The sequence below is a fragment of the Burkholderia sp. MSMB1078WGS genome, assembly GCF_001528895.1.
GTDB lineage: Bacteria > Pseudomonadota > Gammaproteobacteria > Burkholderiales > Burkholderiaceae > Burkholderia.
In genome coordinates this window covers 113823-165655 of record NZ_LPDI01000110.1, presented here as the reverse complement: position 1 = coordinate 165655, position 51833 = coordinate 113823, and the positions used below count along the sequence as shown (strand labels likewise).

The following is a 51833-nucleotide window of genomic DNA, read 5'->3' as shown; positions in this document are numbered from 1 at the left end:
GGAATTCGGCACGCAGGAGCGCAAGCTGATGTTCGCGGATCACCTGCTGAAGCACGTGCCGCTTGCTGCCCGGATCAAGAAGGTGCTGAACGAGCGTCCGGGCCACCGCGCGCCGCGCGTGCGCTTCGAGCAGGAGCTCGAGGACTTCCTGTCGGACGGCGCGGCCGAGGAGACGCTCGACGCGGTGATCGACTGGGGCCGTTACGGCGAGATCTTCTCGTACAACGACCAGACCGAAATCTTCAGCCTCGAGGACGTCGAGTCCTGATCGCGCCGGGCCGGGCCGTGCGACCCGGCCCGGTATTCGCGTGCTTCGAGCATCACGCGCCGCGCACCACGCACCACGCATCGCCCCGTTACTGCAAATTCCCCCACCGATCGACGGCCGGTTCCGCCGACGCCCACTTCCAGTGCGTGCCTTGCTGGCACGCATTCGCGAAATACCAGTCGGCCTTGTCGCCGTCCTTCACCGAGAACGCGAATTCCTTGCACAGCGCGAGCGCCGACGAGTACGCGCGTGTGACCCGCACCTCGCCTTCGCCGTTTTCGAGCGGCAGCGTGTTCTTCACCTTCCACGGCTTCACTTCGCCGACGGCGAGACTGCCGGCCGTCTTCGCGATCGCGTCCTGCTGGTTCTGATGGAACTGCTTCATCGTGCGGTTGACGGCTTCGTCGGTCGCGGCCTGCACGGCGATCCCGACACCGACGCCGACCGCCGGGTTCGCGGTGACGAGGCCCGTCGCCGCACCGGCCAGCGCGCCGCTCGCCGCGCCGACCGACCCGCAGCCCGACAGCACAACCGTCGCCGCGCACAGCGCACCGATCGCCGCGATACGAATCGCGACGCTCATTGCAGCGCGCCCCAGCGTTCGGTCGCCGGTTCGGCCGACGCCCATTTCCACACGGGCCCGTCGCGGCAGATGGTGGCGACGTAGAACGCCGATTGCGCGGCCTTGTCGGCCTTCGCCGGTGTGTCGACCGCGAACACGATTTCCTTGCAGTCGAGCGGACCGACGCTGATCATGCGGCTGACCGTCACGCGGCCCTGCTCGTCGTCCTCGATCGGGAACGAATGGTGCGTCGACCACGGCGCGACGCCGCCGACGTCGAGCGGGCCGGCCGCCTTCGCGATCTGCTCCTGCGTGTAGCGGTGCGCGACGCGTTGCGTGTACTGGACGCCGGCCCGCGCGCCGGCGACGGCGCCGAGGCCGATGCCCGTCGCGACGGCGGCGTTGTTGGTGACCTTGGAGGCGATCGCGGCGCCCGCGATACCGGCGCCGGCCGTCGCGCCTTCGCTGTACAACGAATTGCAGCCGGACAGCAGTGCGGCCGTGGCGATCGCGGCCAGCACGACGCGCGCCGGCGTGGCCCGGCGCGGCGATTCGAAACGAATGTTCATCCCTGAGTGCAAGTCCTGTCTGGGTGAGCGGCGACGCGTGCACGCCTGATGCCGCGTCATTGTTTCGCAATTGTCATGGGAAAACTGCAAAGCTTTGACAAATCGCCGTGCGGCAGACCGCGTGCGCGCGGGCGGCGTTATTGTCGGATAGATGCTCGACGAAGGGTCGAAACGTTACAAATTGAAGGTAATTGTTACCATCGGCCGCGATGACGCGACCTAGACTGTTTTGTTATGGAATGTTTCTACGACGGCCTCGAGCCGCGCCGCATATGAGACACCCAGCCATGCGCCGTTCGAAACGGTTGTCACACCGGCCGCCTGACGCGGCGGCCGGCCATCCGGAAGACCGCCCGCGTCCGCAGACCGACGCGCCATCGGCACCGCCTGCGGGCGCGCCGGACGAGACGCCGTCGGACGGCGATCACAACCAGGGTGGTGCTCGCCCGGAAGGGCTCGACTATCAACGCGACCTCGGTCAGGAGCAGGACGCTTGATACGGTCGTCGCCGCATTCCACCGCCGTATTTCATTGCAATTCTCGGAACTGAGTCGCCGCGCGGCCGCCTTCGGGCCGCCGCGCCTGCTTCGGCGTGCGTTGCGCGCCAGCCAATCGAATCGAGGAGGGGAAGTCGCATGAGCAGATTGATCGTGGTATCGAATCGTGTCGCCGCCGGCGAGGATACGCGCCCGAGCGCGGGCGGTCTGGCCGTCGGCGTGATGGACGCGCTGAAGGAAACGGGCGGCGTCTGGTTCGGCTGGAACGGCGAGATCGTCGGTACGCCGGATGCCGAGCCCGCGATCCAGCGGGACGGCAACGTGACGTATGCGACGGTCGGCCTGACCCGGCGCGACTACGACCAGTACTACCGCGGCTTCTCGAACGCGACGCTGTGGCCGGTGTTCCATTACCGCGGCGATCTCGCGCGCTTCGATCGGCAGGAGTACGCCGGTTACCTGCGCGTGAACGCGATGCTCGCGAAGCAACTCGCCGCGCTGCTGCGGCCGGACGACCTGATCTGGGTGCACGACTACCACCTGCTGCCGTTCGCGAACTGCTTGCGCGAACTCGGCGTGAAGAACCCGATCGGCTTCTTCCTGCACATCCCGTTTCCGTCGCCCGACATGCTGCGCCTCGTGCCGCCGCACGAGGAGCTCGTTAAGTTCATGTGCGCGTACGACGTCGCGGGTTTCCAGACCGAGGCCGACAAGCAGGCCTTCACCGACTACATCGAGCGGCGCGGCATCGGCGCGGCGAGCGACGACGGGATGCTGCACGCGCATGGCCGCGTCGTGAAGGTCGCGGCCTATCCGATCGGCGTGCATCCCGACGCGATCGCGCAGGCGGCCGTCCAGTACGGCACGCGCAAGCCGGTGAAGATGCTGCGCGAGGCGCTGGGCGACCGCAAGCTGGTGATGAGCGTCGACCGTCTCGATTACTCGAAGGGGCTCGTCGAGCGCTTCCAGTCGTTCGAGCGGATGCTCGCGAATGCGCCGGGCTGGCAGGGGCGCGTGTCGCTTCTGCAGATCGCGCCGCCGACGCGTTCCGACGTGCAGACCTATCAGCACATCCGCGAAACGCTCGAAGGCGAGGCCGGCCGGATCAACGGCCGCTTCTCGCAGCTCGACTGGACGCCGATCCAGTACCTGAACCGCAAGTACGAGCGCAACCTGCTGATGGCGTTCTTCCGGATGTCGCAGGTCGGCTACGTGACGCCGCTGCGCGACGGGATGAATCTCGTCGCGAAGGAATACGTCGCTTCGCAGGATCCAGCCGATCCGGGCGTGCTCGTGCTGTCGGAGTTCGCGGGCGCGGCGGCCGAGCTGACCGGCGCGCTGCTCGTCAATCCGTACGACCTGTCGCAGATGGCCGAGGCGCTCGAACGCGCGCTGTCGATGCCGCTCGCGGAGCGGCAGGCGCGTCACGAGGAGAACCTCGCGCGGCTGCGCGAGAACGACCTGTCGGTCTGGCGCGACACCTTCGTCGCCGACTTGCGCAGCGTCGCGGCCGCGGCGTCGGTCACGCAGCGCGCGGGCCGGCGGGTCGCGCATGCGTGAGTTCGCGCCGGGCGCCGCCGCGCCGGGCGCCGCTGCGCCGCACGCCGCCGATCGCGACGACGAAGCGGTCGACGACACGACCGGCCGCTTCTTCGTCGTGACGGGCGGCCCGGGTTCGGGCAAGAGCACGTTGCTCGATGCGCTCGAGCGCGCCGGGTTTGCGCGCTCGCAGGAGGCCGGGCGCGGCGTGATCCGCGACCAGATGGCCGTCGACGGCCCGGCGCTGCCGTGGCGTGACCCGGCCGCGTTCGCCGAGCTGATGCTGAGCTGGGAGATGCGGTCCTACCATCTCGCGCGGCAGGCGCGCGGTCCGGTGTTCTTCGACCGCGGCGTGCCGGACGTGATCGGTTATCTGACGCTGACCGGGTTGGCGGTGCCCGCGCACGCGGAAGCCGCGGCGCGGCGTTTCCGCTATCACCGGCGCGTGTTCATCGCACCGCCGTGGCCCGACATCTATGCGCAGGACACCGAGCGGCGGCAGGATTTCGCGGAGGCGGTGCGGACCTACGACGCGATGGTCGATTGCTATACGTCGTACGGCTATCGGCTGATCGAGTTGCCGCGCGTGAGCGTGAAGGCGCGTGTGCGCTTCGTGATGGATACGCTCGACGCCGCATGACGCCCGCCGCCTGTGCGGCGCGCGACGGTGTCAGGCTGCCGTGTCCGGCCGCGGCGACGCGATGCGCAGCAGGCTGACGACCGCGGCCACCGCCGCGAACGCCGTGGCGACATAGAGTGCGATCGTCGGCCCGCGGTCCGGCGCGAGCCCGAAAATTAGCGCGACGAGCGCGGCGCCGAGCGTCTGGCCCGTCAGGCGTGCGGTGCTCAGCATGCCGCCGGCGCCGCCGCTGCGTGCGCGCGGTGCCGACGACAGCATCGCGCGATTGTTCGGCGACTGGAATAGCCCGAAGCCCGCGCCGCACAGCGCCATCCGCCACACGATGTCGACCGTGCCCGGGTGCACGCCGATCGTCGCGAGCGACAGCAGCCCGGCGGCGAACAGCGCGAGCCCGATCCCGCCGAGCATGCCGGCCGAATAGCGGTCCGACAGCACGCCCGCGAGCGGCGCGGCGAACACGATCACGAGCGGCCACGGCGTCATGTAGAGCCCCGTCTCGACCTGCGAGAACCCCAGCGAATTCTGCAGCCAGAACGGCAGCGCGACGAACGCGAGCATCTGCGACGTGAACGACGCCGTCGACGTGTAGACCGACAGCGCGAACATCGGGATGCGCATCAGGTCGACCGGCAAGAGCGGCGCCGGCTGCGACAACTGACGCTTCACGAAGAAGTAGCCGACCACGAACGCGACGGCCAGTTCGGCCGCGACGTACGCATGACCTTCACCGTGACCGAGCCCGTCGACGGCCGTGATCAGCAGCCCGAACACGCAAGCGTTCATCAGCGCGCTCGGGAAGTCGTACGGCGCATCGTGCAGCGGGTTGGCCGGCAGCGCGCGCAGGCTGCCGAGCACGGCCGCGATGCCGATCGGCACGTTGACCGCGAAGAGCCACGGCCACGACGCGAACGACAGGATCGCCGACGCGACCGTCGGCCCGATCGCCGACGACAGCGCGACCACCATCGCGTTGATCGACAGCCCGCGCCCGAGCATCGACGACGGGTAGATCATTCGCACGAGCGCCGCGTTGACGCTCATGATGCCGGCCGCGCCGAACCCCTGGATCACGCGCATCACGGCCAGCATCGGCAGCGAGCCGGCGAGCGCGCAGCCGAGCGACGCCGCGGTGAACAGCGCGAGCCCGGCGATGTAGATGCGGCGATAGCCGATACGTTCGCCGAGCGACGCGAGCGGCAGCAGCGTGATCGTGACCGCGAGCTGATACGCGTTGACGATCCAGATCGACGCGGCGTCGGACGCGCGCAGGTCGCGCGCGATGGTCGGCAGCGCGACGTTCGAGATGGCGCCGTCGAGCACGGCGAGCGTGATGCCCAGGGCGACGCAGACGATCGCCCAGTAGCGTTGCGGAAGCGGCAGGCCGGTATCGGCGTTCATGACAGGAGCGAGAGCATGGTTGTCCGCGCGCCCGCTTGCCGGTTGCGTGCGCAACCATGTGCAGGGGGGGAGGCGGCGATGAACGGCCCGGCCGGCGCGGCTGCACCGGGGCGGGGCCGGTCGAGTGTATCACCGGGCCGCCTCGCGCGACGTCGCGCCGCACGGCCGTCGGCGGGCGCGCGCATTCAGCCTTCGAAGTCGAGGCCGCCGAGCCGCACGAGCGGGTCGGCCTGCGTGCGCGATGCGAGATCGATGTCGCGCGCGCCCTGCCACGCGCCCAGCTTTCTCGGCAGCGCGGCGAGGTAGTGCTCGAAGCGCTGCGGGCCGTCGGGTTCCATCAGCCGCTCGATCTCGTCGGTGTCCCACGTCAGTTCGAGATTCAGCGGATGCACGAAGCCGCTCACGTGCTCGTGCGGCGCGCTGCGGATCTGCACGCGCGTCGGATGTCCGTGCCCGCCATAGGGGACGACGTCGGTCTGCACGTGATCGGCGAAGAACGCGGCGATGGCCTGCGCGATGCGCGGTGCGAATTCGGTATCGAAACGGCGGGCGGTTTCGGGCTGCATGACGGCGTCTCCTGTATGCCGAAAATCGTAGCACGGCGACGCCGCGTTTCGGCGGGTGCGATACCGGTAATCGCGCGTTACCACTTGCTGCATCTATTACGGTCGCGAACCGCCACAATGCATCGCATCCAGTACCACTTCGCGTGGGAGTCCATCATGAAAAAAATTGCCGCAGTATGTGTCCTTGCCGGTTCGCTCGCGGTCGCGGGCCCGGCGTCCGCGCATGGCCGCGACGGCGGCGCCGTCATCGGCGCATTGATCGGCGGCGCGGTGCTGGGTGCGATCGTGACGTCGGCGATGAATCCGCCCGTCGCATATCAGGCACCCGCGTACCAGGCGCCGGCCTATCAGCCGCCGACCTACTACCAGGCGCCCGCGTACCAGCAGCCTGCCTACCCGACCTATCAGCAGGCGCAGTACCAGGACGACGGCCCGAACTATTGCTACGACCGCTACCAGCGTGCGTATGTGTGTGGGGCGCCGGTGCAGGGTGGCTACGCGCAACCGGCGGGCTGGTAAGCGGCGGCGCGCGAGCGGGTTCGGTGCCCGGCGGCCACGCTCTCGCCGACGTTCGCTTCGCCCGGCCGGACGACGAAAGGCCCTCGCTCGATGCGAGGGCCTTTGTCTATTGCGTGGCTGTCCGTTCGCCGGTGTGATGCGCCGCCGGCCATCGGCGGGCCATGCATGGATACAAACGGTTGCAATTGCGCGTCAGTGGCGATGACCGCCGCCGTCGCCGCGACCGTGTCCGCCGCCACCGCCGCCTTCGTTCCAGTCGCCGCGGCGTCCGCCGCCGCGCCACCAGCCGTTGCCGCGGTTGCCGCGATCGCCGTCCCAGTGATGGTAGTCGCGCCGGCCGCGATCCCAGTCGCGTCCACCGCCTCCGCCCCAGATGTTGACCGTGCCGTACACGGGAGACGGGGCGTACGCATAGCCGGGATCGGAATAGTAGGGCTGCCCGTAGCCGTATCCGGCGTCCGGGGCGACCACGCAGCCGGCCAGCAGGGTGGCGACGCCGGCGGCGGCAATGAGCTTCAGCATGATGTTCTCCGTTGGTTCCGCTATAAGTACCGCGCCCGGGGATTGCCGGCTGTTTGCAATTGTGTCGCCAAATTACAGCCTCGTAAGGTCTTGCGACGAAAGTGTTAGCATCCGGCGCTCATTTGTTTTTCAGGAGCACATCGATGAAATTCGCGATCCGGGCCGCGCTGGCCGCCTTCTGCGTGATGACGGCCGCTGCATGCGTGGCCGCGCCGGCATCCGCACCCGCCGTGCCGGCCGAGTCGATCAAGATGTTTCCGCAGGCAGCCGCCGGCCAGCAGCGCGCCGTGATCGCGCTGCCCGCGCTCGAGAACGAGGGCGATGCGCGCGTCGAGCTGATGATCGGCAAGACGCTGCAGACCGACTGCAACCAGCAGTGGTTCGGCGGCGAACTGACCGCCGAGGACGTGAAGGGCTGGGGCTACACGTATTACCGGCTCACCGACGTGAAGGGCCCGGCATCGACGCTGATGGCGTGCCCGGGCCAGGCGCCGCAGCAACGGTTCGTGCAGGAGCGCGGCGACGGTCAGCTGCTGCGCTACAACAGCCGTCTGCCGCTCGTCGTGTATGTACCGGATGGCTTCGACGTCCGCTATCGCGTGTGGCATGCGTCGAAGGACGTGCAGCAAGCCGCGAAACAGTAATCTCCCGGCGGCGTCCTGCCGCTATCCGCCAGTCGCGCCGGCCGCGCCGCGCGCGCCGACGAGCGCCGGCCATGCGGCCAGCGCGGCCTGCGCGACGGCCTCCAGATCGCGGCGGCTCGCGCCGTCGCGCGCCTGGATCGACATCCCCTGCTGAACCGTCACGTAGTAGCGCGCGATCGCATCGACGTTCGCGTGCGCCGATATTTCGCCGGTCGCGACGCCTTGCGCGAGGCGTTCCCGCAGCGCGTCGACCGTGCCCTCGCGCATCGCGATCAACGTCTGCCGGACCATGTCGGAACGTTCGGCCGGATGCAGCGCAGACAACACGATCAGGCAGCCGGCCGGCTTCGAACGCCGCGTGAACACGCGTGCGGTATCCATCAGGTAGTTCTGCACGGCGTCGTACGCGCTGGCCGCCTGTTCGACGCCCCCCCAGATTTCCCGCCCCTCGGTTGCGCGGTAATGCTCGAGGGCTTGCCGGAACAACGCTTCCTTGCTGCCGAAGGCCGCATACAGGCTCGGCGACGCGATGCCCATCGCGGCCGTCAAGTCCGTCATCGACGCCCCTTCGTAGCCGAGACGCCAGAACACCTCCATCGCGCGATCCAGCGCCGCTTCCTTGTCGAAGCTTCTCGGTCGGCCTCGTTCAGCCATTGCGTCCGTTCCTTCGTCGATATCTGTATCGATCGATAAAATAAATCAATTGACTGTGCGACGCAACTTGCCACATTCTGTGTTGGTCGTTACATAAATGAGGAAAGGAACCAACATGAACCGACTTCAGGGCAAGCGTGCACTCATCACCGGCGGCAGCCGCGGCATCGGCGCGGCGATCGCCAAACGGCTGGCAGCCGACGGCGCCGACGTGGCGATCACGTATGAAAAATCGGCCGAGCGGGCGCAGGCCGTCGTCGCCGGCATCGAAGCGCTGGGCCGTCGCGCCGTGGCGATCCAGGCCGACAGCGCCGATCCGCTTGCCGTGCGCAACGCGGTCGATCGTGCCGCGCAGGCGTTCGGCGGCCTCGACATCCTCGTCAACAACGCGGGGATTTTCCGGGCCGGCGCGCTGAACGAACTCACGCTCGACGATATCGATGCGACGCTGAACGTGAACGTGCGTGCGGTGATCGTCGCGTCGCAGGCGGCGGCGCGTCATCTCGGGGAGGGCGGGCGCATCGTGTCGACCGGCAGTTGCCTCGCGACGCGTGTGCCCGATGCGGGGATGAGCCTCTATGCGGCGAGCAAGGCCGCATTGATCGGCTGGACGCAAGGGCTCGCGCGCGATCTCGGCTCGCGCGGCATCACCGTGAACATCGTGCATCCGGGCTCCACCGATACCGATATGAATCCGGCCGATGGCGAGCACGCCGATGCGCAGCGTTCGCGGATGGCGATTCAGCAGTACGGCAAGGCCGACGACGTAGCCGCGCTCGTGGCGTTCATCGTCGGGCCGGAAGGGCGATCGATCACCGGGACCGGGTTGACGATCGACGGCGGGGCGAATGCCTAAACGCCGATGCGCGGCGTGAGCGGGCCGGGTGACGGCGGGTGCGTCGTCGCTCTCTATCGGCAGCCGGCGCGCTGGTGCTCGGCTTCCAGATCGGCCCGTTTGTCGTAGGCCCGCAGTTCGTTGCGCGGCTTGCCGTCCGGGCTCATCCCGCGCACGACCTTCTGGCCGCGGTCGGGCGAGTGCATGACCGCGTCGATGCCGGCGGCCAGTTCCCGGCAGCGGGTGTCGGGGGACGTGTTGTCCGGACGCGGGGCTGCCAACGCAGTGACGTTGGCGATGCCCGGGCTGACGTAGCGCTGTTTGGCGGAGGCCGTGTCGGTGTCGGCGGCGTTGGCCGTGCCGGTCATCGCTGAAAGCGCGGCGAACGCCGCGATCGTCCGAAGCATGGGCGAAGTCCGTGTGCTGAACTGAAGAAAGTTCGGAATTCTACGCAACGTTCAGTGCATATCAGCGGCGAACGGGCGAGGTGCGCGCGTGTGTCGCATATCGTAGCGAATGCTCGATTGCACACATCATTCGTGTGCCGCCTGCGCGCGCCAGCAATATCCCGGACCGTCGAATGGAAAAAAACCCGCTTGCTTTCGCAAAGCGGGCTTTTTTCGGTATTTGGTTGCGGGGGTAGGATTTGAACCTACGACCTTCGGGTTATGAGCCCGACGAGCTGCCAGACTGCTCCACCCCGCGGCGCGAAGTGTACTTGGGTCGGTGCGCAGAGTCAAACGATTCGTGCGAAGACGGCCCGACTCATATCGGGCCTGTTCCTTGAAACGACTGCAACGCAGGGAAGCCGACGCGTACGACCGGAAATTTTTCACCTTCGCCACAATATTCGCGCGCCTGAAACGTCTTCAGACGCATGGAACCGCCACCCACTTCGCACACGATGACCGACCCAGACCGCGACATCACTGCGACGGTGATGCGTGAACGAACGAGGCTAGGGAACTTCATTCGGCGCCGGATACGCGACCCGGACGATGCCGAGGACGTTCTGCAGGATGTGCTTCACGAATTCGTCCAGGCTTATCGGCTTCCTGCGCCGATCGAACAGGCGAGTGCGTGGCTGTTCCGTGCCGCGCGCAACCGCATCATCGATCGTTTTCGCAAAAAGAAGGAGCAGCCGCTGACCGATCTGCTCGATGCCGACGACGAAGCGGACAGCGAGTATCGCCTGGATCTCGCGTTACCGGCGCACGATGCCGGCCCTGAAGCGCTCTACGCACGCACGCTGTTGCTGAAGGCGTTGCAGGATGCGCTCGACGAGTTGCCGGCGAATCAGCGCGAGGTTTTCATCGCACACGAACTGGAGGGGCTGTCCTTCAAGGAGATGGCCACGCAAAGCGGCGTCACGCTTAATACGCTGCTGGCGCGCAAACGCTACGCGGTCCTGCATCTGCGTGCTCGACTGCAACCCATTTACGACGAACTGGATATCTAGAGGAGTCGACGGATGAATTTTCGAATCAGATGTGCGGGCAAGGCGCTGCTCGTGGTGGTCGCCATAGGCGTGCTCGGATGGATCGTCATGATGTTGTGGAACTGGGTGATGCCGGCGCTGTTCGTCGGCGCCCGGACGATCGACTTCGCGCATGCGCTGGGGCTGCTCGTGTTGAGCCGTATCCTGTTCGGCGGATTTCGCGGACACCGCGGCTGGCACGGCCGGCGCCACTGGCGCAAGTGGGAAGCCATGACGCCCGAAGAGCGTGAGCATTTCCGGGCCGCATGGCGATCGCGCGGCAGCCGGCGCACGGAGGAGTGAACATGCGCGAAAAATCAACGGCCGACTGCAAGCAGAAGGCGGGCGTGATCGCGCCGGTCGTCGACCTGAAACGTTGCGAAGGCAAGGGGGATTGCGTCACCGTTTGCCCGGAAAACGTGTTCGAGGTGCGGCGCGTCGATCAGGCCGATTACCTCGACCTCGGGCTGATGCATCGCTTGAAACTGCGCGTGCATGGAATGAAAGTCGCCTACACGCCGAATGCGCAAGCCTGCCGGTCATGCGGGCTTTGCGTGACTGCGTGTCCCGAACGGGCGATCACGCTTGCCAGAAGGGCATAGCGCCGGCCGTGCTCGCCGATGACGGCACGGTGTCGCAGGCAGTCTGACGGATGGCAGTCGCTGGATACGCCGTTCACATGATCAATCTCGTCAAGGAATGCACTTGGCTTCAACTACCGACGTTCTTTTGCAACGGCTTCATGAAGAAAGCCGGAGCGAAATCATCGCCCGGGCCCGCGCGCAGTTCCAGGGGCCGAATGCGGCGTTTCCGACGCTCGTCGACGAATACGAAACGCTCGCGCCCCGGCTGCGAGGGCGCTTTCTCGAAACGTTCGGCCTGTTCAGCGACGATTTCGAATCGTCGGAAAGCAGTGCGCTGTCGTTGGCCGTGTCGGCGGAGACGGGGCGATTCCTGCGCAACCTCGTGCTGTCGCAACGGTCGGCCAGAATCCTAGAGCTCGGTAGTTCCTGCGGTGTGTCGACCCTGTATCTTGCCGACGCGCTGCGCACGTTGGGCCGTGGCGCGGTCATCGCGACCGAACGTGATGCGCTCAAGTGCGCGCGCTTGCGGACTCACGTCGAAACAGCGGGGCTGGATGCGTATGTCGACTTGCGGGAGGGCGATGTATTCGAGACGGTTGCCGAACTGGACGGGACTGTCGACATGGTGTTTATCGACGTATGGGCTGACGCCTATCTGAAGCTGTTCAGGCAGATCGAGCGCCTACTGCGGCCGGGGTCGATCGTGCTTGCCGACAATATGTACACGGCCGAGGACGCCGTTCGACCGTACAAGGATTACCTCGACGAGGATCCGCGTTTTTCGACCACGACGCTGGATTTCGAGTCGGGGGTCGAGTTTACGGTGGTCGTTGCTTGAGCGGGGGGCGGTGAGTCTTGGGGGGTAGAGCTTGGCTGGTCCCCCCGACAGGAATCGAACCTGTATCTAGCGCTTAGGAGGCGCTTGTTCTATCCATTGAACTACGGGGAGAGCCATGTCCGGCTAATCGCGCGCAAAAAACGCGAACCGGACGGCGGTGTGGACAGCGCGCAGAGTATAGCAAACGCGCGGCGCGTCGGCGGCTCGGAATGCACACCGACGCGCGCATCGTGTAATCAACCGCGATCGGAGCGGAAAATCAGAAATCGACGACGACGAAATCTTCCTTGCCCACGTCGCACAGCGGGCAGCGCCAGTCGGCGGGAATGTCGGCGAAACGGGTGCCGGCCGCGATGCCTTCGTCGGGCAGCCCTTCCGCTTCGTTGTAGACCCACCCGCAAATCAGGCAGACCCAGCTCTGGTATTCGGTTACTTCGCTCATGTTGCGCTCGGGACAATGAAAATTCGGCGATGCCGTCCGCAGCCTCGCCGGCGGACGAAAGGCGCAATGGTACCGGAATTTCGCCGAACACCTGCGCAACGTCGTTTTAAACGTACGCATCGCGAACAACCGACGCCGACGCGTCGGCCGGGCACGCGGTGTATGCTTCGTGGGCCTGTCAATCAGAAGGAGGTAACGATGCTCAACAGAAAGTGGATCGCGGGTGCAGTCTGTGTCGCGGCGCTGGCCGTGTCGACGCTCGCGTGCGCCGAAGCGCGTGTGTTCTTCGTCGAGCCGCAGGACGGCGCGACGGTGTCGAGCCCCGTGCACGTGAAGTTCGGTCTCGAAGGCATGGCGCTCAAGCCGGCCGGCGACATGACGCCGGATACCGGTCACCATCACCTGTTGATCGACGGCAAGCCGGTGCCGAAGGGCGACGTGATCCCGGCGACCGACCATTCGCTGCATTTCGGCAAGGCCCAGACCGAAACCGACGTGAAGCTGCCGCCCGGCCAGCACACGTTGACGCTGCAGCTCGGCGACGGCGCGCACCGTTCGTACGGCCCCGAAATGAGCTCGACGATCACGGTCAACGTGAAATAACGAAATAACCGCGCATCCCGCGCAGGCGCCCGATGCGCCGCGCGCGGGATCTGCCGATCGGCCGGCCGCGCGGGCATCCGGCCGGCATTCGGTCGTTTTCGCGGGAACGCAAACCGCGGCCGGCATCCGCACCGGAATCCGGCCGCAACCCGCTCACGGCACCGCGCCGGCGCGCTTCGAGCGCGACCCGCGGCCTTCGTCCGTCCGGCCGAGCCGATACCGGCCTCCGCGACCGGTACAATGGGCGCTTCCGATTTCTCTCATCGCCGTCTCCCCATGTCGCTCTATTCCATTACCGGCGCGCAGCTCGCGTTCGGTCACGTCGCGTTGCTCGATCACGCGGATTTCTCGCTGGAGGCCGGCGAGCGCGTCGGCCTGATCGGCCGCAACGGCGCGGGCAAGTCGTCGCTGCTGAAGATCGTCGCCGGTCTTGCGAAGGCCGACGACGGGCTGGTCACGCGCCAGCAGGAACTCGTGACCGTCTACGTGCCGCAAGAGCCCGAATTCGAGCCGGGTGCGACGGTGTTCGACGCGGTCGCGTCGGGGCTGGCGCACACGCGCGAACTGCTCGAAGAATACGATTCGATCGCGCACCGCCTCGCGGAGATACCGGAAGGCGCCGAGCACGATGCGCTGCTCGCGCGGATGAACGCACTGCAGTCGTCGCTGGACGCGCACGACGCATGGAACTGGCGCACGCGCGTATCGATGACGCTCGCGCAGATCGGCCTGCAGGACGGCGACGCCCGCGTCGACGCGCTGTCGGGCGGGATGCAGAAGCGCGTCGCGCTGGCGCGCGCGCTGGTGCTGCAGCCCGACGTGCTGCTGCTGGACGAACCGACCAACCACCTCGATTTCGACGGTATCCGCTGGCTCGAAGAGCTGCTCGTCGCGCAGCGCGCGGGGCTGCTGTTCATCACCCACGATCGCGCGTTTCTCGACCGGGTCGCGACGCGCATCGTCGAGCTCGATCGCGGCCGGCTGCTGTCGTATCCGGGCAATTTCTCCGCGTACCAGACGCGCAAGGCGCAGCAGCTCGAAGTCGAGCGCGTGGAGAACGAGAAATTCGACAAGCTGCTCGCGCAGGAAGAAGTGTGGATCCGCAAGGGCGTCGAAGCGCGCCGTACGCGCAGCGTCGGCCGCATCGCGCGGCTCGTGCAGATGCGCAACGAGCGCGCCGAGCGCCGTAATGCGCAGGGCAACGTGAAGCTCGACGTCGCGCAGGGCGAGAAGTCCGGCAAGATCGTCGCGGAGCTGACCGACGTGACGAAGCGTTACGGCGGCCGCACGGTGGTCGACCGTTTCTCGACGACGGTCATGCGCGGCGACAAGATCGGCTTCGTCGGCCCGAACGGCGCCGGCAAGACGACGTTGCTGAAGCTGATCCTCGGCGACCTGAAGCCGGACGAAGGCACGGTGCGCACCGGCACGAACCTGCAGGTCGCGTATTTCGACCAGATGCGCGCGCAGCTCGACCAGGAGAAGAGCCTCGCGGATACGATCAGCCCCGGCAGCGAATGGGTCGAGATCGGCGGCGTGCGCAAGCACGTGATGAGCTATCTCGGCGATTTCCTGTTCGCGCCGGAACGCGCGCGTTCGCCGGTGAAGTCGCTGTCGGGCGGCGAGCGCAACCGGCTGCTGCTCGCGCGCCTGTTCGCACGCCCGGCCAACGTGCTGGTGCTCGACGAACCGACCAACGACCTCGACATCCCGACGCTCGAACTGCTCGAAGAGCTGCTCGCCGACTACGACGGCACGGTGCTGCTCGTCAGTCACGATCGCGCGTTTCTCGACAACGTCGTGACGTCGGTGATCGCGGCCGAGGGCGACGGCAAGTGGCGCGAATACGTCGGCGGCTTCACCGACTGGCAGATTCAGAGCGCACGTTCGGAGCAGCTCGCGCAGCAGGAGGCGGCGAAGCGCGCGGTCAAGGAAGCGGCGCCCGCGAAGGACGAGCCGGCGAAGAGCGCGGCGGGCCGCAACGCGCAGCGTACGGTGAAGCTGTCGTTCAACGAGCAGCGCGAACTCGATTCGCTGCCGGAGAAGATCGCCGCGCTCGAAGCGGAGCAGAAGACGATCAATGCGCAGCTCGAGGACGGCTCGATTTTCGCGAAGGATCCGCAGGAGGGCACGCGCCTGACCGAGCGGTTCGCGGCGATCGACGACGAACTGCTCGCCGCGCTCGAACGGTGGGAAACGCTCGAGGCGAAGCGCAAGCCGGCGTGACGCGTGCGGCGCGCGCCGATCCCGCGATTGGCGCGCCACGCGGAACCAGTAAAATACCGCGCGTTCAGGAGCGCGCCGCGCACGCCGCGCGCCCGCTTTCGGAGCAGTCCAAGCACACCGTTGTTTCGATTCGCTTTTTTACGGAACTCAACGTTTTGTCCACGACGTTATCCACACGAGGTGTGGACAACGTCCCGATGAATGACGAAATTCAGCGCCTATGTCAACGAAGAAACCCAGCGCGGCCTATAGCGAAGCATCGATCAAGGTGCTCAAGGGTCTCGAGCCGGTCAAGCAGCGGCCCGGCATGTACACCCGTACCGAAAATCCGCTGCACATCATCCAGGAAGTCATCGACAACGCGTCCGACGAGGCGCTCGGCGGCTACGGCAAGCAGATCACGGTCACGCTGCACACCGACCAGTCGGTGTCGGTCGAAGACGACGGCCGCGGCATCCCGTTCGGCATGCACCCGGAAGAAGGCGTGCCGGTGGTCGAGATCGTGTTCACGCGCCTGCATGCGGGCGGCAAGTTCGACAAGGCCGCCGGCGGCGCGTATACGTTCTCGGGCGGCCTGCACGGCGTGGGCGTGTCGGTGACGAACGCACTCGCGACGCGTCTCGACGTGACGGTCTGGCGCGACGGCAAGATCGCCGAGCTCGGCTTCGCCGACGGCGACGTCGTGAAGCCGCTCGCGACGCAAGCCGCGGGCCGCAGCGAGAAGAAATCCGGCACGCGCGTGCAGGTGTGGCCGAATCCGAAGTACTTCGATTCGCCGAACCTGCCGCTCGGCGAGCTGCAGCGCCTGCTGCGCTCGAAGGCCGTGCTGCTGCCGGGCGTCGAGGTCGTGCTCGTCAACGAAAAGACCGGCGAGCGCCAGACATGGAAGTATGAAGACGGCCTGCGCGGCTACTTGCTCGACGAAATGAACGGCAGCGAGCTCTTGATCCCGCTGTTCGAAGGCGAGCGTTTCGCCGATTCGCGTTCGACCGACGAAACCTTCGCCGAGGGCGAGGGCGCGTCGTGGGTCGTCGCATGGAGCGAGGAAGGCTCGCTCGTGCGCGAGTCGTACGTGAACCTGATCCCGACGCCGGCAGGCGGCACGCACGAGTCGGGCCTGCGCGACGGTCTCTATCAGGCGGTGAAGAGCTTCGTCGAGCTGCACAACCTGCAGCCGAAGGGCGTGAAGCTGCTCGCGGAAGACGTGTTCGCGCGCGTGTCGTTCGTGCTGTCCGCGAAGGTGCTCGATCCGCAGTTCCAGGGGCAGATCAAGGAGCGGCTGAACAGCCGCGACGCGGTGAAGCTCGTGTCGTCGTTCTCGCGTCCGGCGCTCGAACTGTGGCTGAACCAGCACGTCGAGCACGGCAAGAAGCTCGCGGAACTCGTGATCAAGCAGGCGCAGGCGCGTACGCGCGCGGGCCAGAAGGTCGAGAAGCGCAAGAGCTCGGGCGTCGCGGTGCTGCCGGGCAAGCTGACCGATTGCGAGACGGAAGATATCGCGCGCAACGAACTGTTCCTCGTCGAAGGCGACTCGGCGGGCGGCTCCGCGAAGATGGGGCGCGACAAGGAGTACCAGGCGATCCTGCCGCTGCGCGGCAAGGTGCTGAACACGTGGGAAACCGAGCGCGACCGCCTGTTCGCGAACAACGAGGTGCACGACATCTCGGTCGCGATCGGCGTCGATCCGCACAGCCCGGACGACTCCGTCGACCTGTCGAACCTGCGCTACGGCAAGATCTGCATCCTGTCGGACGCGGACGTCGACGGGTCGCACATCCAGGTGCTGCTGCTCACGCTGTTCTTCAAGCATTTCCCGCAATTGATCGAGCGCGGCCATGTCTATGTGGCGCGCCCGCCGCTGTTCCGCGTCGACGCGCCCGCGCGCGGCAAGAAGCCCGCGCAGAAGCTCTATGCGCTCGACGACGGCGAGCTCGAAGCGATCCTCGACAAGCTGCGCAAGGACGGCGTGCGCGACACGCAGTGGAGCATCAGCCGCTTCAAGGGTCTCGGCGAAATGAGCGCGGAGCAGCTGTGGGACACGACGATGAACCCCGATACGCGCCGCCTGATGCCCGTGAAGCTCGGCGAGCTCGACTACGAGGCGACCGTCGCGCGGATGACGATGCTGATGGGCAAGGGCGAGGCAGCCGCGCGGCGCGGCTGGCTCGAGGAAAAGGGCAACGACGTCGAAGCGGACATTTAAGCGGACCTGCCGCGCGGCCGGGCATGACGCCCGGCCCGGCCTCACGCCACTTACGAATACGGAATTCAGATGGACGACAATACTTCCGATCTCTTTGCCAGCCCCGACGCGCCGGAGAGCGACGCGCTGACGCTCGGCAACTACGCGGAGCAGGCGTATCTCAGCTACGCGGTCAGCGTCGTGAAGAGCCGCGCGCTGCCCGACGTGTGCGACGGCCAGAAGCCGGTGCAGCGCCGGATTCTCTACGCCATGAACGAAATGGGCCTTGGGCCCGACGCGAAGCCGGTGAAGTCGGCGCGCGTGGTCGGCGACGTGCTCGGTAAATACCATCCGCACGGCGACCAGTCGGCGTACGACGCGCTCGTGCGTCTCGCGCAGGATTTCTCGCTGCGCTATCCGCTGATCGACGGGCAGGGCAACTTCGGCTCGCGCGACGGCGACGGCGCGGCGGCGATGCGTTACACGGAAGCGCGCCTCACGCCGATCGCGAAGCTGCTGCTCGACGAGATCGACCAGGGCACGGTCGACTTCATGCCGAACTACGACGGCTCGTTCGAGGAGCCGAAGACGCTGCCGAGCCGCATGCCGTTCGTGCTGCTGAACGGCGCGTCGGGCATCGCGGTCGGCCTCGCCACCGAAATCCCGTCGCACAACCTGCGCGAAGTGGCGGCCGCGGCGGTCGCGCTGATCCGCAATCCGAAGCTCACGCACGCGGAGCTGATGAACCTGATTCCCGGGCCGGATTTCCCCGGCGGCGGCCAGATCATCTCGAGCGACACCGAAATCTCGGCGGCGTACGAAACGGGCCGCGGCAGCCTGAAGGTGCGGGCGAAGTGGAAGATCGAGGATCTCGCGCGCGGCCAGTGGCAGCTCGTCGTGACCGAGCTGCCGCCGAACACGTCGGGCCAGAAGGTGCTCGAGGAAATCGAGGAGCTGACCAACCCGAAACTCAAGCTCGGCAAGAAGACGCTGACGCCCGAGCAACTCAACACGAAGAAGGCGATGCTCGACCTGCTCGACGCGGTGCGCGACGAGTCGGGCAAAGAAGCGGCGGTGCGGCTCGTGTTCGAGCCGAAGTCGCGCACGATCGACCAGACGGAATTCGTGAACACGCTGCTCGCGTACACGAGCCTCGAATCGAACGCGACGCTGAACCTCGTGATGATCGGCGCCGATGGCCGGCCGGGCCAGAAGGGCCTGCTGACGATCCTCGACGAATGGGTGAAGTTCCGCCAGTTGACGATGACGCGTCGTTGCCGCCATCGTCTCGCGAAGGTCGACGACCGCATCCACATCCTCGAAGGGCGGATGATCGTCTTCCTGAACATCGACGAGGTGATCCGCATCATCCGCGAGTCGGACGAGCCGAAGGTCGCGTTGATGAGCGCGTTCGGGCTCAGCGAGCGGCAGGCCGAGGACATCCTCGAAATCCGCCTGCGCCAGCTCGCGCGGCTCGAGAAGATCAAGATCGAGAAGGAACTCGAAGCGCTGCGCGACGAGAAGGCGAAGCTCGAGGAACTGCTCGCGAACGAAAGCGCGATGAAGCGGCTGATGATCAAGGAGATCGAGGCCGATGCGAAGCAGTACGGCGACGATCGCCGCACGCTGATCCAGCAGGAAAAGCGCGCGACGTTCGAGGCGAAGGTGGTCGACGAGCCGGTGACGGTGGTCGTATCGCAGAAGGGTTGGGTGCGCGCGCTGAAGGGCCACGGGCTCGACCCGGCCGGCTTCACGTTCAAGGCGGGCGACCACCTGTACGCGGCCTTCCAGTGCCGCACGCCGGATCGCCTGATCGCGTGGGGCAGCAGCGGCCGCGTGTATTCGGTCGACGTGTCGGTGCTGCCGGGCGGGCGCGGCGACGGCGTGCCGGTCACGTCGCTGATCGAGCTCGAGTCGGGCTCGCACCTGATGCACTACTACGCGGCGCCGGCCGACCAGCAACTGCTGCTCGCGTCGAGCAACGGCTTCGGCTTCCTCGCGAAGGTCGGCGACATGGTGAGCCGCGTGAAGGCCGGCAAGTCGTTCATGACCATCGATGCGGGCGCGGTGCCGCTCGCGCCGATGCCGGTGCTGCCGAACGCGACGCAGGTCGCGTGCCTGTCGAGCGGCGGTCGCTTGCTCGTGTTCGGGATGGACGAGATGAAGACGTTGTCCGGCGGCGGGCGCGGCGTGATCCTGATGGCGCTCGACGACAAGGAAACGCTCGTGCAGGCGCTGGCGATCGATCCGGCGGGCGTCGTGCTGATCGGCACCGGCCGCGGCGGCAAGGCGCAGGACGACACGCTGTCGTACGCCGGGCTCGCGCCGCACATCGGCAAGCGCGCACGCAAAGGCCGCGCGCCGGAGACGAAGCTCAAGGTCGTCAACGAGCTGCGTCCGCTGCTCGGCTGACGCCGCGCGCGATCGCCCGGTTCAGCCGCGATCGAAGGCCGCACGTCCGCTTCGGCGGGCGTGCGGCCTTTTCTTTTCGGCGCGGGGATGCGGGTAAGCAAGCGTGGCGTTGTCACGCGAAACTTGCAAAATAATGTGAAATCGCGCCGAGGGCCTGAACCGCGACGCGGCTGGCGGGTCGAACGTCGCTTGATGCCGCGTGCGACGCGGCTGTTCGTTGCACCTCACTCATCACAGGATCGTCTCCATGTCCCACGCCGTTGCCGTCGCGCTGTTTCTTCACCTGCTGGCCGTCGCCGTGTGGGTGGGCGGGATGGTCTTCGCCAACTTCTGCCTGCGCCCGGCGCTGTCCGACCTGTCGCCGCAGCTTCGGTTGCCGCTGATCGAAGGCGTGTTCGGCCGCTTCTTCAACTGGGTGTCGGGGGCCGTGATCGTGATCCTGCTGTCCGGCGGGTTCCTGTTGACGAGCTTCGGCGGGGCGCATGCGACGTGGTCGCTGCATGCGATGGCCGGGCTCGGCGTCGTGATGATGCTGATCTTCGGGCACATCCGCTTCGCGCTGTTCCCGCGCATTCGCCGTGCGGTGCAGGCGCAGAACTGGCCCGACGGCGCCCGCGCGGTGAATGCGGTGCGCCTGCTCGTCGTCGTGAATCTCGTGCTCGGCGTCGTCACGATCGGCGCGGCCGTGCTGTCGCGCGGTTTCTGAGCGGCCGGCGCCCGCCGCGGCCGCAGGCCGCTGGCCTGGCTGCATGCGCCGCTACGCGGCCAGCATCGCGTCGAGCAGCCATGAGCCGGCCGGCCCGAGCGGCCGGTTGCGCGACCAGACCGCGTCCACCCGCACGCGGCGCGGCCAGCCGCGCGAGCGTAGCTCGCACAGGCGGTCGCGCGCGAAGTGCTCGACCATCCAGCGCGGCAGCTCCGCCCAACCGAACCCCAGTACGGCCATCTCCAGCAGCATCAGGTAGCTCGGCGCCAGCCAGTGCTGCGTGCCGACGACGATCCGGTCGTCGGTGCCGCGGCCTTCCGTTTTCACGTACGTATTGAGGCGCAGTTCGCGCACGTCGCGCAGCGCCGCGTGCGGCACTTCGGCGTCGCCGTATTCGGCGAGCGCGTGCGTGCGGCCCACGAACAGCCCGATCTCCGATTCCTCCGCCACCGTCGCCGCGCCGATATCGGCCGGGTAGGCGGCGCGCGCGGCCATCAGCCCGAGTTGCGCGCGGCCTTGCTGGATCAGGTCGAGCACGTCGTCGTGCTCGGCGATCTGGCATTCGAGCTCGAGCGCCGGAAAGCGCCGTTCGAGCGCCATCAACGTCTCTTCGTAGCGCTTCGACTGGTACGTATCGGACACGACGAGCGTGAGCCGCGCTTCCTCGCCGTGCGCGAGCCGCGCGGCCGTGCGGTCGATCGCCGCGCTGGCTTCGAGCGCGCGCTGCACCTGCGGCAGCAGTGCGCGCCCGGCGTCGGTGAGCGTCGGCGTGCGCGTCGAGCGATCGAACAACTGCACGCCGAGATCGATTTCGAGGTTCGCGATCGCCTCCGACACGGTCGACTGACGCTTGCCGAGCTTGCGTGCGGCGGCCGTAAACGAGCCGAGCAGCGCCGCTTCGGCGAATGCGAGCAGGGCTTCCGGGGCGTGGTGCATGCAGTGCTCCTGGCGGCTTCATATCGGTGAAACCGATGATATCAAACTGGATTCATCCGGTATCGCCGATCAAAATGGCCGCCATGAATCAGGTCATGCCTTGGAGGACATCATGAAACAGACGAATAAAACGGTGACGGAACGCCTGCTGCACGCGCTGACGTTCGAACTGGTGGCGATCGCCCTGTGCGCGCCGATCGGCGCGTGGCTGCTCGACATGCCTGTGTCGCACGTCGGTGTGCTGACGGTGATGGTGTCGCTGATCGCGATGGCGTGGAACATGACCTTCAACGCGCTGTTCGACCGCTTCGAGCGGCGAGCCGGGTTGTCGCGCACGCTCGGCATGCGGATCGCGCACGCGGTGACGTTCGAGCTCGGCCTCGTCGCGATGGTGGTGCCGGTTGCCGCGTGGTGGCTGAACGTGAGCCTCGTCGAGGCGCTGCTGCTCGACCTCGGCATCGTGCTGTTCTTCCTGCCTTACACGTTCTGCTTCAACCTCGCATACGACGCGCTGCGCGTGCGCTGGATGGCACGCCGGGTCGCGACGCAGGCCGGTTGACGGAGCCGGGCACGCAGGGCGTTGGCGGGTTGGAGGCGGCCGCCCGTCAGTGCGCGGCGGCCCACAGCCACACGCTGCACGCGACAGCGACCGCGCCGTACACGGCATAGACGGGCACCTTGAAGCGCGTGAAGCACAGCGTCGCGAAGGCGCCCGTCAGCCAGTAGACCGGGTCGGCGGGCTCGCGATGCAGGATCTTCACGACGGCGACCACGAGAAAGCCCGTCGTCGCCGCGCGCAGCAGGCGCATCCCGTGCTCGAAGCGCGAATGGCGCTTGAGCCGGAACAGGTGGTTGTGCGCGAACACGACGAGGCATCCCGACGGGATGAACAGCGCGGCGGTGGCGAGCAGCGCGCCGACCCAGCCGTCGGTCAGGTAGCCGAGAAACGGCACCACGTTCAGCAACGGCCCCGGCGCGACCGGCGACAGCGCGAATGCCAGCGTGAAGTCGTGATCGGAGATGCCTGTTGCCGGCGAGACGAACAGCGTCTTGAGCACCGGCAGCGCGGAGAAGCCGCCGCCGAACAGCGTCATGCCGGCGCCCGCGAGGCGCGGCCACAGCAGTTCCGCCTGGTAATTGCCGGGCAGCGGCACCGCGAACAGCAGGACGAGCACGCCGAGCAGAACGAGCAGGCCGCGGTCGCGCTTGGACAGCGTGAAATCGACCGCGTCGCGTTGCGACGGCCCCGTCAGCCAGCCCGCTGCAAACGCGGCGAACAGAATCCCGACGAAAGCGGCCGGACTATGCGCGAAAGCGAGCAGAATCGTCGATAGCGCGGCGATCGACTGTTCGAGCCGCGTGCGCGCGAGCGAGCGCAACTGCTTGACCCACGTCACGCCGATCAACGCCGCGAGCACCATTCCGAAGTGATTGATCAGCATTGGCGCCGCGAGCGAGCGCACGAGCGGCGTCCGATAGAAGATCGCGAACAGCGTCATCAGGATCGAGAACGGCAGCACGCTCGCAATACCGGCGACCCATGCGCCGGCACGGCCGTGCAGCGTTTGGCCGACCTGCACGGCGACGTTGCAGCCGACGGGGCCCGGGACGAGCCACGCGAGCGCGACGAGATCGCCGAAGACGTGCGGCTCGATCCGCTGCAGCCGCTCGACGTAATGGCGTTCGAGTTGCGCCATCATCGAAAGCCCGCCCCACGAGACGGCCGAAATGCTGGCGACGACCTTGAACAAGGCCCAGAGGGATGCCGGTGCCTCTTCGACACGAGCAGGCGCTTCGACTTCGACGGTTGTCATGATTGTGTAGTTGGCGCAGGGCCGGATCTCTCGCGTATGGCCATGCCGGCGGCCGACCGACACGTAGGCCCTCCCAATTGTCCGCCGCGCATCATGACACTGCCATGCGCGAAAACGCTAGTTAATGAACTCGACGATCGGATCGGAAAACGCAACAATTGCGACGGCGCGCCACGCGCGCCATGGCGGCAGCGGCGCGGCGCTCAGGCGCCCGTGCTGCCGGTCGCGCGATGCGCGACGACGTTCGGATGATCGCCACGCACGCCGAAGCGTGCGATCAGCGCGGGAATCGCATCGGCCGGCACCGGGCGCGAGAACAGGAAGCCCTGCGCCTCGATTTCGCCGAGCGTGGACAGCCACGTGATCTGCTCCTCGGTCTCCGTGCCCTCGACGACGACGGTCAGCCCGAGCGAGCGCGCGAGATGTACGATCGACGACACCATCACGCACACGCTGCGATCGGTCGGAATCGCCTGCACGAACGAGCGGTCGACCTTCAGCGTGTCGACGGAGAAGCGGTGCAGGTACGACAGCGACGAATAGCCGGTGCCGAAATCGTCGAGCGCGATCCGGATGCCGAGTTTCTTCAGCGCGACGATCTTCTCGGATACGAGTTCCGGATATTCCATCATCGCGGTTTCGGTGATCTCGATCTCGAGCCGGTTCGCGTCGATGCCGGTGTCCTGCAGCGCTTGCGAGATCGTTTCTATCAGGTCGCCGCGCCAGAACTGCACGGGCGAGATGTTGACCGCGAGCGTCAGCGTGTCGTGGCCCTCGTCGCGCCAGCGCGCGATCTGCTCGCACGCGGTGCGGATCACGAAGTCGCCGATCGGCACGATCAGGCCGGTCGATTCGGCGATCGAGATGAACTCGTTCGCGGAGATGACGCCGTGTTCCGGATGATCCCAGCGCGCGAGCGCCTCGAAGCCGGTGATATAGCGGTGCGTGAGATCGATCTTCGGCTGGTACGCGAGGAACAATTGCCCTTCGGCGAGCGCGACGCGTAATTGCTGTTCCCAGCGCATCAGGTGGTCGGCGCGGTGCGACAGATGCGGCGCATAGAACTGGTAGCAGTTCTTGCCGGCATCCTTCGCGCTGTACATCGCGAGATCGGCCTTCTTCAGCAGGTCGATCTCGCTCTCGTTCGCGACGGTGTGCAGCGCGATGCCGATGCTCGCATGCAGCACGAACGAACTGCCGCGTACGTCGAACGGCTCGCTGAACATCCGGATGATCGCTTCCGCGAGCCGCACCGCACGTCGCTCGACGTCGTCGCCCTTCATCACGACGACGAACTCGTCGCCGCCGATGCGTGCGAGCGAGCCTTCGTCGTCGACCGCATCGGCCAGGCGCGACGCGGTCATCTGCAGCACGATGTCGCCGGCGTTGTGGCCGAGCGTGTCGTTGACGGTCTTGAAGTTGTCGAGATCGATGAACAGCAGGCCGAGCCGCGACAGGCTCGCGGGCATCGACACGTCGTTGCGCAGCCCGCGCAGCGTCGCATAGCGGTTCGCGAGGCCGGTGAGCAGATCGTATTCGGCGAGCTGTGTCATTTCGCGCTCGCGGCCGAGCAGCTTGCCGATCAGGCCCGTCGCGACGCCGAAGAACGCGAGCATCGCGAGCGTGATGAAGCTCGTCATCAGCAGGTAGACGTTGCGCGTGTGGTAGTAGTCCGCGAACTCTTCCGTCTGCGACAGCCCGACCATCACCGCGAGCGGGTAGCCGTCGAGGTGGCGGTACGACACGATGCGCGTCACGCCGTCGATCGGATCGATGATCGTGCCCGTCACGCGCTCCGCGATCGGGTAGACGCCCGAGGCCGAAAACGCGCCCGGCGCGTTGCTCACCGAACCCGTGCGCCGTGCGAGCACCGCGCCCGTGTCGGATACGACCGCGATCACGCCTTCCTTGCCGATCGCCGCGTTGTTGTAGAAATCGTTCGTGAAGTAGCTCGGGTCTTCCGACACCACGACGATGCCCGCGAAGCTGCCGTCCGGGTTGTTCAGGCGCCGCGTCATCTGCAGCGTCCAGTGGCTCGACACGCGGCCGAGCACGGGCTTGCTGATGAAGAGGCGGTCGTCGTTGTGCGCGAGATGGACCTTGAAGTGCTCGCGATCGGACAGGTTGATCGGTTGCGGATGGAGTTCGGCGGTGTTCGCGAACAGGATGCCCTTCGCGTTGACGAGCGACACCTGGATCAGCGTGTCGCTCGGCACGACGCCTTTTTCGACGGCGCTCGCGAGATTGAAGCGCGCCGGCGATTTCTCGAATTCGAACTTGACGAAGCGGGTGATCTGGTCGACCTGGTGGATCGCCTTGACCGTATGCTGCTCGAGCGCGGACGACAGGATCGCCGCGGAGGCCGCCGCTTCCTTGTAGGCGCTGTCCTTTTCGACGGACAGACGCGCGATGATCACGGCCCACAGTAGCGCGAGCGCCAGCATCCCGAGCAGCGGGATGGCAAACAACGCACGCCGGCGCGATTTGCGCGGCGCGCGCAGCGGCCGGTTCGGCGGCGTGTGGTTGGACCGGGCGGAGCTCATCGAAGAGGGCGGCGTCCTGCTCGCGTGCGCCATCCGTCTGGATGGCCGGCTATGGTTCGGATTGTCCCGACGTCTGTTCGTTCGCGGGACGCGCAACCATGGACAGACCTCCGAAACAACGGATTAGGCCCGATATTACTGGCTGGAACGTTTTTGCGATAGTTGGGCAAAGCGTAGGGCGCCGGACGAGCCGGCGCCATCGCACATCGCGAAATGTCAGGCGGGCGACCGGAACGTGCCGTCGACGACCGTGACGACGTGGCCGCCGATCCAGGTCGTGCCGTCTTCGTCGTAGCTGACGAAGATGCGGCCGTCGCGACCGATCGCCGTGCCCTGGCGGGCCGTGTACGACTGGCCGGGGCGGCGTTCCTGCCGCGTCAGCAGCCCGGCCAGCGCGGCGTTCGCGCTGCCGGTGACGGGATCCTCGCCGGGGGTGCCGAACTGGCCGCCCGTCATCAGGCAGCGGATCTCGAACGTCGCGGGGCCGCCTTCCGCGTGCGGCGCGTAGGCCGCCACGCCGTGTACGCCGTAGCGGTGCGTAAGCGCCGCGAGCGCGGCCGGATCGGGCGACAGGCCGATGCACGCGTCGGCCGACTTCAGCCGCACGACCAGCCACGGCGCGCCGTTGTCCACCGCGCACGGCTCGGCGTCCAGGTCGAGCGCGTCGCTGTGCAGCGCGGCGGCCAGTGCCGGGTAGTCCGAACGGTCGAGCGGCGTGACGCGCGCCGGCGGCGCGGCGAATGCCCAGCCGCCGGCCTGCTCGCGCAGCGCGACCCGGCCGACCCCGCATTGCTGGATCAGCCGGCCCGGCGTGCGCGGCCGCGCACCGCTTTCCAGGAACGCATGCGCGGTGCCGAGCGTCGGGTGGCCGGCGAACGGCAGTTCGCCGCCCGTCGTGAAGATCCGCACGCGATAGTCGGCTTGCGGATCGGTCGGCGTGCAGAGGAACGTCGTTTCCGACAGGTTCGTCCAGCGGGCGATCTCGAGCATCGCGTCGTCGCCGAGCGCATCGGCGTCGAACACCACGGCAAGCGGATTGCCCTTGAACGGCACCGACGTGAACACGTCGACCTGCTTGAAGCGAACGAGACGGCCAGGCATCGCGGTGCGTCCGTTACGCGACTTCGGCGATCAGTTCGATCTCGACGCACGCGCCGAGCGGGATCTGCGCGACGCCGAACGCCGAGCGCGCATGCTTGCCCGCATCGCCGAACACTTCGGCGATCAGCTCCGATGCGCCATTCGTCACGACGTGCTGTTCGGTGAAGTCGAGCGTCGAGTTGACGAGGCTCATCAGCTTGACGATGCGCGTGACCTTGTTCAGGTCGCCGGTGTGCGCGTGCAGCGTCGCGAGCAGATCGATCGCGATCGAGCGGGCGGCCGCCTTGCCGTCTTCCGTTTGCAGATCCGCACCGAGCTTGCCGGCCCAGACCTTGCCGTCCTTCTTCGCGATATGGCCCGACAGGTAGACGGTGTTGCCGCTTTGCGCGCTCATCACGTAGGCGGCGGCCGGTGCGCCGGCGGTCGGGAGCTCGATGCCGAGCGACTTCAGTTTGTCGTAGACGTTAGCCATGCGTTCGATTCCTCGTAGAGAGTCGTGACAGGGAAAAAGGGGATCAGAGGCGCTCGCGCAGCAGCTTGCCGAGGCGCGCGACGCCTTCCTCGATCTTCTCGGGCGGCACCGTCACGAACGACAGACGCAGCGTGTTCTGCTGCGCATTCTCCGCGAAGAACGGCGCGCCCGGCACGAAGGCGACGTGGTTGTCGACGGCCGCGGCGAGCAGCTTCATGCTGTCGATCTGCGCGGGCAGGTTCACCCAGATGAACATCCCGCCTTCCGGACGGTTCCACGTGACGCCTTCCGGCATGTGGCGCGCGAGCGCGCCGAGCATCGCGTCGCACTGCGCGCTGTACAGCGCGCGGATCGTCGGGATGTGCTCGTCGAGGAAGCCGTCCTTGATCACTTCGTGCGCGATGCGCTGCGTGAGCGTCGGCGTGTGCAGGTCGGTGGCCTGCTTGGCCTGCACGAGCTTGAAGTGGAGTTCTTCGGGCGCAATGATGTAGCCGATCCGCAGGCCCGGCGCGAGCACCTTCGAGAACGTGCCGAGGTGCACGACGTGATCGGGCGCCATCGACAGCATCGTCGGCAGCGGCTCGCCCCGGTAGTTCAGCGCGCCGTACGGATCGTCCTCCAGCACCGGGAACGGGCTCGACTGCGCGAACGCGGCGAGCGCGCGGCGGCGCTCGACGGGCAGGCGGCGGCCGGTCGGGTTCTGGAAGTTCGGCTGCGCGTACAGCAGGCGCGCGCCTTGCGTGAGTTCGGGCGTGAGGCCTTCCGGCAGCAGGCCCTGCTCGTCGGTGGGCACCTGCACGTAGCGCGGCTCGTACAGCGAGAACGACTGCAGCGCGCCGAGGTAGGTCGGCGTTTCGACGAGGATCGGGCTGCCCGGGTCGACCAGCGCCTTGCCGAGCAGGTCGAGCGCCTGCTGCGAGCCGGTCGTGATCAGCACCTGCGACACGCGCACGCTGTAGCGTTCGGCGATCCACTCGCGCAGCGGCAGGTAGCCTTCGGTCGCGCTGTACTGGAGCGCGGCGGCCGGCGCGTCGCGCAGCACGCGATCGGCGGCGGCGCGCATGCGTTCCGCCGGGAACGTCGCGGGGGCGGGCAGGCCGCCGGCGAACGAGATGACCTCGGGGCGCTCCGTGACCTTCAGGATCTCGCGGATCGCAGAGCTCGTCAGCTTGCGGGCGCGTTCGGAAAGCTGCCAGTGCGGCGGATGCAGGTCGCTCGGATTCATAGTCTCCTCGTTCGGGTATCGTGGTCAGTCAAGAAAGGTCGCTCGGGCGGATCGTTTCGACGCCGCCGGGTGGGCGAACGCGAGCGCGATCGAGCCTTCGCGGCTGGGTGGGCACGGCCAGTCTGGCAAACCGATCAGGCAAAGCAGCCATTATGGCGTACCTGTTCAGCCGGCGCGAGCGGGATGCGGCGCCGTGGCGACCGCCGAGCGGCGCCCGAGCACCACGGTCGCGATCACGGCGGCGGCGAACAGCCACGTCGACGACGTGACCGTTTCGCCGAACAGCAGTGCGGAAAACGCGATCGTGAAGAAAATCTGCAGCAGTTGCACCTGGCCCACGCGCGCGGTGCCGCCCATCGCGAGCCCCGCGTACCACGCGAAAAAGCCGATGAACTGCGAAAAAAGGGTCACGTAGCCGAACGCGAGCCACGTGCGCAGCGCGAGCGGGCCCGGATGCGCGGCGTGCTGCAGCCACGCGAGCCAGCCGACCGGCAGCACGAGGAACGGCGCCGATACGACGAGCGCCCAGCAGATCACCTGCCAGCCGCCGATCTGGCGCGCGAGCCGCGCGCCTTCCGCATAGCCGAGCGCGCCGATGCCGACCGCGACGAGCATCAGCGCGTCGCCGGCCTGCACGGCGCCGCCGCCGTCGCGCAGCGCGAACGCGATCACGAGCGCGCTGCCGGCCACCGCGCTGGCCCAGAACGCCTTCGACGGCCGTTCGTGCGACAGCCATGCCGCGTACAGCGCGACGAACAACGGCTGCAACCCGTTGACCACCGCGCCGTGCGATGCCGGCACCGATTTCATCGCCCACGCCGAGAACACCGGATACGCGATGATCACGCCGGCCGACGTGATCGCGAGGCTTTTCAGTTGCGCGCGCGTCGGCAGCGGCTCACGGCGCCACCACAGCAGCAGGCCGGCCGGCACGGCGGCGGCGAGCGCGCGGCCGAGCCCGTTGAGCAGCGGGTTGAGTTCGGATACGACGATCCGCGTCATCGGCAGCGTCAGGCTGAAAATCATCACGCCGATGAGGCCGAGCAGCATGCCCCGGGTTTCGCGCGAATTCATGTCGAGGGTGTCTCCGTCTTGCAGGGTGGTTACGATCGGGCGGGCGTTCAGCGCAGCGTGCGCGGGCCCTGCGGCGTGTCGAATTCGGCGACAAGCGCCGGCGGAGCGTCGGTCGATTCGACGTCGATCAGGTGAGCGGCGCCGAGCCAGTCGAGCTGTTCGCGAATCGCATCCGCGCGCGGGTGGGCGCCCTTGAGTGCCTTCAGCGCGATGCCGTCGCCGGGCAGCGAATCGGCCGGATGGCGCGGGCTGTCCCACTGGATCAGCGACGGCACGAGGCCGTCGCCTGCGCCTTGCCAGGCGGGGAAGCTGCCGTCGTCGGGCACCGTGAGGCCCCAGCTCAGGTCGCCGCGTCGCATCGCGACGACGGGCGCGATACGGGCCGGATACTGGCGCTGCCACAGCGCAAGCTGGCGCGGGCGGTCGACGCGCGCGACCCAGTGCGCGAGAAACGGGCCCTGCGCGAGCCGCGCGTGGAGCGCCGGATCGTCGAGGCCGAACAGCCGCGCGCGCGGCGGCTTTGCGTCGTCGTCCGGCGCGGGCGCGTCGGGGTCGATCGCGATCACTTCGAGGTAAAGCCCGCCCCACGCGCCGAACAATGCATTGTGGGTCCGCATCAGCGGGTGGCGGCCGCCGCCGGCCGGTTCGATGCCGAGCGCATCGGCGACATGGCGCACGCCTTCGTCGAGGGTGCGCGCGGCAATCACGAGATGGTCGAGTGTCAGGGAGCGAGCTGGCATGAGCGTCGGGCGGGAAGCGAAAGTGTCATGGTAAGCGGGCGAGGCGCCGGGCGGGGGCCGGACCGGCCGGCGCCCGGCCGCGATGCGGGCCGGCAGGCGCGGCACCACGTGCGGCGGGGCCGAACCGGCGGCCGCACGATCGCCATTCCGGTCAACTGTAATCGTCGCTACCGGCACAGTAACGGTACAATCGGCGCGATAGCCTTCGGTACAGTTGGAGCCGCCGCCCATGTCCACCGTCCCACTCGCCCAGATTCCCGCGCCGCACGACACGGCCACGCTCACGCTCGTCGACCAGTTGGTCCAGTGGGCGCGGCGGCGTATCGACGAACGCGTGTTCCGTCCCGGCATGCGCATGCCGTCGATCCGCAAGCTCGCGCTCGACAAGAGCGTGTCGCGCTTCACCGTCGTCGAGGCCTACGAGCGCCTCGTCGCGCAGGGCTACCTCGACTCGCGGCGCGGCTCCGGCTTCTACGTGCGCGAGCGCACGGGCGCCGGCCCGCAGCCGGCCGACGGCGCCGCGCGCGTAGCCGAGGCCGCGCCCGTGCACAACACGATCGACGTCGTCTGGCTGCTGCGCAACATGCTGCACACCGTCAGCCCGGAGAAGGGCCCGGGCCTCGGCTATCTGCCGGGCCGCTGGCTCGACGGCGAGCTGATCACCGGCGCGCTGCGCGCGCTCGGGCGCCAGTCGGGCGCACAGATGCTCGGCTTCGGCACCGCGCAGGGCTTCCTGCCGCTGCGCCAGCAACTGCAGACGCGCCTCGCCGAAGTCGAGATCGGCGCGAAGCCCGAACAGATCGTGCTGGTTTCCGGCATCACGCAGGCAATCGACCTGATCTCGCGGATCTACATGCGGCCGGGCGATGCGGTGATCGTCGGCGATCCCGCTTGGTTCCAGATGTTCGGCCGTTTCGCGGCGCAGGGCGCGCAACTCGTCGGGATGCCGTATACGCCCGACGGCCCCGACCTCGATGCGCTCGAAACCCTGGTGCAGATGTGGCGGCCGAAGATGCTCGTGATCAATTCGGTGCTGCAGAACCCGACCGGCACGTCGCTGTCGGCCGCGCAGGCGTTCCGGATCCTGAAGCTCGCGGAGGCCTACGATTTCCTCGTCGTCGAGGACGACGTGTACGGCGACCTGTGCCCGCCGAGCTATCCGGCCACGCGCCTCGCGAGCCTCGACCAGTTGAAGCGGGTGATCTACCTCGGCAGCTACTCGAAGACGCTCGCGGCGAACTTGCGGGTCGGGTACGTGGCCTGCGCGCCGGAGATCGCGAAGGCGGTCACCGACCAGAAGATGCTGGTCGGGATGACGACGCCCGAGCTCAACGAGCGCGTGCTGTACAAGATCCTGACCGAAGGGCATTACCGGCGCCATGTCGAGCGGCTGCGCGCGCGGCTCGACGGCGTGCGCGACAAGACCGCCCGGATGCTCGAGCGCACGGGGCTCGGGCTCTTCACGATGCCGGCGGCCGGGATGTTCCTGTGGGCCGACACGGGCGTCGATTCGGACGCGCTCGCGGCGGTCGCGCACGAGGCCGGCTTCCTGCTGACGCCGGGCAGCCTGTTTTCGCCGCAGCAGTCGCCGTCCACGTGGATGCGCTTCAACGTCGCGAACTGCGGCGATCCGGCGCTGCCGGGGCTGCTGGCGCGCTATATCGATTCGGCGGTGCGGCGCGCGTCGTGACGCGGCGCCGCGGGCCGGCTCTTGAAATGTCGCGCACCGTCCCCAGATACGCGCGCAAACCGCCGGCGCCCGGCGGTCGTCCTTCGTGGGGCCGCCGGCATCGCGCGCCGGGCGCCGGCGTCACCCCTTTTCAGTTCAAGTAAGAGGAAACAGTATCCATGGCACACGAAACGATGAGCTTTCAGGCAGAGGTCAAGCAACTCCTCCACCTGATGATCCATTCGCTCTACAGCAACAAGGAAATTTTCCTGCGCGAACTGGTGTCGAATGCGTCCGACGCAGCCGACAAGCTGCGTTTCGAAGGGCTCGCGGACAACGCGCTGTACGAGAACGATCCGAACCTGCGCATCCGCATCGGCTACGACAAGGCCGCGCGCACGATCACGATCGACGACAACGGCATCGGCATGAGCCGCGACGAGGCGATCGCGAACCTCGGCACGATCGCGCGTTCGGGCACCAAGGAGTTCTTCACGAAGCTGTCCGGCGACCAGCAGAAGGACGCGGCGCTGATCGGCCAGTTCGGCGTGGGCTTCTACTCGGGCTTCATCGTAGCCGACAAGATCACCGTCGAAACGCGCCGCGCGGGCCTGCCGGCGAATGAAGCCGTGCGCTGGGAAAGCGCCGGCGAGGGCGATTTCACGATCGACGCGATCGAGCGCGCGCAGCGCGGCACGACGATCACGCTGCACCTGCGCGAAGGCGAGGACGACCTGCTGTCGTCGCATCGCCTGAAATCGATCATCCAGAAGTACTCCGACCACATCGCGCTGCCGATCCTGATGCGCAAGGAAGAGTGGGATCAGGAGAAGGGCGAGATGGTCCTGAAGGACGAGGACGAGACCGTCAACCAGGCGAGCGCGCTGTGGACGCGTTCGAAGAGCGACGTCACCGACGAGCAGTACACGCAGTTCTACCAGCACATCGCGCACGATCACCAGGATCCGCTCACGTGGACGCACAACCGCGTCGAGGGCCGCAGCGAATACACGCAGCTGCTGTTCGTGCCGGCGCGCGCGCCGTTCGACCTGTGGAATCGCGACTACCGCGGCGGGCTGAAGCTGTACGTGAAGCGCGTGTTCATCATGGACGACGCCGAGCAGCTGCTGCCGCAGTATCTGCGTTTCGTGAAGGGCGTCGTCGATTCGGCCGACCTGCCGCTGAACGTCTCGCGTGAAATCCTGCAGGAAAGCCGCGACGTGAAGGCGATCCGCGAAGGCGTGACCAAGCGCGCGCTGTCGATGCTCGAAGAGCTCGCGAACGCGGAAGACGACGCCGGCAAGGAGAAGTACAAGACGTTCTGGAGCGCGTTCGGCCAGGTGCTGAAGGAAGGCGTCGGCGAGGATCACGCGAACCGCGAGCGCATCGCGAAGCTGCTGCGCTTCGCGTCGACGCACGGCGACACCGACGCGCAGGACGTGTCGCTCGCCGACTACGTGTCGCGCATGAAGCCGGAGCAGAGCAAGATCTACTACGTGACCGCCGACACGTGGCAGGCCGCGAAGAACAGCCCGCATCTGGAAGTGTTCCGCAAGAAGGGCGTCGAGGTGCTGCTGCTGACCGACCGCGTCGACGAATGGATGCTGTCGTTCCTGCACGAATTCGACGGCAAGCCGCTCGCGAGCGTGGCCCGCGGCGATCTCGACCTCGGCGAGCTGAACGACGAGGAGAAGAAGGCGCAGGAGCAGGCGGGCGAGGCAATCAAGCCGGTCGTCGAGAAGATGAAGGAAGCGCTCGGCGACAAGGTGAAGGAAGTGCGCGTCACGTTCCGCCTGACCGATTCGCCGTCGTGCCTCGTCGCGGACGACAACGACATGAGCGGCTACCTGCAGCGGATGCTGAAGGCCGCCGGCCAGAATGCGCCGGCGATGCAGCCGATCCTCGAGATCAATCCCGAGCACGCGCTCGTGAAGCAGCTGAAGGCCGACAGCGCCGATTTCGGCGACTGGTGCCATCTGCTGTTCGATCAGGCGCTGTTGGCCGAAGGCGGCATGCTCGACGATCCGGCGAGCTTCGTGAAGCGGACCAACGCGCTGCTGCTGTCGCGCGCCGCGTGAACGTGCGCATGCGATTCGACGGCGCCCGGGCCGGCTGGCGCGAGACGCCGCGTCCTGGCTGCACGCTCGACCAGCGCGACTGGCTGACGCGCGGCGGATCGCTGACCGCGCACCTCGCGCGGCTCGGCCGCGTGAACGTGCGCGTGACGCGCGAGGCCGTCGACTCGCCGTGGTTCGACGAGCCGGACGCGCTCGCCAGTTCGCCGCGCGCGCCGATGTGGGTGCGCGAGGTGATTTTGTCGGTCGACGGCACGCCGTACGTCGCCGCGCACAGCATTGCGCCGCTCGCCGCCAGCAAGGGCGTGTGGCAGGCGATGCGGCGGCTGCGCACGCGGCCGCTTGCGGAGCTGCTGTACAGCGATCCGCAGGTCGAGCGCTCGGCGCTCGTGAGCCGGCGCGTGATCGCCGGTCATCCGTTGTATGCGCTCGCGAGCCATGCATTGCAGGGCGCGCGCGCGCCGCATGCGTTTGCTGCGCGGCGCTCGGTGTTCCAGCGTCACGGCAAGCCGTTGATGGTCACCGAGTGCATGCTGCCGGCGCTGTGGCGCCATCTCGATGCGTACGGCGACGGGCCGCAATCGGGCGGGCCGCAATCGGCCGGGCCGCACGGAGGCGCGTGATGTTGCAGGGCTTTCCGCCCGTCGTCGCGGCGAATACGCACACGATGATTCTCGGCAGCTTTCCGGGCGAGGCGTCGCTCGACGCCGCGCAGTACTACGCGCATCCGCGCAACCAGTTCTGGCGGCTGCTCGGCGCGGTGCTCGGCGAGCCGATGCTGCACGAATTGCCGTACGACGCGCGGCTCGAGCGCGTGCTGTCGCACGGCATCGGCATCTGGGATGTGCTGGATGCGTGCCATCGCCAGGGCAGTCTCGATTCCGCGATCAGGAATGCGAAGCCGAACGACTTCGATTCGCTGCGCGCGCATGCGCCGTTGCTCAAGCGCGTGTGCTTCAACGGCAAGACGGCCGGGCGATTCGCCGACGTGATCGGCCAGGCCGGGTACGAGACGCTCGTGCTGCCTTCGTCGAGCCCGGCGAATGCAATGCTGTCGTTCGAGCAGAAGCTCGAGCACTGGCGTCGAATCGTGCCTTGATCGACCGGGCGCTGCCGGCGGCATGTGCGGCCAGCGCATCGGTGCGATCGAAACGACGCTGCCGTCAGGCGGCGAAAACGACTTCGATGTGTCCTGCGGCTTCCGACCGCCGGTCTGGCCCGACGACAATCTGCACGTCGCGTCCGAGCTTGGCGAGACATTCGAGCATCTTCGTCTCGCTCACGCCGCGAAACTGACCGCGCAACATGTTCGACAGCTTCGGCTGAGGGATGCCGAGCAATCGTGCCGCGTGCTGCTGCGTCCATTTGCGCGCCTTGATGATTTCCGCGATCTTCGCGGCGAGCTGGGCCTTCACCCGCATTTCGTCGGCATTGCGCATGCCCGGATCAGCGTAGACGTTCCCGCTGCCCTGTTCGATTTCGATCATCGCCTTTCTCCTGTTGCGTGTGCTTCGGCCGCTTTCAGACGTTCGCGGACGAGGTCGCTGTTCGGCCTGGGTGTCGCGACGCCGCTCGACGATTTCTTCTGGAAACAGTGCAGCACGTAGATGCTGCTGCCCAGCTTCACCGTGTAGACCGCGCGGTACGTGCCGTTGTCTTCCGATTCCACGATCTCCAGCACGCCTGCCGATCCGAATCCCCTCAAGGGCTTGGCCCGATCGTGCTTGCGTCCCGTCTGCGCCAGATACAGCGCATACCCGAACGTGTCCTGCACGGCTTCGGGCATCGCCATCAAATCCTTGCGCGCCGAGCCAGTACAGCGGATCAATTTATCCCTATTTGGGTATAGATGGAAGGGCCGCCGAGGCATTCGGCGTGGCCGTTCGAATGCGGTGCCAGGAGCGGGGCAGGCGCGCGGCGGCCACCGAGGGGGCAGGGCCGGTTCAACAGTCGAGTGCCGCCGACGGGAAACGCGATGTGAACTTCCGGCCAGGAGGCCGCTGCTTCACAGTGTTGCGTCGCGTGGAGAGTCGAGACAATTCAGCCGTTTGACAGAGTGCTGTCGCGACGTATCGATGACGAAAGGAGGGCGTTGCTGACGAACCGCGATCACATGGGCTGGCGTGTCGCGTCGAAGCTCAATCGTCGTTGCCCCATCGCCAGCGGGGCTTCTCGCCCTTGATCCAGCACACGGCCGTCAGCAGCGCGACCAGCACCACGATGCACGCGCCGTACGCCACCGGCGATCGTTGCGGCGGCACCAGCCACGCGCTCGCGACGATCCCGATCGCGAACAGCAGCAGCACGACCCAGCCCTGCCACGCTACCGGTAATCCCCATCCCCAGCCGTAGCGCTTCGCCGGGAACCAGATCTTCTTGTCGTTCGAAGTCATACGCGCTCCTGTGGATCCACGAACGCAGCGTAGCGCCGACGGGGTCCGGCGTCACGCGTGGCGGGATGCGCGTCGCGGCCTCCGTCTTCCGCCAATGCTATCCTCTCGTCCGCTCATCCAGCGTCACCCAGCGAGATTCAACCATCATGACCCGACTGATCAAGCGCGCGTCCGCCGAGGCACGCGCGTTCAAGCAACGCAAGCCGTCCGCCTACAACGGCTCCGAAAAGCTCCAGCCGCCGCGCGTGAAGCGCCGCCCGGACATCGACGAACACGACGACGTGCCGGTGCTCGAAGCGCCGCGCAAGCCGCGCTTCGCGCCCGTTACGTTCTCCGAAGAAGGCGGCGTGCGCTTCCTGCACTTCGGTACCGAGTGGGTGCAGGGCGCGATGCGGATTTCGAAGCCGCTGCATATCGAGCTCGAATACGCGCAGCAGATGATGGCGTGGCTGCTGTTCCTCGAAACGCCCGAGCGGATCGTCCAGCTCGGGCTCGGCACCGGCGCGCTGACCAAGTTCGCGCATCGTTTCCTGGCGCACGCGAAGGTCGAGGCCGTCGAGCTGAACCCGGCCGTGATCGTCGCCGCGCGCACGATGTTCGCGCTGCCGCCCGACGACGCGCGCCTCGTCGTGCACGAAGCCGACGCCTGGGACTTCGTCAACGATCCGGCCAACCGCGGCACGACCGGCGCGATTCAGATCGACCTGTACGACGCGACCGCGCGCGGCCCCGTGCTCGACAGCGTCGCGTTCTACCGCGCGGTGCGCGGCTGCCTCGCCGACGCCGGCATCGCGACGATCAACCTGTTCGGCGATCATCCGAGCTTCGTGCGCAACATGAAACACCTGAACGCGGCGTTCGATCACCGCGTGATCGCGCTGCCCGAGGTGCACGACGGCAACCGGATCGCGATTGCGTTCTCGGGCCCCGCGCTGGAGGTGTCGTTCGCTCAGCTCGACACCCGCGCGAAGCTGATCGAGGACACGCTGAAGCTGCCCGCGCGCAAGTGGGTGAAAGCTTTGAAAGAAACGACGGGCGCACGCGACGCCGCGTTCGCGATCTGACGCCGGATGCATCGGCGGCAGGCCGGTGCAACCGCGCGACAAGGGGCGGATCACCTCGGGTTCGCCCCTGCTTGACCGCGTGCTCGCGGCTCCTATACTGGCGCGAAGCTAGGGGAGCCGCAGCCTACCCGTTTTGCCGCTCCTCTCGGTGCCGTACCCGCTCAACAAGATCGATAACCGGGATAGAAGAGGAGACGTCATGGCTCACGATGCCGACGCCAACCGGGCCGCCAAGCGCTGGCTCTGGCTGCTGGTACTGCCGCTGATCGCGATGGTCTGGGTGCCGTCGTACAGCAAGATCGAACCGCAATGGTTCGGTTTTCCGTTTTTCTACTGGTACCAGTTGCTGTGGGTCTTCATCAGCGCGGTGATCACCGCGTTCGTGTATTTCAAGACCAAGAACGCATGGAAGGCGAGCGGCCCGCAAGGAGGTGCGCAATGAATCTCGGCGCGACCTTCGTCTTCGTCCTGCTGTTCATCGGCGTCACGATCATCGGCTTCCTGGCCGCGAACTGGCGGCGCGGCGATCTTGCCCATCTCGACGAATGGGGCCTCGGCGGCCGCCGCTTCGGCACGATCGTCACGTGGTTCCTGCTCGGCGGCGATCTCTACACGGCCTACACGTTCGTCGCGGTGCCCGCGCTCGTGTTCGGTGCCGGCGCGATGGGCTTCTTCGCGCTGCCGTACACGATCCTGATCTATCCGTTCGCGTTCGTCGTGTTCCCGAAGCTGTGGAGCATCGCGAAGCGGCACGGCTACGTGACGGCCGCCGATTTCGTCAACGCACGCTACGGCAGCCGCATGCTCGCACTGGCGATCGCGGTGACGGGCATCGTCGCGACGATGCCGTACATCGCGCTGCAACTCGTCGGCATCGAGGTGGTGATCGGCGCGCTCGGCTTCGACACGACCGGCTTCGTCGGCGATCTGCCGCTGATCATCGCGTTCGCGATCCTGGCCGCGTACACGTACACGTCGGGGCTGCGCGCGCCGGCGATGATCGCGATCGTGAAGGACGTGCTGATCTACGTCACGATCGCCGCCGCGATCATCGTGATCCCCGCGAAGCTCGGCGGCTTCGGGCACATCTTCTCCGCGGTGCCGCCCGCGAAGCTGCTGCTGAAGGCACCCGACGCGACGAGCCTGAACGGCTACAGCGCGTATGCGACGCTCGCGATCGGCTCGGCGCTCGCGCTGTTCCTGTATCCGCATTCGGTCACGGCGATCCTGTCGTCGTCGTCGGGCAATTCGATCCGCCGCAACATGGCGATGCTGCCCGCGTACTCGTTCGTGCTCGGTCTGCTGGCGCTGCTCGGCTACATGGCGCTCGCCTCCGGCGTGAAGGACATGCCGCAGTACGCGCCGTACTTCAAGGCGTTCGGCCCGAACTTCGCGGTGCCCGCGCTGTTCCTCGAGTATTTCCCGTCGTGGTTCGTCGGCGTCGCGTTCGCGGCGATCGGCATCGGCGCGCTGGTGCCGGCGGCGATCATGTCGATCGCGGCCGCGAACCTGTACACGCGCAACATCCATCGCGAGTTCGTCAACCGCAACATGTCGCATGACCAGGAGACGCACGTCGCGAAGCTCGTCTCGCTGATCGTGAAGGTCGGCGCGGTGGCGTTCATCCTCGGGTTGCCGCTGACCTACGCGATCCAGTTGCAGCTGCTCGGCGGAATCTGGATCATCCAGACGCAGCCGGCGATCGTGCTCGGCCTGTACACGCGCGTGCTCGACCATCGCGGCTTGCTGGCCGGCTGGGCGGCCGGCATCGTCTGCGGCACATGGATGGCGATCTCGCTGAAGCTGGCCAGTTCGATCTTCACGATCCACCTGTTCGGCCTCGCGATCCCCGGCTATGCGGCCGTGTGGTCGCTGGTCGTGAACCTGGTGGTGTCGGTGGCGGTGAGCGTGCTGGTGCGCGCGATGGGCATGGCGCATGCGGAGGATCGCACGCGGCCGGAGGATTATCTCGACGTCGTCGAGGGTTGAGACGGCGTCGTGCGCGGCCGTGTGCCGCGCACGACGCTTTGCTCAGGAGCGAAAACGCCCGCCACCGTGAGGTGGTGGGCGTTTCCTTTGCGTCAGCCCTGCGCGCGTTTCGCGAGATCCTCGCGCTGCGACGGATCCTCGACGTTGACCATCCAGTGCACGCCGAAACGATCCTTCGCCATCCCGAAGCCGAGCGCCCAGAACGTCTTGCCGAACGGCATCGTCACTTCGCCGCCGTCGGCGAGCGCATTGAACAGTTTCTGGCCTTCGTCGACCGTCGTCGGGTTCAGCGACAGCGAATAGCCGGCGTGCGCGGCGCCGGTCGGCTGGCTGCAATCGCCGTCCGAGCACATGATCATCGAGTCGCCGATCGTGAAGCTCGCATGCATCACCTTGTCGCTCATTTCCGGCGGCATCGGGTAATCGGAATTCGGCGGTGCGTCCTTGAAGTGCATCTTGAACACGGTCTTTGCGCCGAGTGCTTTTTCGTAGAACTGAAGGGCTTCGTCGGCACGGCCGTAGAACGTCAGGTACGGTTGAACTTGCATCGTTGTCTCCTGGGATGAGCCGTGCCGGCGCGTCGGCGCTGGCTTGGCGTCGTGCAAGATTGACTGGGGAAAGGGCGCATCGGGAGGCGGCCGTCGCACCCGTGACGTGGATTGTAGTGCGCGCGCTTGACGATGGAATGAAAAATAAAAACGGCCGCGAACATCGCGTTCGCGGCCGTTGCAGCGCACGTACTGACGGCTGTTGTCAGTCTTGCTGACAGCCGCTGACGCGCGGCGCGGCTCAGCGCAGCGCGTCGATCAGCTTCTCGAGCTTCACCGCGTCGGCGGCGAATACGCGGATGCCTTCGGCGAGCTTTTCGGTCGCCATCGCTTCGTCGTTCAGCTGGAAGCGGAACGATGCCTCGTCGATCGCGACGCGCTCGGCCGGCTTGTCCTGCAGCGTTTCCGGGGACAGCTTGCGTGCGACCGTCTCGTTGCTCTCGTGCAGCTTCTGCAGCAAGTCGGGACTGATCGTCAGCAGGTCGCAGCCGGCGAGCTCGATGATCTGGCTCGTCGTGCGGAAGCTCGCGCCCATCACTTCGGTCTTGTAGCCGAACGTCTTGTAGTACGTGTAGATGCGGCGCACCGATTGCACGCCCGGATCGTTCGCGCCGCCGTCGCGCGCTTCGTTCCATTCCGCGCCGGCCTGCTTCTTGTACCAGTCGTAGATGCGGCCGACGAACGGCGAGATCAGTTGCGCGCCGGCTTCCGCGCACGCGGCGGCCTGCACGAGCGAGAAAAGCAGGGTCATGTTGCACTTGATCCCTTCCTTCTGCAGCACCTCGGCTGCGCGGATGCCTTCCCACGTCGACGCGAGCTTGATCAGGATGCGCTCGCGGCCGACGCCGGCGGCTTCGTACAGCTTGACGAGTTCGCGGCCCTTGTCGATCGAGCGCTGCGTGTCGAACGACAGGCGCGCGTCGACCTCGGTCGACACGCGGCCGGGGATCAGTTTCAGGATTTCGGTGCCGAATGCGATCAGCAGGCGGTCGATGATGAAATCGGTGCTTTCGTTGCGATGATCGCGGACGGTTTTCTCGAGGATCGGCTTGTACGCGTCCTTCTGGACGGCCTTCAGGATCAGCGACGGGTTCGTGGTCGCGTCCTGCGGCTTGTATTGCGCAAGCTGCTGGAAGTCGCCCGTGTCGGCGACGACGGTCGTGTACTGCTTCAGCTGGTCGAGTGCGGTAGTCATGGCGATTCGGAAGAAGAGCGCGGGGCGCCGGGTTCTCACGGGCCGCGCGAGCGCGGCGGCGAAGCGAAGCGGCGCCGGGCGCCGCTTCCGATCCATCATTTTAGGCCCGATTCGTGTCGGGCACGTTTTGGCGTGCCGGGCGCGCGCCGCGGCGGGCGGCGAGCCGCGTCACGCGGGGCGCCGCGCGTTCAGGATCACCTGCGTGACGACGCCCGCGACGAGCCCCCAGAACGCCGAGCCGATCGACAGCAGCGTGAGGCCCGACGCGGTCACCATGAACGTGACGAGCGCCGCTTCGCGCTGCTTCACGTCCTGCATCGCGTTCGCGAGCCCGCTCATGATCGAGCCGAACAGCGCGAGCGCCGCGACCGACACGACGAGCGCCTTCGGCAGCGCCGCGAACAGCGCGGCGATCGTCGCGCCGAAGATGCCGGCGACCAGGTAGAACGTGCCGCACCACACGGCGGCCGTGTAGCGCTTCGCATGATCCTCGTGCGCTTCGGGGCCGGTACAGATCGCGGCCGTGATCGCCGCGAGATTCACGCCGTGCGAGCCGAACGGCGCGAGCAGCAGCGACGCGAGGCCGGTCGTCGCGATCAGCGGCGACGACGGCGTCGGATACCCGTCCGCGCGCAACACCGCGATGCCCGGCACGTTCTGCGACGCCATCGCGACGACGAACAGCGGAATGCCGATGCTGACGATCGACGCGATCGAGAACGCGGGCATCGTGAACACGGGCTGCGCGAGCGCGATGTGGAAGCGGCTGAAATCGAGCAGCCCGAGGCCGCCGGCCACCGCGGTGCCGACGAGCAGCGTCGTGACGATCGCATAGCGCGGCGCGAGCCGCTTGACGATCAGGTAGGTGAAGAACATCGCGAGCACGAGCGCGGTCTGGAACTGCGCGGCGCGGAAGATCTCGATGCCGATCTCGAACAGGATGCCCGCGAGCAGCGCGGCCGCGATGCCGGCCGGAATGCGCTTCATCAACGTGTCGAACAGCCCGCTCACGCCGACGGCCGTCAGCAGCAGCGCGCATACGACGAACGCGCCGATCGCCTCGGGGTACGGCACGCCGGGCAGCGACGCGATCAGCAGTGCGGCGCCGGGCGTCGACCATGCGACGACGACGGGCGCGCGAAAGCGCAGCGACAGGCCGATCGTCGTCACCGCCATGCCGATCGACAGCGCCCAGATCCACGACGAGATCTGCGCATCGGTGAGGTGGGCGGCGCGGCCGGCCTGGAACATCAGTACGAGTGAGCTCGTGTAGCCGGTCATCATCGCGACGAAGCCGGCGACGAGCGCGGATACGGACGTATCGGCGAAAAAGCGGCGGCCGCCGGCGCGGCCGGCGCTCGCGGTGGACGAAGGGTTCATGCTTTCTCCGGGGCGGCCGCTCGGACGCGGCCTGTGTATCTGCGGGTGGGTGTCGTTACTTGCTGAGTGCGCGCATCGCGGTTTCGAGGCCCGCGAGCGTGAGCGGATACATGCGCTGGCCGAGCACGTCGCGAATGATCGCGATCGACTGCCGGTACTCCCATAGCCGCTCCGGCTCGGGGTTCAGCCATGCGTGATGCGGAAATTGGTCGGCGAGGCGGCGCAGCCACACGGCGCCGGCTTCCGGGTTGTTGTATTCGACCGAGCCGCCGGGCTGCAGCACTTCGTACGGGCTCATCGTCGCGTCGCCGACGAAGATCAGCTTGTAGTCGGGCGTGAACTTGTGCAGCACGTCCCACGTCGCGGTGCGTTCCGAGTGGCGGCGGCGGTTGTTCTTCCACAGGTGGTCGTACACGCAGTTGTGGAAGTAGAAGAATTCGAGGTGCTTGAATTCGGCCTTCGCGGCCGAGAACAGCTCTTCGGTGCGCTTGATGTGGTCGTCCATCGAGCCGCCGACGTCGAGCAGCATCAGCACCTTCACGTTGTTGTGGCGCTCGGGCACCATCCGCAGGTCGAGCCAGCCCGCGTTCGCGGCCGTGCTGCGGATCGTGCCGGGCAGGTCGAGTTCCTCGGCCGCGCCTTCGCGCGCAAAGCGGCGCAGCCGCCGCAGCGCGACCTTGATGTTGCGCGTGCCAATCTCGACCGAATCGTCGTAGTCGCGATAGGCGCGCGCTTCCCACACCTTCACCGCCGTGCGGTTGCCGTTCGACGGGCCGCCGATGCGCACGCCTTCAGGGTTGTAGCCGCCGTGCCCGAACGGCGACGTGCCGCCGGTGCCGATCCATTTGTTGCCGCCTTCGTGGCGTTCCTTCTGCTCGTCGAGCAGCGCCTTCAAGCGCTCCATCAGCTTGTCGAGCCCGCCCATCGCTTCGATCTGGGCCTTTTCCTCCGGCGACAGCTCGCGCTCGAGGCGCTTCTCGAGCCAGTCGAGCGGGATGTCGAACGCCTCGGACGGCAGCGCGGACACGCCGTGGAAATACGCGCCGAACGCCTGGTCGAACTTGTCGAAGTACTGCTCGTCCTTGACGAGCGTCATCCGCGCGAGGAAGTAGAACGCGTCGATCGACGGTGAGATCAGCCCGGCCTTCAGCGATTCGAGCAGCGTCAGGTATTCCTTCACCGAGACGGGCAGCTTGGCTGCGCGCAGCGCGTAGAAGAAATTGAGCAGCATGGCCGGGCCTTCGCGGGTGAGGGAGGATTACCGGTTGTGCCGGTTCATGTAGACGAGCCGTTCGAGCAGGCTCAAATCCTGCTCGTTCTTCAGCAGCGCACCCGCGAGCGGCGGCACGATCTGTTTCGCGTCCGCGCCGCGCAGCGCGTCGGCCGGGATGTTCTCGGCGAGCAGCAGCTTCAGCCAGTCGAGCAGTTCGGACGTCGACGGCTTCTTCTTCAGGCCCGACACGCCGCGCAATTCGAAGAAACTCTCGAGCGCCGCGCGCAGCAGCTCCTCGCGGATGTCGGGGAAGTGCACCGCGACGATCTTCTGCATCGTCGACGGGTCCGGAAACTGGATGTAGTGGAAGAAGCAGCGGCGCAGGAACGCGTCGGGCAGCTCCTTCTCGTTGTTCGACGTGATGATGACGAGCGGGCGGTGCTTCGCGCGGACCGTCTCGCGCGTCTCGTACACGTGGAACTCCATCCGGTCGAGCTCGCGCAGCAGGTCGTTCGGGAATTCGATGTCGGCCTTGTCGATCTCGTCGATCAGCAGCACGCTCGGGCGCTCGGCGTCGAACGCCTGCCACAGCACGCCCTTGACGATGTAGTTCGCGATGTCCTTCACGCGCTCGTCGCCGAGCTGCGAGTCGCGCAGCCGCGACACCGCGTCGTATTCGTACAGGCCCTGCTGCGCCTTGGTGGTCGACTTGATGTGCCACTGCAGCAGCGGCATGTCGAGCGCGGCGGCCACTTCCTCGGCGAGCATGGTCTTGCCGGTGCCGGGCTCGCCCTTGATCAGCAGCGGGCGTTGCAGCGTCAGCGCGGCATTGACCGCGAGCTTCAGATCGTCGGTGGCGACGTAGTGCGAGGACCCTTCGAAACGCATGGCGGCGCTCTTCTTTCTCGGGAAAAAAACCCAGTATAAGTCAGAAGGGCTGTGCGGTTGAGCCGCGCCCGCGTATCGTAGCGGGGCTGTGGCGGGGCGGACCGGGGCGCCTTATGGACGCGTTCCCCGCCGACGCGGTACAATCTGGCCGTTTTTTTTGGCCTGCGTGGCGATCCGATAAGCAAAACGGCGCGGGCCGTTGCCGCTTAGGCGCCAGTTTCCCCTCAAGCTAGGTTACAAGAGCTATGAACAAATTCGTCGGCAAACACGTCGTTGTCGCAGCGCTCGTGGCGCTCGCGGGCAGCGCGCAGGCGGCCGGTGTGGTCGGCAACCCGAAGGACGGGGCGAGCAAGGCCGCCATGTGCATCGGTTGCCACGGCATCCAGGACTACCGCGCGGCGTATCCGGAGGTCTACCGGGTGCCTGTCCTCGGCGGCCAGAACCAGCAATACCTCGAGAACGCGCTGAAGGCCTACCGCAAGAAGGATCGTCACTTCCCGTCGATGAATGCGATCGCCGGTTCGCTGACCGACCAGGACATCGCGGATCTGTCGGCGTACTACGCCGCCCAGAAGGCCGACACGAAGGACAACCCCTACAAGTAAAGCGCGCGCCGCCGATCTCCCCGGCGGGACAGGAGCATTCATGAACAACGCATTCAAGACGGCGGCGGTGGCACTGGCGGCCGGCCTCGCGATCGGTACCGCGCACGCCGCGGACATCTCGAAGGGCAAGGAACTGGTCGAATCGCACAACTGCGCGGCCTGCCACGGCGCGCAACTGAACAAGCCGATCAACGCGGAGTACCCGCGCCTCGCCGGCCAGCACGCCGACTACCTCGTGTGGGCGATGCGCCAGTACCAGATGGGGCTGACGAACCCGCTGCTCGGCCGCAACAACGCGATCATGCAGGCGCAGGTGCAGAACCTGTCGGTCAGCGACATGAAGGACATCGCGTCCTACATCGAGTCGCTGAAGGAAACCGACCTCGTGTTCAAGAAGTAAGCGCGACGGGCCTCACGGGCTCGTGCAGCAAGAATGCCCCGCCTCGGCGGGGTATTTTTTTGTCCGCGGCCCGGCGCAGGTCGACGTGCCGGGCCGCGCGCTCAGTCGCGCGACGCGCGGCGCAGGATGCGCTGCAGGTACGCGTCGGTATCGGGCGGCGTGTTCGTGCGCTGCGCTTCCCAGATCGTCTCGCCGAGGCATTCCATGATCGCGTGCTGCGCGTCGTGGGTCGAGTCGAGCTTCGCGGCCAGCTTGTCGTGCGCGGCGCGGATGCCGGGCGGCTGGTCGATCGACAACTGCTCGCTGATCGCGAGGTGCATCGACAGGTGCAGGAACGGGTTCGTGCGGCCTTCCTCGGGCGTGTAGTCGCGCGCGGTCGCGCCGTCGGCGTCGGCCAGCTCGTCGTGGTATTCGGGATGCTCGACGATCCAGTCGGCTGCGATCGCTTCCAGCGGCGTCAGGATTTCGCCCGCGCGCTGCTTGCGCCAGGTCTCGGTGAAAAAGCGACGCACGTCGTCGCGGCTTGGATTGAACATGGTGGGGAAACGTCGTGATTCGGGCGGCGTCATGCCGCGTCGCGCATTGTACGCCGGAGCGGCGGACGGCGCTGGCGGCCGCGGGGCGGCTGGACGCAGGCGACGCGGGGCGTTGCGGCCGCCCGCTGCGCAACGGGCAAGCGCGGGCCAGGCTCGTCGTTGCGCCGCTACACGCCGATGGTTCCGCCACGGCGCCTGGTTTGCCCGTTTCATCATGACCGACGTCGTTCGCCTTTCGCCCTCCGTCCTCCGTTCGCCGCCCTGCAGGGCGCGCTCAACGTCGCATTGTCCGCCGCCGCGTTCGGTGCGATGGCGATCGTCGGCCGTTACGCGTATGCGGCCGGCGTCGACGCGACGGCGACCTCCACCGCGTGACCGGGAAGGGGAGGAGCGGGCGTCGCGACGGCGCGTGCGGCGCTCGCCCATGCGGCGCGGCGCTTATTCGTCGGGCGGCGGCGTCTTCGGCCGGAACTCGCACAGCGGTTCGATCGCGCAGTGCCAGCATTCGGGCCGCCGCGCCTTGCACACGTAGCGCCCGTGCAGGATCAGCCAGTGATGCGCGTCCTGCAGGAATTCCTTCGGCGTGAACTTTTCGAGCGCGGCCTCGACGGCCCGCACGTCCTTGCCCGGCGCGAGCCCGGTGCGATTCGCGACGCGGAAGATATGCGTGTCGACCGCGATCGTCGGCTGGCCGAACGCGGTGTTCAGCACGACGTTCGCGGTCTTGCGGCCGACGCCCGGCAGGCCTTCGAGCGCTTCGCGATCGGCCGGCACTTCGCCGCCGTAGCGCTCGAGCAGGATCCGGCACGTCGCGACCACGTTCTTCGCCTTGGTGCGATAGAGGCCGATCGTCTTGATGTACTCGGTGACGCCTTCCTCGCCAAGCGCGACGATTTGTCGCGGGGTATTCGCGACCGGAAACATTTTCCGCATCGCCTTGTTGACCGACACGTCGGTCGCCTGCGCGGACAGCATCACGGCGATCAGCAGTTCGAACGGCGTCGAGTATTCGAGTTCGGTGGTCGGATGCGGATTGAGGCTCTGCAGCGTTTCGTAGATCGCGCGTCGTTTGCTGGCGTTCATGGAGCGTTCTGGTCGGGCGGCGCGGACGGGCCGTCCGGATCGTCGCCATCTGTGTCGTTGTCGTGGTCGTGGCCGCCCGATGCCGCTTCGGCGTCGCGCTGCGCCTGCTGCTCGGCGAGTCGCTTGCGGCGGGCCTCGGCCGCGTCGATCTGCGCCTGGACGGCCGCGCTCACGCCTTCGGTGTTCTTCGGCCCGGCGCCTTGCCCGGACAGTTCTTCCTTCTTCTTGCGTGCGCGTTCGAGCGCGGCGGCGATGATCGCGCGTTTCTTCGCTTCGGCGTCGTCGGCGGCCGGCGCATCCGGCTGCGCCGCGGCGGGGCCTGCGGCCGGCTTTGCCGCACTGGCCGCGCGGCGGGCGGCGGCGCGCGCTTCGGCAGCCTCGCGCTCGCGGCGCTGACGCGCGAGCCGCAGGTCGTGGCGTTCGCGTGCGGCGTCGGCCTGTTCCTGCGACCACGCATCCCAGCCCGTGCGATCGCCGGTCACCGGCAGCATCGCGATGCAGTCGACCGGGCACGGCGGCACGCACAGGTCGCAGCCCGTGCACAGCGACGCGACGATCGTGTGCATCTGCTTCGGTGCGCCGACGATCGCATCGACCGGACACGCCTGCATGCACAGCGTGCAGCCGATGCACAGGTTTTCGTCGATGAACGCGATCGCGCGAGGATGTTCGCTGCCGTTGAGGGGATTCAGCGGAATCACCGGCTTGCCGAGCAGGTTCGCGAGACGCGCGATGCCTTCGGCGCCGCCGGGTGGGCACTGGTTGTAGTTCGCGTCGCCGGCGGCGATCGCCTCGGCGTACGGACGGCAGCCGTTATAGCCGCACTTCGTGCATTGCGTCTGGGGAAGCAGATCTTCGATGCGATCCGCGAGTGTTTTGGAGTCGGTCACGGTGACAACGGGCGCAACGGCGCCGAATGGCTCTCGGCCGCGTCGGGCGCGGCCGGAAAGGTTTGCCAAAGCTCGATTATCGCCGATTTCCCGCATTGCGCTGGACGCCGTCTATGCGCATAATCGAACCGCTTTTTTGCAGGGGCTCAGCAGGAGGGCGGCCGCCCGCGGGGCGCCCGTTCCAGGGCGGCCGGCGCCGAGGCGGTGGGGGTGCCGGTCCGGATCAAGCGGCTCACGTAGCAAAACGCCACCATGAATCAGCCAAAAATCAAAAGAGATCCTGAAGGTACGCGCCGCCGCATCCTGATGGCGGCAGCCGAAGAGTTCGCGAATGGAGGGCTGTTCGGCGCGCGCGTCGATCAGATCGCGCGCCGGGCCGAAACGAACGAGCGCATGCTCTATTACTACTTCGGCAGCAAGGAACAGCTCTTCACGGCGGTGCTCGAACACGCGTTCTCCGCGCTGACCGAAGCCGAGCGCGTGCTGGATCTCGACGGCGTCGCGCCGGTCGAGGCCGTCACGCGGCTCGCGCATTTCGTTTGGGACTACTACCGCGACCATCCGGAACTGCTCAGGCTCATCAACAACGAGAACCTGCACGAAGCGCGCTATCTGCACAAGTCGACGCGGATCCGCGAGATGATGTCGCCGATCGTCGCGAAGCTCGGCAACGTGCTGATGCGCGGCCAGAAGGCCGGGCTGTTCCGCGGCGACGTCGATCCGCTGCGCTTCTACGTGACGCTGTCGGGGCTCGGCTATTACATCGTCTCGAACCGCTTCACGCTCGCGGCGACGCTCGGCCGCGACTTCACCGACACCGACGAGCGCGCGGAGATGGTCCGGATGAGCACCGAGGTGCTGCTCGCGTATCTGCTGCGGCGCTGACGCGACGAACGGACGAGCCGATGAGCCGCCCGCTCGCGGCCGCCGCATAAAAAACGCCGCCGTGTTGCAACGGCGGCGTTTTTGCATCGGAGCGCGGCGCGTCAGGCCGCCTTGCGGGCACGCACGGTTTTTGCGCGCGGGCTGCTCGCCGCGCGTTTGGCGGCGGGCGCGGCCTTCGCGGCGGGCGTCTTGGCGGGCGCGACCGTCACGGCCGGCGTCTTCGCGCGCGAGCGTTTCGCGGCGGTGACGCGCGCGGTCGTTTCCGGCTGCGGCTTGGCGGCCGGCACGACGCCGATCGCGGTCGCGTCCTGCGCATCGGCGGGCAGCTTCGTCGCGCCGTGCTTCGGTTCCGGCGCATGCTCGCGGATGAAGTCGCGCAGTTGCGGGTAGATGATCGTGCGCCAGCGGCGGCCCGAGAAGATCCCGTAGTGGCCGCACTTCTCGGCGGTCAGGCTGCGGCGATCGTCTTGCGGGATGCCGGTGCACAGCTCGTGCGCGACGTGCGTCTGGCCGCTGCCCGAGATGTCGTCGAGTTCGCCCTCGATCGTCATCAGCGCGGTGTGCTTGATGTCCTGCGGCCGCACGCGCTCGCCTTCGACGTCCCACGTGCCTTCCGCGAGCCGGAATTCCTGGAACACGACGCGGATCGTCTCGAGGTAATACTCGGCGGCCATGTCGAGCACCGCGTTGTACTCGTCGTAGAAGCGGCGGTGCGCTTCGGCGTCGTCCTCGTCGCCGCGCAGCAGGCTCTGGTAGAAATCCCAGTGCGATTGCGCGTGCCGCTCCGGGTTCATCGCGACGAAGCCCGTATGCTGCAGGAAGCCCGGATACACTTGGCGGCCTTCGCCCGGATAGTTCGCCGGCACCGTGTGGATCACGTTGTTCTCGAACCACGCGGTCGAGTGCTGCGTCGCGAGCGAATTCACGGAAGTCGGGCTGCGGCGCGCGTCGATCGGGCCGCCCATCATCGTCATCGTGAGCGGCGTGTCCTCGCCGCGGCTCGCCATCAGCGAAATCGCCGCGAGCACCGGCACCGTCGGCTGGCATACCGAGATCACGTGCAGGTTGCGCGCGCCGATGTGACGGATGAATTCCTGGATGTACGCGATGTAGTCGTGCAGGTGGAACGGCCCGGTCTCGACCGGCACCATCCGCGCGTCGATCCAGTCGGTGATGTAGACCTTGTGATCCTGCAGCAGCGTGCGCACCGTGTCGCGCAGCAGCGTCGAGTGGTGGCCCGACAGCGGCGCGCAGACGAGCACGACCGGCTCGTCCTTCAGTTGCGTGACGGCGTCGGCGTCGTCCGAATAGCGCTTGAAGCGCAGCAGCCGGCAGAACGGCTTCTCGATGATCGTCTGCTCGACGATCGGAATGTTGTGGCCGTCCTTGACGATCTGATGGATGTTGAATTCCGGCTTTTCGTAATCCTTGCCGAGCCGATACATCAACTCATAGGCGGCCGCCATCCGCGGCGCGCCGGGGATCAGCGAGAACGGGCTGGACGGATTCGCGAACGACTTCGAGGCGGCCTGGGCCCAGGCCGTGAGCGGGCTCAGCATTGCCCGCTGGAATTCGTGCAGTTGGTAAAGCATGCAGGCTACTCCCGCGTGGGGGGACGGTGCGCAAGGGCGGCGTGGGGCGTCGCGGCGTGCCGTGTGGGTCAGCGGCCGGCCATGTTGCATTGCAGCCGGACAATCTCGTCGATCATATCGGACAACGATCGGTTGTGCAATGCAACATTTCCCGGTTTTTTCATCAAATTTTTGCGATTTGACGATCCATGAACAAGGGCGCGCGCCGCGCCGCTCAGCGGCCGGTCGCGACGGCCGGCGCGGGCTGGCCGGCCGCGCGCGCCATCGCGTCTTCATGGTGCATCAGGTTCATCGCGGTATGCACGAGCGCCACGTGCGAGAACGCCTGCGGGAAGTTGCCGACGAGCCGCCCGGCCACCGGGTCGTACTCCTCCGCGAGCAGCCCCAGGTCGTTCGACAGCGCGAGCAGGCGGCTGAAGAGCCGATGCGCGTCGTCGATCCGGCCGAGCAGCGCATAGCTGTCGACCAGCCAGAAGCTGCACGCGAGAAACGTGCCTTCGCCCGGCGGCAGGCCGTCGTCGTATTCGGTCGTGCGGTAGCGCATCACGAGCCCGTCGTGCAGCAATTCCCGCTCGATCGCGTCGACCGTGCCGACGATGCGCGGATCTTCCGGCGGCAGGAAGCCGAGCTGCGGCAGCAGCAGCACGCTCGCGTCGAGCTCGTCGCTGCCGTAGCTCTGCGCGAACGCCTGCTTGCCTTCGTGCCACGCGTTGGCGCAGACGTCCGCATGGATCCGCTCGCGCAGCGCGCGCCAGCGGTCGAGCGAGCCGGGCAGCCGGAACATTTCCGCCGACTTGATCGCGCGGTCGAACGCGACCCACGCCATCACCTTCGAGAACG

Annotated in this window: 57 protein-coding genes and 2 tRNA genes (1 of these 59 only partly in view); 28 read left to right on the top strand and 31 right to left on the bottom strand. The window is 67.1% G+C overall.

All coding sequences use genetic code 11. The features are described from left to right. A partial coding sequence (locus WT24_RS30035; RefSeq protein ID WP_082725075.1) for an AAA-associated domain-containing protein occupies positions 1-268 on the top strand: 268 nt, incomplete at its 5' end. A gap of 88 nt (positions 269-356) precedes the next feature. Here WT24_RS30035 and WT24_RS30030 read toward each other — a convergent pair. Beyond that, positions 357-851, bottom strand: a complete 495-nt coding sequence (locus WT24_RS30030) for a hypothetical protein (RefSeq protein ID WP_060036842.1) — start codon at positions 849-851, stop codon at positions 357-359. Beyond that, positions 848-1399: a hypothetical protein gene (locus WT24_RS30025; protein ID WP_059499103.1), complete on the bottom strand. Its 552-nt coding sequence runs from the start codon at positions 1397-1399 to the stop codon at positions 848-850. The genes WT24_RS30030 and WT24_RS30025 overlap by 4 nt, the downstream gene beginning before the upstream one ends. A gap of 287 nt (positions 1400-1686) precedes the next feature. Between WT24_RS30025 and WT24_RS33925 the strand changes: the two genes are divergently transcribed. The 3 genes from WT24_RS33925 to WT24_RS30015 all read left to right on the top strand — a co-directional run bounded on the left by WT24_RS33925 (position 1687) and on the right by WT24_RS30015 (position 4075). Then, complete coding sequence (locus WT24_RS33925) at positions 1687-1896, top strand: hypothetical protein (protein WP_082742018.1); 210 nt, start codon at positions 1687-1689, stop codon at positions 1894-1896. Between the two features lie 138 nt (positions 1897-2034). Further along, the gene (gene otsA / locus WT24_RS30020; protein ID WP_059499104.1) at positions 2035-3456 is read left to right on the top strand and encodes an alpha,alpha-trehalose-phosphate synthase (UDP-forming); all 1422 of its coding nucleotides are present in this window, start codon (positions 2035-2037) and stop codon (positions 3454-3456) included. After that, positions 3449-4075, top strand: coding sequence for an AAA family ATPase (locus tag WT24_RS30015; RefSeq protein WP_060036840.1), 627 nt, complete (start codon positions 3449-3451; stop codon positions 4073-4075). The genes otsA and WT24_RS30015 overlap by 8 nt, the downstream gene beginning before the upstream one ends. A gap of 30 nt (positions 4076-4105) precedes the next feature. Here the strand turns inward: WT24_RS30015 and WT24_RS30010 are convergent, their stop codons facing one another. Together WT24_RS30010 and WT24_RS30005 are read right to left on the bottom strand one after the other, a co-directional pair. Continuing rightward, entirely contained in the window at positions 4106-5473 is a 1368-nt protein-coding gene (locus WT24_RS30010; RefSeq protein ID WP_060036838.1) for an MFS transporter, read from the bottom strand. Between the two features lie 185 nt (positions 5474-5658). Then, positions 5659-6039, bottom strand: coding sequence for a DUF5594 family protein (locus WT24_RS30005; RefSeq protein WP_059499107.1), 381 nt, complete (start codon positions 6037-6039; stop codon positions 5659-5661). 117 nt (positions 6040-6156) lie between these two features. On the opposite strand from WT24_RS30005, the gene WT24_RS30000 reads away from it, so the two are divergent. Next, entirely contained in the window at positions 6157-6558 is a 402-nt protein-coding gene (locus WT24_RS30000; RefSeq protein ID WP_059499108.1) for a hypothetical protein, read from the top strand. Positions 6559-6750: 192 nt separating this feature from the next. Here WT24_RS30000 and WT24_RS29995 read toward each other — a convergent pair whose 3' ends face one another. Beyond that, positions 6751-7080 (bottom strand): hypothetical protein, encoded by a 330-nt coding sequence (locus tag WT24_RS29995; RefSeq protein WP_059499109.1) that lies wholly within the window; start codon positions 7078-7080, stop codon positions 6751-6753. 143 nt (positions 7081-7223) lie between these two features. On the opposite strand from WT24_RS29995, the gene eco reads away from it, so the two are divergent. Next, positions 7224-7724 (top strand): serine protease inhibitor ecotin, encoded by a 501-nt coding sequence (eco, locus tag WT24_RS29990; RefSeq protein ID WP_060036836.1) that lies wholly within the window; start codon positions 7224-7226, stop codon positions 7722-7724. 21 nt (positions 7725-7745) lie between these two features. Here eco and WT24_RS29985 read toward each other — a convergent pair whose 3' ends face one another. After that, a complete protein-coding gene (locus WT24_RS29985) occupies positions 7746-8378 on the bottom strand; it encodes a TetR/AcrR family transcriptional regulator (RefSeq protein ID WP_060036834.1) in 633 nt (210 codons plus the stop codon). A 115-nt stretch (positions 8379-8493) separates the two neighbouring features. Here WT24_RS29985 and WT24_RS29980 point away from each other — a divergent pair, with 115 nt between their 5' ends. After that, on the top strand, positions 8494-9234 hold the full coding sequence (locus WT24_RS29980) for an SDR family NAD(P)-dependent oxidoreductase (protein WP_060036832.1): 741 nt from the start codon (positions 8494-8496) through the stop codon (positions 9232-9234). Positions 9235-9287: 53 nt separating this feature from the next. Here WT24_RS29980 and WT24_RS29975 read toward each other — a convergent pair whose 3' ends face one another. Both WT24_RS29975 and WT24_RS29970 read right to left on the bottom strand, forming a co-directional pair. After that, positions 9288-9620, bottom strand: coding sequence for a hypothetical protein (locus WT24_RS29975; protein ID WP_060036830.1), 333 nt, complete (start codon positions 9618-9620; stop codon positions 9288-9290). 221 nt (positions 9621-9841) lie between these two features. Beyond that, positions 9842-9918, bottom strand: a tRNA-Met gene (locus tag WT24_RS29970). Positions 9919-10090: 172 nt separating this feature from the next. On the opposite strand from WT24_RS29970, the gene WT24_RS29965 reads away from it, so the two are divergent. The 4 genes from WT24_RS29965 to WT24_RS29950 all read left to right on the top strand — a co-directional run bounded on the left by WT24_RS29965 (position 10091) and on the right by WT24_RS29950 (position 12112). Next, entirely contained in the window at positions 10091-10672 is a 582-nt protein-coding gene (locus WT24_RS29965) for an RNA polymerase sigma factor (protein ID WP_082742322.1), read from the top strand. A 12-nt stretch (positions 10673-10684) separates the two neighbouring features. Next, a complete protein-coding gene (locus tag WT24_RS29960; RefSeq protein WP_059499114.1) occupies positions 10685-10993 on the top strand; it encodes a hypothetical protein in 309 nt (102 codons plus the stop codon). Between the two features lie 2 nt (positions 10994-10995). Beyond that, entirely contained in the window at positions 10996-11292 is a 297-nt protein-coding gene (locus tag WT24_RS29955) for a 4Fe-4S dicluster domain-containing protein (protein ID WP_060036826.1), read from the top strand. Between the two features lie 97 nt (positions 11293-11389). Beyond that, positions 11390-12112: an O-methyltransferase gene (locus tag WT24_RS29950; protein WP_060036824.1), complete on the top strand. Its 723-nt coding sequence runs from the start codon at positions 11390-11392 to the stop codon at positions 12110-12112. 36 nt (positions 12113-12148) lie between these two features. Here the strand turns inward: WT24_RS29950 and WT24_RS29945 are convergent. Continuing rightward, a tRNA-Arg gene (locus WT24_RS29945) sits at positions 12149-12223 on the bottom strand. 148 nt (positions 12224-12371) lie between these two features. Further along, the gene (locus WT24_RS29940) at positions 12372-12554 is read right to left on the bottom strand and encodes a rubredoxin (RefSeq protein ID WP_034190709.1); all 183 of its coding nucleotides are present in this window, start codon (positions 12552-12554) and stop codon (positions 12372-12374) included. 198 nt (positions 12555-12752) lie between these two features. Between WT24_RS29940 and WT24_RS29935 the strand changes: the two genes are divergently transcribed. The 5 genes from WT24_RS29935 to WT24_RS29915 all read left to right on the top strand — a co-directional run bounded on the left by WT24_RS29935 (position 12753) and on the right by WT24_RS29915 (position 20683). Next, the gene (locus WT24_RS29935; protein WP_060036822.1) at positions 12753-13157 is read left to right on the top strand and encodes a DUF4399 domain-containing protein; all 405 of its coding nucleotides are present in this window, start codon (positions 12753-12755) and stop codon (positions 13155-13157) included. A 240-nt stretch (positions 13158-13397) separates the two neighbouring features. Next, positions 13398-15383 carry an ATP-binding cassette domain-containing protein gene (locus WT24_RS29930; protein ID WP_179949005.1) on the top strand — a complete coding sequence of 662 codons (1986 nt, stop codon included), beginning with the start codon at positions 13398-13400 and terminating at the stop codon, positions 15381-15383. Positions 15384-15603: 220 nt separating this feature from the next. Then, positions 15604-17586, top strand: a complete 1983-nt coding sequence (parE, locus tag WT24_RS29925; RefSeq protein WP_059499161.1) for a DNA topoisomerase IV subunit B — start codon at positions 15604-15606, stop codon at positions 17584-17586. 69 nt (positions 17587-17655) lie between these two features. Continuing rightward, complete coding sequence (parC, locus tag WT24_RS29920) at positions 17656-19977, top strand: DNA topoisomerase IV subunit A (protein ID WP_060036820.1); 2322 nt, start codon at positions 17656-17658, stop codon at positions 19975-19977. Between the two features lie 247 nt (positions 19978-20224). Further along, positions 20225-20683, top strand: coding sequence for a CopD family protein (locus WT24_RS29915; RefSeq protein WP_059499163.1), 459 nt, complete (start codon positions 20225-20227; stop codon positions 20681-20683). Between the two features lie 51 nt (positions 20684-20734). Here the strand turns inward: WT24_RS29915 and WT24_RS29910 are convergent, their stop codons facing one another. Beyond that, the gene (locus tag WT24_RS29910; RefSeq protein ID WP_059721361.1) at positions 20735-21619 is read right to left on the bottom strand and encodes a LysR family transcriptional regulator; all 885 of its coding nucleotides are present in this window, start codon (positions 21617-21619) and stop codon (positions 20735-20737) included. A gap of 112 nt (positions 21620-21731) precedes the next feature. Between WT24_RS29910 and WT24_RS29905 the strand changes: the two genes are divergently transcribed. Beyond that, on the top strand, positions 21732-22178 hold the full coding sequence (locus WT24_RS29905) for a multidrug/biocide efflux PACE transporter (protein WP_060036849.1): 447 nt from the start codon (positions 21732-21734) through the stop codon (positions 22176-22178). Positions 22179-22224: 46 nt separating this feature from the next. On the opposite strand, the gene WT24_RS29900 is transcribed toward WT24_RS29905, so the two are convergent. The 7 genes from WT24_RS29900 to WT24_RS29870 all read right to left on the bottom strand — a co-directional run bounded on the left by WT24_RS29900 (position 22225) and on the right by WT24_RS29870 (position 30588). Continuing rightward, positions 22225-23433, bottom strand: a complete 1209-nt coding sequence (locus tag WT24_RS29900) for a chromate transporter (RefSeq protein WP_059499165.1) — start codon at positions 23431-23433, stop codon at positions 22225-22227. A 203-nt stretch (positions 23434-23636) separates the two neighbouring features. Then, positions 23637-25976, bottom strand: coding sequence for an EAL domain-containing protein (locus WT24_RS29895; RefSeq protein WP_034208052.1), 2340 nt, complete (start codon positions 25974-25976; stop codon positions 23637-23639). Positions 25977-26192: 216 nt separating this feature from the next. After that, the gene (locus tag WT24_RS29890) at positions 26193-27077 is read right to left on the bottom strand and encodes a PhzF family phenazine biosynthesis protein (RefSeq protein WP_060036818.1); all 885 of its coding nucleotides are present in this window, start codon (positions 27075-27077) and stop codon (positions 26193-26195) included. A 13-nt stretch (positions 27078-27090) separates the two neighbouring features. Beyond that, positions 27091-27549 (bottom strand): RidA family protein, encoded by a 459-nt coding sequence (locus WT24_RS29885; RefSeq protein WP_006478174.1) that lies wholly within the window; start codon positions 27547-27549, stop codon positions 27091-27093. A gap of 43 nt (positions 27550-27592) precedes the next feature. Beyond that, complete coding sequence (locus tag WT24_RS29880) at positions 27593-28774, bottom strand: PLP-dependent aminotransferase family protein (protein WP_059833440.1); 1182 nt, start codon at positions 28772-28774, stop codon at positions 27593-27595. 165 nt (positions 28775-28939) lie between these two features. Next, positions 28940-29848 carry a DMT family transporter gene (locus WT24_RS29875; RefSeq protein WP_060036816.1) on the bottom strand — a complete coding sequence of 303 codons (909 nt, stop codon included), beginning with the start codon at positions 29846-29848 and terminating at the stop codon, positions 28940-28942. 47 nt (positions 29849-29895) lie between these two features. Then, positions 29896-30588 (bottom strand): VOC family protein, encoded by a 693-nt coding sequence (locus WT24_RS29870; protein ID WP_060036814.1) that lies wholly within the window; start codon positions 30586-30588, stop codon positions 29896-29898. Between the two features lie 229 nt (positions 30589-30817). Between WT24_RS29870 and WT24_RS29865 the strand changes: the two genes are divergently transcribed. From WT24_RS29865 to WT24_RS29850, 4 genes are all read left to right on the top strand, one after another. Beyond that, positions 30818-32278: a PLP-dependent aminotransferase family protein gene (locus tag WT24_RS29865; protein ID WP_059499171.1), complete on the top strand. Its 1461-nt coding sequence runs from the start codon at positions 30818-30820 to the stop codon at positions 32276-32278. 158 nt (positions 32279-32436) lie between these two features. Continuing rightward, positions 32437-34335 carry a molecular chaperone HtpG gene (gene htpG / locus WT24_RS29860; protein ID WP_060036812.1) on the top strand — a complete coding sequence of 633 codons (1899 nt, stop codon included), beginning with the start codon at positions 32437-32439 and terminating at the stop codon, positions 34333-34335. Positions 34336-34343: 8 nt separating this feature from the next. Continuing rightward, positions 34344-34955 (top strand): chorismate lyase, encoded by a 612-nt coding sequence (locus WT24_RS29855; protein ID WP_060036847.1) that lies wholly within the window; start codon positions 34344-34346, stop codon positions 34953-34955. After that, on the top strand, positions 34955-35431 hold the full coding sequence (locus tag WT24_RS29850; protein ID WP_060036810.1) for a DNA-deoxyinosine glycosylase: 477 nt from the start codon (positions 34955-34957) through the stop codon (positions 35429-35431). Before WT24_RS29855 ends, WT24_RS29850 begins: the two co-directional genes overlap by 1 nt. Positions 35432-35495: 64 nt before the next feature. Here WT24_RS29850 and WT24_RS29845 read toward each other — a convergent pair whose 3' ends face one another. The 3 genes from WT24_RS29845 to WT24_RS29835 all read right to left on the bottom strand — a co-directional run bounded on the left by WT24_RS29845 (position 35496) and on the right by WT24_RS29835 (position 36725). After that, positions 35496-35819, bottom strand: coding sequence for a helix-turn-helix domain-containing protein (locus tag WT24_RS29845; RefSeq protein ID WP_059795961.1), 324 nt, complete (start codon positions 35817-35819; stop codon positions 35496-35498). Continuing rightward, complete coding sequence (locus WT24_RS29840; protein ID WP_060036808.1) at positions 35816-36202, bottom strand: type II toxin-antitoxin system RelE/ParE family toxin; 387 nt, start codon at positions 36200-36202, stop codon at positions 35816-35818. The genes WT24_RS29845 and WT24_RS29840 overlap by 4 nt, the downstream gene beginning before the upstream one ends. 268 nt (positions 36203-36470) lie before the next feature. Then, entirely contained in the window at positions 36471-36725 is a 255-nt protein-coding gene (locus WT24_RS29835) for a hypothetical protein (protein WP_034208041.1), read from the bottom strand. 146 nt (positions 36726-36871) lie between these two features. On the opposite strand from WT24_RS29835, the gene WT24_RS29830 reads away from it, so the two are divergent. The 3 genes from WT24_RS29830 (at position 36872) to mctP (ending at position 39778) form a co-directional block, all read left to right on the top strand. Next, positions 36872-37789: a hypothetical protein gene (locus tag WT24_RS29830; protein ID WP_060036806.1), complete on the top strand. Its 918-nt coding sequence runs from the start codon at positions 36872-36874 to the stop codon at positions 37787-37789. Between the two features lie 199 nt (positions 37790-37988). Further along, complete coding sequence (locus WT24_RS29825) at positions 37989-38231, top strand: DUF3311 domain-containing protein (RefSeq protein WP_006754439.1); 243 nt, start codon at positions 37989-37991, stop codon at positions 38229-38231. Continuing rightward, the gene (gene mctP / locus WT24_RS29820; protein WP_060036804.1) at positions 38228-39778 is read left to right on the top strand and encodes a monocarboxylate uptake permease MctP; all 1551 of its coding nucleotides are present in this window, start codon (positions 38228-38230) and stop codon (positions 39776-39778) included. The genes WT24_RS29825 and mctP overlap by 4 nt, the downstream gene beginning before the upstream one ends. Before the next feature lie 92 nt (positions 39779-39870). Here mctP and WT24_RS29815 read toward each other — a convergent pair whose 3' ends face one another. From WT24_RS29815 to WT24_RS29795, 5 genes are all read right to left on the bottom strand, one after another. Further along, complete coding sequence (locus WT24_RS29815; protein WP_059499178.1) at positions 39871-40326, bottom strand: VOC family protein; 456 nt, start codon at positions 40324-40326, stop codon at positions 39871-39873. A gap of 241 nt (positions 40327-40567) precedes the next feature. Beyond that, positions 40568-41521 carry a transaldolase gene (gene tal, locus WT24_RS29810; protein ID WP_059499273.1) on the bottom strand — a complete coding sequence of 318 codons (954 nt, stop codon included), beginning with the start codon at positions 41519-41521 and terminating at the stop codon, positions 40568-40570. 168 nt (positions 41522-41689) lie between these two features. Beyond that, complete coding sequence (locus WT24_RS29805; RefSeq protein ID WP_059499179.1) at positions 41690-42901, bottom strand: benzoate/H(+) symporter BenE family transporter; 1212 nt, start codon at positions 42899-42901, stop codon at positions 41690-41692. 55 nt (positions 42902-42956) lie between these two features. Beyond that, positions 42957-44132: a VWA domain-containing protein gene (locus WT24_RS29800; protein WP_034208037.1), complete on the bottom strand. Its 1176-nt coding sequence runs from the start codon at positions 44130-44132 to the stop codon at positions 42957-42959. A 27-nt stretch (positions 44133-44159) separates the two neighbouring features. Next, positions 44160-45002, bottom strand: a complete 843-nt coding sequence (locus WT24_RS29795; protein ID WP_059499181.1) for a MoxR family ATPase — start codon at positions 45000-45002, stop codon at positions 44160-44162. 245 nt (positions 45003-45247) lie between these two features. On the opposite strand from WT24_RS29795, the gene WT24_RS29790 reads away from it, so the two are divergent. Next, positions 45248-45607 carry a cytochrome c gene (locus tag WT24_RS29790; protein ID WP_006478192.1) on the top strand — a complete coding sequence of 120 codons (360 nt, stop codon included), beginning with the start codon at positions 45248-45250 and terminating at the stop codon, positions 45605-45607. A gap of 40 nt (positions 45608-45647) precedes the next feature. Next, complete coding sequence (locus WT24_RS29785; RefSeq protein ID WP_006490657.1) at positions 45648-46007, top strand: cytochrome c; 360 nt, start codon at positions 45648-45650, stop codon at positions 46005-46007. Positions 46008-46108: 101 nt separating this feature from the next. Here WT24_RS29785 and WT24_RS29780 read toward each other — a convergent pair whose 3' ends face one another. Next, positions 46109-46576, bottom strand: coding sequence for a DUF1841 family protein (locus WT24_RS29780; protein WP_373557106.1), 468 nt, complete (start codon positions 46574-46576; stop codon positions 46109-46111). A gap of 126 nt (positions 46577-46702) precedes the next feature. Here WT24_RS29780 and WT24_RS33910 point away from each other — a divergent pair, with 126 nt between their 5' ends. After that, positions 46703-46918, top strand: a complete 216-nt coding sequence (locus WT24_RS33910) for a hypothetical protein (protein ID WP_082742321.1) — start codon at positions 46703-46705, stop codon at positions 46916-46918. Positions 46919-46981: 63 nt separating this feature from the next. Here the strand turns inward: WT24_RS33910 and nth are convergent, their stop codons facing one another. Beyond that, positions 46982-47626 carry an endonuclease III gene (gene nth / locus WT24_RS29775; protein ID WP_059795968.1) on the bottom strand — a complete coding sequence of 215 codons (645 nt, stop codon included), beginning with the start codon at positions 47624-47626 and terminating at the stop codon, positions 46982-46984. Beyond that, on the bottom strand, positions 47623-48516 hold the full coding sequence (rsxB, locus tag WT24_RS29770) for an electron transport complex subunit RsxB (protein ID WP_373557251.1): 894 nt from the start codon (positions 48514-48516) through the stop codon (positions 47623-47625). Before rsxB ends, nth begins: the two co-directional genes overlap by 4 nt. Positions 48517-48768: 252 nt before the next feature. On the opposite strand from rsxB, the gene WT24_RS29765 reads away from it, so the two are divergent. Next, entirely contained in the window at positions 48769-49401 is a 633-nt protein-coding gene (locus tag WT24_RS29765; protein WP_034208032.1) for a TetR family transcriptional regulator, read from the top strand. A gap of 101 nt (positions 49402-49502) precedes the next feature. Here the strand turns inward: WT24_RS29765 and WT24_RS29760 are convergent, their stop codons facing one another. Together WT24_RS29760 and WT24_RS29755 are read right to left on the bottom strand one after the other, a co-directional pair. Then, the gene (locus WT24_RS29760) at positions 49503-50993 is read right to left on the bottom strand and encodes a polyhydroxyalkanoate depolymerase (protein ID WP_060036800.1); all 1491 of its coding nucleotides are present in this window, start codon (positions 50991-50993) and stop codon (positions 49503-49505) included. Between the two features lie 214 nt (positions 50994-51207). Next, positions 51208-51833: the end of a glycoside hydrolase family 15 protein gene (locus tag WT24_RS29755; RefSeq protein WP_060036798.1), read on the bottom strand. It continues 1204 nt past the right edge of the window; only the last 626 of its 1830 coding nucleotides appear in the window; the start codon falls outside the window, past its right edge — the gene reads right to left on this strand; its stop codon occupies positions 51208-51210.

Bases quoted from the DNA above. Each gene is read 5' to 3' on its own strand.
- WT24_RS29870 (WP_060036814.1), bottom strand. From the start codon at position 30,588: ATGCCAGCTCGCTCCCTGACACTCGACCATCTCGTGATTGCCGCGCGC.
- WT24_RS30010 (WP_060036838.1), bottom strand. From the start codon at position 5,473: ATGAACGCCGATACCGGCCTGCCGCTTCCGCAACGCTACTGGGCGATC.
- tal (WP_059499273.1), bottom strand. From the start codon at position 41,521: ATGACTACCGCACTCGACCAGCTGAAGCAGTACACGACCGTCGTCGCC.
- WT24_RS29895 (WP_034208052.1), bottom strand. From the start codon at position 25,976: ATGAGCTCCGCCCGGTCCAACCACACGCCGCCGAACCGGCCGCTGCGC.
- WT24_RS29910 (WP_059721361.1), bottom strand. From the start codon at position 21,619: ATGCACCACGCCCCGGAAGCCCTGCTCGCATTCGCCGAAGCGGCGCTG.
- WT24_RS29930 (WP_179949005.1), top strand. From the start codon at position 13,398: ATGGGCGCTTCCGATTTCTCTCATCGCCGTCTCCCCATGTCGCTCTAT.
- WT24_RS29955 (WP_060036826.1), top strand. From the start codon at position 10,996: ATGCGCGAAAAATCAACGGCCGACTGCAAGCAGAAGGCGGGCGTGATC.
- WT24_RS29800 (WP_034208037.1), bottom strand. From the start codon at position 44,132: ATGCTGCTCAATTTCTTCTACGCGCTGCGCGCAGCCAAGCTGCCCGTC.
- parE (WP_059499161.1), top strand. From the start codon at position 15,604: ATGTCAACGAAGAAACCCAGCGCGGCCTATAGCGAAGCATCGATCAAG.
- WT24_RS29900 (WP_059499165.1), bottom strand. From the start codon at position 23,433: ATGACAACCGTCGAAGTCGAAGCGCCTGCTCGTGTCGAAGAGGCACCG.
- WT24_RS29985 (WP_060036834.1), bottom strand. From the start codon at position 8,378: ATGGCTGAACGAGGCCGACCGAGAAGCTTCGACAAGGAAGCGGCGCTG.
- WT24_RS30005 (WP_059499107.1), bottom strand. From the start codon at position 6,039: ATGCAGCCCGAAACCGCCCGCCGTTTCGATACCGAATTCGCACCGCGC.
- WT24_RS29965 (WP_082742322.1), top strand. From the start codon at position 10,091: ATGGAACCGCCACCCACTTCGCACACGATGACCGACCCAGACCGCGAC.
- mctP (WP_060036804.1), top strand. From the start codon at position 38,228: ATGAATCTCGGCGCGACCTTCGTCTTCGTCCTGCTGTTCATCGGCGTC.
- WT24_RS29760 (WP_060036800.1), bottom strand. From the start codon at position 50,993: ATGCTTTACCAACTGCACGAATTCCAGCGGGCAATGCTGAGCCCGCTC.
- WT24_RS30030 (WP_060036842.1), bottom strand. From the start codon at position 851: ATGAGCGTCGCGATTCGTATCGCGGCGATCGGTGCGCTGTGCGCGGCG.
- eco (WP_060036836.1), top strand. From the start codon at position 7,224: ATGAAATTCGCGATCCGGGCCGCGCTGGCCGCCTTCTGCGTGATGACG.
- WT24_RS29855 (WP_060036847.1), top strand. From the start codon at position 34,344: ATGCGATTCGACGGCGCCCGGGCCGGCTGGCGCGAGACGCCGCGTCCT.
- WT24_RS30025 (WP_059499103.1), bottom strand. From the start codon at position 1,399: ATGAACATTCGTTTCGAATCGCCGCGCCGGGCCACGCCGGCGCGCGTC.
- WT24_RS29765 (WP_034208032.1), top strand. From the start codon at position 48,769: ATGAATCAGCCAAAAATCAAAAGAGATCCTGAAGGTACGCGCCGCCGC.
- WT24_RS30015 (WP_060036840.1), top strand. From the start codon at position 3,449: ATGCGTGAGTTCGCGCCGGGCGCCGCCGCGCCGGGCGCCGCTGCGCCG.
- WT24_RS29865 (WP_059499171.1), top strand. From the start codon at position 30,818: ATGTCCACCGTCCCACTCGCCCAGATTCCCGCGCCGCACGACACGGCC.
- WT24_RS29950 (WP_060036824.1), top strand. From the start codon at position 11,390: ATGCACTTGGCTTCAACTACCGACGTTCTTTTGCAACGGCTTCATGAA.
- WT24_RS29980 (WP_060036832.1), top strand. From the start codon at position 8,494: ATGAACCGACTTCAGGGCAAGCGTGCACTCATCACCGGCGGCAGCCGC.
- WT24_RS29960 (WP_059499114.1), top strand. From the start codon at position 10,685: ATGAATTTTCGAATCAGATGTGCGGGCAAGGCGCTGCTCGTGGTGGTC.
- WT24_RS29785 (WP_006490657.1), top strand. From the start codon at position 45,648: ATGAACAACGCATTCAAGACGGCGGCGGTGGCACTGGCGGCCGGCCTC.
- WT24_RS29795 (WP_059499181.1), bottom strand. From the start codon at position 45,002: ATGCGTTTCGAAGGGTCCTCGCACTACGTCGCCACCGACGATCTGAAG.
- WT24_RS29975 (WP_060036830.1), bottom strand. From the start codon at position 9,620: ATGCTTCGGACGATCGCGGCGTTCGCCGCGCTTTCAGCGATGACCGGC.
- WT24_RS29890 (WP_060036818.1), bottom strand. From the start codon at position 27,077: ATGCCTGGCCGTCTCGTTCGCTTCAAGCAGGTCGACGTGTTCACGTCG.
- WT24_RS29940 (WP_034190709.1), bottom strand. From the start codon at position 12,554: ATGAGCGAAGTAACCGAATACCAGAGCTGGGTCTGCCTGATTTGCGGG.
- WT24_RS29790 (WP_006478192.1), top strand. From the start codon at position 45,248: ATGAACAAATTCGTCGGCAAACACGTCGTTGTCGCAGCGCTCGTGGCG.
- WT24_RS29885 (WP_006478174.1), bottom strand. From the start codon at position 27,549: ATGGCTAACGTCTACGACAAACTGAAGTCGCTCGGCATCGAGCTCCCG.
- WT24_RS29995 (WP_059499109.1), bottom strand. From the start codon at position 7,080: ATGCTGAAGCTCATTGCCGCCGCCGGCGTCGCCACCCTGCTGGCCGGC.
- WT24_RS29825 (WP_006754439.1), top strand. From the start codon at position 37,989: ATGGCTCACGATGCCGACGCCAACCGGGCCGCCAAGCGCTGGCTCTGG.
- parC (WP_060036820.1), top strand. From the start codon at position 17,656: ATGGACGACAATACTTCCGATCTCTTTGCCAGCCCCGACGCGCCGGAG.
- WT24_RS33925 (WP_082742018.1), top strand. From the start codon at position 1,687: ATGCGCCGTTCGAAACGGTTGTCACACCGGCCGCCTGACGCGGCGGCC.
- WT24_RS29850 (WP_060036810.1), top strand. From the start codon at position 34,955: ATGTTGCAGGGCTTTCCGCCCGTCGTCGCGGCGAATACGCACACGATG.
- WT24_RS29805 (WP_059499179.1), bottom strand. From the start codon at position 42,901: ATGAACCCTTCGTCCACCGCGAGCGCCGGCCGCGCCGGCGGCCGCCGC.
- WT24_RS29780 (WP_373557106.1), bottom strand. From the start codon at position 46,576: ATGACGCCGCCCGAATCACGACGTTTCCCCACCATGTTCAATCCAAGC.
- WT24_RS29915 (WP_059499163.1), top strand. From the start codon at position 20,225: ATGTCCCACGCCGTTGCCGTCGCGCTGTTTCTTCACCTGCTGGCCGTC.
- WT24_RS29905 (WP_060036849.1), top strand. From the start codon at position 21,732: ATGAAACAGACGAATAAAACGGTGACGGAACGCCTGCTGCACGCGCTG.
- nth (WP_059795968.1), bottom strand. From the start codon at position 47,626: ATGAACGCCAGCAAACGACGCGCGATCTACGAAACGCTGCAGAGCCTC.
- WT24_RS29880 (WP_059833440.1), bottom strand. From the start codon at position 28,774: ATGAATCCGAGCGACCTGCATCCGCCGCACTGGCAGCTTTCCGAACGC.
- WT24_RS29835 (WP_034208041.1), bottom strand. From the start codon at position 36,725: ATGACTTCGAACGACAAGAAGATCTGGTTCCCGGCGAAGCGCTACGGC.
- WT24_RS30000 (WP_059499108.1), top strand. From the start codon at position 6,157: ATGCATCGCATCCAGTACCACTTCGCGTGGGAGTCCATCATGAAAAAA.
- WT24_RS29815 (WP_059499178.1), bottom strand. From the start codon at position 40,326: ATGCAAGTTCAACCGTACCTGACGTTCTACGGCCGTGCCGACGAAGCC.
- htpG (WP_060036812.1), top strand. From the start codon at position 32,437: ATGGCACACGAAACGATGAGCTTTCAGGCAGAGGTCAAGCAACTCCTC.
- WT24_RS29830 (WP_060036806.1), top strand. From the start codon at position 36,872: ATGACCCGACTGATCAAGCGCGCGTCCGCCGAGGCACGCGCGTTCAAG.
- WT24_RS29840 (WP_060036808.1), bottom strand. From the start codon at position 36,202: ATGCCTCGGCGGCCCTTCCATCTATACCCAAATAGGGATAAATTGATC.
- WT24_RS29935 (WP_060036822.1), top strand. From the start codon at position 12,753: ATGCTCAACAGAAAGTGGATCGCGGGTGCAGTCTGTGTCGCGGCGCTG.
- otsA (WP_059499104.1), top strand. From the start codon at position 2,035: ATGAGCAGATTGATCGTGGTATCGAATCGTGTCGCCGCCGGCGAGGAT.
- WT24_RS29845 (WP_059795961.1), bottom strand. From the start codon at position 35,819: ATGATCGAAATCGAACAGGGCAGCGGGAACGTCTACGCTGATCCGGGC.
- WT24_RS29875 (WP_060036816.1), bottom strand. From the start codon at position 29,848: ATGAATTCGCGCGAAACCCGGGGCATGCTGCTCGGCCTCATCGGCGTG.